The sequence below is a fragment of the Micromonospora fulviviridis genome (assembly GCF_014648395.1).
Classification (GTDB): Bacteria; Actinomycetota; Actinomycetes; order Mycobacteriales; family Micromonosporaceae; genus Micromonospora; species Micromonospora fulviviridis.
In genome coordinates this window covers 1-55369 of the sequence record NZ_BMRA01000012.1, presented here as the reverse complement: position 1 = coordinate 55369, position 55369 = coordinate 1, and the positions used below count along the sequence as shown (strand labels likewise).

Annotated in this window: 55 protein-coding genes and 1 tRNA gene (1 of these 56 cut by a window edge); 33 read left to right on the top strand and 23 right to left on the bottom strand. The window is 73.4% G+C overall.

Annotated elements, in window-relative coordinates; all coding sequences use genetic code 11:
- Both IEY96_RS27000 and IEY96_RS26995 read right to left on the bottom strand, forming a co-directional pair.
- Nucleotides 1-107, bottom strand: partial view of a hypothetical protein gene (locus IEY96_RS27000; protein WP_189197628.1) — the 5' end (the start) only. 694 nt of this gene lie to the left of the window's left edge; the window shows 107 of its 801 coding nt (coding positions 1-107); the start codon lies at nucleotides 105-107; its stop codon lies beyond the left edge, outside the window.
- 141 nt (nucleotides 108-248) lie between these two features.
- Nucleotides 249-1088, bottom strand: a complete 840-nt coding sequence (locus IEY96_RS26995) for a UbiA family prenyltransferase (RefSeq protein WP_189197627.1) — start codon at nucleotides 1086-1088, stop codon at nucleotides 249-251.
- A 45-nt stretch (nucleotides 1089-1133) separates the two neighbouring features.
- Here IEY96_RS26995 and IEY96_RS26990 point away from each other — a divergent pair, with 45 nt between their 5' ends.
- The 4 genes from IEY96_RS26990 to IEY96_RS26975 are packed head-to-tail and all read left to right on the top strand — an operon-like array spanning nucleotide 1134 to nucleotide 4838.
- Complete coding sequence (locus IEY96_RS26990) at nucleotides 1134-1889, top strand: methyltransferase domain-containing protein (RefSeq protein WP_189197626.1); 756 nt, start codon at nucleotides 1134-1136, stop codon at nucleotides 1887-1889.
- 42 nt (nucleotides 1890-1931) lie between these two features.
- On the top strand, nucleotides 1932-3098 hold the full coding sequence (locus tag IEY96_RS26985; RefSeq protein ID WP_189197625.1) for an acyl-CoA dehydrogenase family protein: 1167 nt from the start codon (nucleotides 1932-1934) through the stop codon (nucleotides 3096-3098).
- Nucleotides 3099-3130: 32 nt separating this feature from the next.
- Nucleotides 3131-4180 carry a type III polyketide synthase gene (locus IEY96_RS26980; RefSeq protein ID WP_189197624.1) on the top strand — a complete coding sequence of 350 codons (1050 nt, stop codon included), beginning with the start codon at nucleotides 3131-3133 and terminating at the stop codon, nucleotides 4178-4180.
- Nucleotides 4181-4220: 40 nt separating this feature from the next.
- The gene (locus tag IEY96_RS26975; RefSeq protein WP_189197623.1) at nucleotides 4221-4838 is read left to right on the top strand and encodes a hypothetical protein; all 618 of its coding nucleotides are present in this window, start codon (nucleotides 4221-4223) and stop codon (nucleotides 4836-4838) included.
- Nucleotides 4839-4845: 7 nt separating this feature from the next.
- Here IEY96_RS26975 and IEY96_RS26970 read toward each other — a convergent pair whose 3' ends face one another.
- Nucleotides 4846-5547, bottom strand: coding sequence for a hypothetical protein (locus IEY96_RS26970; protein ID WP_189197622.1), 702 nt, complete (start codon nucleotides 5545-5547; stop codon nucleotides 4846-4848).
- Between the two features lie 327 nt (nucleotides 5548-5874).
- Between IEY96_RS26970 and IEY96_RS26965 the strand changes: the two genes are divergently transcribed.
- From IEY96_RS26965 to ispF, 3 genes are read left to right on the top strand one after another with little or no spacing between them, the layout of a single operon-like run.
- The gene (locus tag IEY96_RS26965) at nucleotides 5875-6360 is read left to right on the top strand and encodes a CarD family transcriptional regulator (protein WP_007073334.1); all 486 of its coding nucleotides are present in this window, start codon (nucleotides 5875-5877) and stop codon (nucleotides 6358-6360) included.
- Between the two features lie 54 nt (nucleotides 6361-6414).
- Nucleotides 6415-7110, top strand: a complete 696-nt coding sequence (gene ispD / locus IEY96_RS26960) for a 2-C-methyl-D-erythritol 4-phosphate cytidylyltransferase (RefSeq protein ID WP_189197621.1) — start codon at nucleotides 6415-6417, stop codon at nucleotides 7108-7110.
- 16 nt (nucleotides 7111-7126) lie between these two features.
- Entirely contained in the window at nucleotides 7127-7609 is a 483-nt protein-coding gene (gene ispF, locus IEY96_RS26955; RefSeq protein ID WP_189197620.1) for a 2-C-methyl-D-erythritol 2,4-cyclodiphosphate synthase, read from the top strand.
- A 36-nt stretch (nucleotides 7610-7645) separates the two neighbouring features.
- Here ispF and IEY96_RS26950 read toward each other — a convergent pair whose 3' ends face one another.
- On the bottom strand, nucleotides 7646-8173 hold the full coding sequence (locus tag IEY96_RS26950; RefSeq protein WP_189197619.1) for a hypothetical protein: 528 nt from the start codon (nucleotides 8171-8173) through the stop codon (nucleotides 7646-7648).
- A gap of 188 nt (nucleotides 8174-8361) precedes the next feature.
- Here IEY96_RS26950 and IEY96_RS26945 point away from each other — a divergent pair, with 188 nt between their 5' ends.
- Nucleotides 8362-9717, top strand: a complete 1356-nt coding sequence (locus IEY96_RS26945) for a BTAD domain-containing putative transcriptional regulator (RefSeq protein WP_189197756.1) — start codon at nucleotides 8362-8364, stop codon at nucleotides 9715-9717.
- 58 nt (nucleotides 9718-9775) lie between these two features.
- Nucleotides 9776-10789 (top strand): tetratricopeptide repeat protein, encoded by a 1014-nt coding sequence (locus IEY96_RS33235; RefSeq protein ID WP_189197618.1) that lies wholly within the window; start codon nucleotides 9776-9778, stop codon nucleotides 10787-10789.
- Here IEY96_RS33235 and IEY96_RS26935 read toward each other — a convergent pair.
- Entirely contained in the window at nucleotides 10786-11952 is a 1167-nt protein-coding gene (locus IEY96_RS26935; protein WP_189197617.1) for a homogentisate 1,2-dioxygenase, read from the bottom strand. The genes IEY96_RS33235 and IEY96_RS26935 overlap by 4 nt on opposite strands.
- A gap of 94 nt (nucleotides 11953-12046) precedes the next feature.
- Here IEY96_RS26935 and IEY96_RS26930 point away from each other — a divergent pair, with 94 nt between their 5' ends.
- The 5 genes from IEY96_RS26930 (at nucleotide 12047) to IEY96_RS26910 (ending at nucleotide 16392) form a co-directional block, all read left to right on the top strand.
- On the top strand, nucleotides 12047-12913 hold the full coding sequence (locus IEY96_RS26930; protein ID WP_189197616.1) for a hypothetical protein: 867 nt from the start codon (nucleotides 12047-12049) through the stop codon (nucleotides 12911-12913).
- Nucleotides 12910-14109: a fumarylacetoacetase gene (gene fahA, locus IEY96_RS26925; protein ID WP_189197615.1), complete on the top strand. Its 1200-nt coding sequence runs from the start codon at nucleotides 12910-12912 to the stop codon at nucleotides 14107-14109. The genes IEY96_RS26930 and fahA overlap by 4 nt, the downstream gene beginning before the upstream one ends.
- 140 nt (nucleotides 14110-14249) lie before the next feature.
- Complete coding sequence (locus IEY96_RS26920; protein WP_091317211.1) at nucleotides 14250-14459, top strand: DUF397 domain-containing protein; 210 nt, start codon at nucleotides 14250-14252, stop codon at nucleotides 14457-14459.
- Nucleotides 14460-14569: 110 nt separating this feature from the next.
- Complete coding sequence (locus tag IEY96_RS26915) at nucleotides 14570-15052, top strand: SRPBCC family protein (protein ID WP_189197614.1); 483 nt, start codon at nucleotides 14570-14572, stop codon at nucleotides 15050-15052.
- Between the two features lie 86 nt (nucleotides 15053-15138).
- Nucleotides 15139-16392 (top strand): outer membrane protein assembly factor BamB family protein, encoded by a 1254-nt coding sequence (locus IEY96_RS26910; RefSeq protein WP_189197613.1) that lies wholly within the window; start codon nucleotides 15139-15141, stop codon nucleotides 16390-16392.
- A 125-nt stretch (nucleotides 16393-16517) separates the two neighbouring features.
- Here the strand turns inward: IEY96_RS26910 and hisC are convergent, their stop codons facing one another.
- The 4 genes from hisC to hppD are packed head-to-tail and all read right to left on the bottom strand — an operon-like array spanning nucleotide 16518 to nucleotide 20577.
- Nucleotides 16518-17621: a histidinol-phosphate transaminase gene (gene hisC / locus IEY96_RS26905; RefSeq protein ID WP_189197612.1), complete on the bottom strand. Its 1104-nt coding sequence runs from the start codon at nucleotides 17619-17621 to the stop codon at nucleotides 16518-16520.
- Nucleotides 17618-18625 (bottom strand): RDD family protein, encoded by a 1008-nt coding sequence (locus IEY96_RS26900; protein ID WP_189197611.1) that lies wholly within the window; start codon nucleotides 18623-18625, stop codon nucleotides 17618-17620. The genes hisC and IEY96_RS26900 overlap by 4 nt, the downstream gene beginning before the upstream one ends.
- Nucleotides 18626-18647: 22 nt before the next feature.
- Entirely contained in the window at nucleotides 18648-19361 is a 714-nt protein-coding gene (locus IEY96_RS26895; protein ID WP_189197610.1) for an RDD family protein, read from the bottom strand.
- Nucleotides 19362-19371: 10 nt separating this feature from the next.
- Complete coding sequence (gene hppD, locus IEY96_RS26890; RefSeq protein WP_148430983.1) at nucleotides 19372-20577, bottom strand: 4-hydroxyphenylpyruvate dioxygenase; 1206 nt, start codon at nucleotides 20575-20577, stop codon at nucleotides 19372-19374.
- A gap of 140 nt (nucleotides 20578-20717) precedes the next feature.
- Here hppD and IEY96_RS26885 point away from each other — a divergent pair, with 140 nt between their 5' ends.
- The 6 genes from IEY96_RS26885 to IEY96_RS26860 all read left to right on the top strand — a co-directional run bounded on the left by IEY96_RS26885 (nucleotide 20718) and on the right by IEY96_RS26860 (nucleotide 29819).
- Nucleotides 20718-21221: an Lrp/AsnC family transcriptional regulator gene (locus IEY96_RS26885; protein WP_189197609.1), complete on the top strand. Its 504-nt coding sequence runs from the start codon at nucleotides 20718-20720 to the stop codon at nucleotides 21219-21221.
- Nucleotides 21222-21281: 60 nt separating this feature from the next.
- Entirely contained in the window at nucleotides 21282-22715 is a 1434-nt protein-coding gene (locus tag IEY96_RS26880) for an outer membrane protein assembly factor BamB family protein (protein ID WP_189197608.1), read from the top strand.
- A gap of 77 nt (nucleotides 22716-22792) precedes the next feature.
- The gene (locus tag IEY96_RS26875; protein WP_189197607.1) at nucleotides 22793-24460 is read left to right on the top strand and encodes a fumarate hydratase; all 1668 of its coding nucleotides are present in this window, start codon (nucleotides 22793-22795) and stop codon (nucleotides 24458-24460) included.
- A gap of 269 nt (nucleotides 24461-24729) precedes the next feature.
- A complete protein-coding gene (locus tag IEY96_RS26870; protein WP_189197606.1) occupies nucleotides 24730-27711 on the top strand; it encodes an AfsR/SARP family transcriptional regulator in 2982 nt (993 codons plus the stop codon).
- A 44-nt stretch (nucleotides 27712-27755) separates the two neighbouring features.
- The gene (locus IEY96_RS26865; RefSeq protein WP_373293653.1) at nucleotides 27756-29156 is read left to right on the top strand and encodes a class II fumarate hydratase; all 1401 of its coding nucleotides are present in this window, start codon (nucleotides 27756-27758) and stop codon (nucleotides 29154-29156) included.
- Nucleotides 29157-29225: 69 nt separating this feature from the next.
- Nucleotides 29226-29819 (top strand): GNAT family N-acetyltransferase, encoded by a 594-nt coding sequence (locus IEY96_RS26860; RefSeq protein WP_189197604.1) that lies wholly within the window; start codon nucleotides 29226-29228, stop codon nucleotides 29817-29819.
- On the opposite strand, the gene IEY96_RS26855 is transcribed toward IEY96_RS26860, so the two are convergent.
- Nucleotides 29786-30331, bottom strand: coding sequence for a CGNR zinc finger domain-containing protein (locus IEY96_RS26855; RefSeq protein ID WP_107076057.1), 546 nt, complete (start codon nucleotides 30329-30331; stop codon nucleotides 29786-29788). The two genes, IEY96_RS26860 and IEY96_RS26855, sit on opposite strands and share 34 nt — an antisense overlap.
- Nucleotides 30332-30412: 81 nt before the next feature.
- Here IEY96_RS26855 and IEY96_RS26850 point away from each other — a divergent pair, with 81 nt between their 5' ends.
- Together IEY96_RS26850 and IEY96_RS26845 are read left to right on the top strand one after the other, a co-directional pair.
- On the top strand, nucleotides 30413-31369 hold the full coding sequence (locus IEY96_RS26850) for an EamA family transporter (protein WP_189197603.1): 957 nt from the start codon (nucleotides 30413-30415) through the stop codon (nucleotides 31367-31369).
- Nucleotides 31370-31382: 13 nt separating this feature from the next.
- A complete protein-coding gene (locus tag IEY96_RS26845; RefSeq protein ID WP_189197602.1) occupies nucleotides 31383-32084 on the top strand; it encodes an HAD family hydrolase in 702 nt (233 codons plus the stop codon).
- Nucleotides 32085-32260: 176 nt separating this feature from the next.
- Here IEY96_RS26845 and IEY96_RS26840 read toward each other — a convergent pair whose 3' ends face one another.
- Nucleotides 32261-33430 carry a hypothetical protein gene (locus tag IEY96_RS26840; RefSeq protein WP_189197601.1) on the bottom strand — a complete coding sequence of 390 codons (1170 nt, stop codon included), beginning with the start codon at nucleotides 33428-33430 and terminating at the stop codon, nucleotides 32261-32263.
- A 248-nt stretch (nucleotides 33431-33678) separates the two neighbouring features.
- Nucleotides 33679-34326: an IclR family transcriptional regulator gene (locus IEY96_RS26835; RefSeq protein ID WP_189197600.1), complete on the bottom strand. Its 648-nt coding sequence runs from the start codon at nucleotides 34324-34326 to the stop codon at nucleotides 33679-33681.
- A 63-nt stretch (nucleotides 34327-34389) separates the two neighbouring features.
- Here IEY96_RS26835 and cysS point away from each other — a divergent pair, with 63 nt between their 5' ends.
- Together cysS and rlmB are read left to right on the top strand one after the other, a co-directional pair.
- Complete coding sequence (cysS, locus tag IEY96_RS26830) at nucleotides 34390-35805, top strand: cysteine--tRNA ligase (protein WP_189197599.1); 1416 nt, start codon at nucleotides 34390-34392, stop codon at nucleotides 35803-35805.
- Nucleotides 35805-36923 (top strand): 23S rRNA (guanosine(2251)-2'-O)-methyltransferase RlmB, encoded by a 1119-nt coding sequence (rlmB, locus tag IEY96_RS26825; protein ID WP_189197598.1) that lies wholly within the window; start codon nucleotides 35805-35807, stop codon nucleotides 36921-36923. Before cysS ends, rlmB begins: the two co-directional genes overlap by 1 nt.
- Before the next feature lie 58 nt (nucleotides 36924-36981).
- Here rlmB and IEY96_RS26820 read toward each other — a convergent pair whose 3' ends face one another.
- The gene (locus IEY96_RS26820) at nucleotides 36982-38073 is read right to left on the bottom strand and encodes an ABC transporter ATP-binding protein (RefSeq protein WP_107076049.1); all 1092 of its coding nucleotides are present in this window, start codon (nucleotides 38071-38073) and stop codon (nucleotides 36982-36984) included.
- Nucleotides 38074-38439: 366 nt separating this feature from the next.
- Between IEY96_RS26820 and IEY96_RS26815 the strand changes: the two genes are divergently transcribed.
- The 3 genes from IEY96_RS26815 (at nucleotide 38440) to IEY96_RS26805 (ending at nucleotide 39500) form a co-directional block, all read left to right on the top strand.
- Nucleotides 38440-38516, top strand: a tRNA-Thr gene (locus IEY96_RS26815).
- Between the two features lie 130 nt (nucleotides 38517-38646).
- Nucleotides 38647-39132 (top strand): hypothetical protein, encoded by a 486-nt coding sequence (locus tag IEY96_RS26810; RefSeq protein ID WP_189197597.1) that lies wholly within the window; start codon nucleotides 38647-38649, stop codon nucleotides 39130-39132.
- A gap of 20 nt (nucleotides 39133-39152) precedes the next feature.
- Nucleotides 39153-39500: a zinc finger domain-containing protein gene (locus tag IEY96_RS26805; protein WP_189197596.1), complete on the top strand. Its 348-nt coding sequence runs from the start codon at nucleotides 39153-39155 to the stop codon at nucleotides 39498-39500.
- Between the two features lie 218 nt (nucleotides 39501-39718).
- Here the strand turns inward: IEY96_RS26805 and IEY96_RS26800 are convergent, their stop codons facing one another.
- The 7 genes from IEY96_RS26800 to IEY96_RS26770 all read right to left on the bottom strand — a co-directional run bounded on the left by IEY96_RS26800 (nucleotide 39719) and on the right by IEY96_RS26770 (nucleotide 46407).
- The gene (locus IEY96_RS26800) at nucleotides 39719-40867 is read right to left on the bottom strand and encodes an epoxide hydrolase family protein (RefSeq protein WP_189197595.1); all 1149 of its coding nucleotides are present in this window, start codon (nucleotides 40865-40867) and stop codon (nucleotides 39719-39721) included.
- Nucleotides 40868-41195: 328 nt separating this feature from the next.
- The gene (locus tag IEY96_RS26795) at nucleotides 41196-41666 is read right to left on the bottom strand and encodes a DUF3618 domain-containing protein (protein ID WP_189197594.1); all 471 of its coding nucleotides are present in this window, start codon (nucleotides 41664-41666) and stop codon (nucleotides 41196-41198) included.
- Nucleotides 41663-42094 carry a phage holin family protein gene (locus IEY96_RS26790; protein WP_189197593.1) on the bottom strand — a complete coding sequence of 144 codons (432 nt, stop codon included), beginning with the start codon at nucleotides 42092-42094 and terminating at the stop codon, nucleotides 41663-41665. The genes IEY96_RS26795 and IEY96_RS26790 overlap by 4 nt, the downstream gene beginning before the upstream one ends.
- A 600-nt stretch (nucleotides 42095-42694) precedes the next feature.
- Nucleotides 42695-42865, bottom strand: coding sequence for a hypothetical protein (locus IEY96_RS26785; RefSeq protein ID WP_229791932.1), 171 nt, complete (start codon nucleotides 42863-42865; stop codon nucleotides 42695-42697).
- A gap of 32 nt (nucleotides 42866-42897) precedes the next feature.
- Nucleotides 42898-45051, bottom strand: coding sequence for an amylo-alpha-1,6-glucosidase (locus IEY96_RS26780; protein ID WP_189197592.1), 2154 nt, complete (start codon nucleotides 45049-45051; stop codon nucleotides 42898-42900).
- 71 nt (nucleotides 45052-45122) lie between these two features.
- Nucleotides 45123-45878 carry a TMEM175 family protein gene (locus IEY96_RS26775; RefSeq protein ID WP_229791931.1) on the bottom strand — a complete coding sequence of 252 codons (756 nt, stop codon included), beginning with the start codon at nucleotides 45876-45878 and terminating at the stop codon, nucleotides 45123-45125.
- A gap of 64 nt (nucleotides 45879-45942) precedes the next feature.
- Nucleotides 45943-46407, bottom strand: a complete 465-nt coding sequence (locus tag IEY96_RS26770) for a carboxymuconolactone decarboxylase family protein (protein WP_189197591.1) — start codon at nucleotides 46405-46407, stop codon at nucleotides 45943-45945.
- Nucleotides 46408-46550: 143 nt separating this feature from the next.
- On the opposite strand from IEY96_RS26770, the gene IEY96_RS26765 reads away from it, so the two are divergent.
- Complete coding sequence (locus IEY96_RS26765; RefSeq protein ID WP_229791930.1) at nucleotides 46551-47417, top strand: sigma-70 family RNA polymerase sigma factor; 867 nt, start codon at nucleotides 46551-46553, stop codon at nucleotides 47415-47417.
- The gene (locus IEY96_RS26760; RefSeq protein ID WP_189197589.1) at nucleotides 47414-47842 is read left to right on the top strand and encodes a helix-turn-helix domain-containing protein; all 429 of its coding nucleotides are present in this window, start codon (nucleotides 47414-47416) and stop codon (nucleotides 47840-47842) included. Before IEY96_RS26765 ends, IEY96_RS26760 begins: the two co-directional genes overlap by 4 nt.
- Here the strand turns inward: IEY96_RS26760 and IEY96_RS26755 are convergent.
- On the bottom strand, nucleotides 47811-49694 hold the full coding sequence (locus IEY96_RS26755; RefSeq protein WP_189197588.1) for a hypothetical protein: 1884 nt from the start codon (nucleotides 49692-49694) through the stop codon (nucleotides 47811-47813). The genes IEY96_RS26760 and IEY96_RS26755 overlap by 32 nt on opposite strands.
- Before the next feature lie 194 nt (nucleotides 49695-49888).
- Here IEY96_RS26755 and IEY96_RS26750 point away from each other — a divergent pair, with 194 nt between their 5' ends.
- Nucleotides 49889-50308: a VOC family protein gene (locus IEY96_RS26750; protein ID WP_148431003.1), complete on the top strand. Its 420-nt coding sequence runs from the start codon at nucleotides 49889-49891 to the stop codon at nucleotides 50306-50308.
- 67 nt (nucleotides 50309-50375) lie between these two features.
- Nucleotides 50376-50987: a histidine phosphatase family protein gene (locus tag IEY96_RS26745; RefSeq protein WP_189197587.1), complete on the top strand. Its 612-nt coding sequence runs from the start codon at nucleotides 50376-50378 to the stop codon at nucleotides 50985-50987.
- Between the two features lie 92 nt (nucleotides 50988-51079).
- Here the strand turns inward: IEY96_RS26745 and IEY96_RS26740 are convergent, their stop codons facing one another.
- Nucleotides 51080-51739, bottom strand: a complete 660-nt coding sequence (locus tag IEY96_RS26740; RefSeq protein WP_229791929.1) for a type 1 glutamine amidotransferase domain-containing protein — start codon at nucleotides 51737-51739, stop codon at nucleotides 51080-51082.
- Nucleotides 51740-51811: 72 nt separating this feature from the next.
- Between IEY96_RS26740 and IEY96_RS26735 the strand changes: the two genes are divergently transcribed.
- On the top strand, nucleotides 51812-52696 hold the full coding sequence (locus tag IEY96_RS26735) for a LysR family transcriptional regulator (RefSeq protein ID WP_189197585.1): 885 nt from the start codon (nucleotides 51812-51814) through the stop codon (nucleotides 52694-52696).
- Nucleotides 52697-52705: 9 nt separating this feature from the next.
- On the opposite strand, the gene IEY96_RS26730 is transcribed toward IEY96_RS26735, so the two are convergent.
- Nucleotides 52706-53167, bottom strand: coding sequence for a protealysin inhibitor emfourin (locus tag IEY96_RS26730; protein WP_189197584.1), 462 nt, complete (start codon nucleotides 53165-53167; stop codon nucleotides 52706-52708).
- 171 nt (nucleotides 53168-53338) lie between these two features.
- Between IEY96_RS26730 and IEY96_RS26725 the strand changes: the two genes are divergently transcribed.
- Nucleotides 53339-55369 (top strand): M4 family metallopeptidase (locus IEY96_RS26725; protein ID WP_189197583.1); only part of this gene is annotated, 2031 nt, incomplete at its 3' end.

Below are 55369 nucleotides of genomic sequence, written 5' to 3'. Positions count from 1 at the left end.
TCGGCCACCTGGCCGGTGCCACACCCGGACAGCAGCAGGCTCGTCGCCGCCGCCGTGCCGGCCAGCAGCAGGGCCGCCCGCCCGGAACCCCTGATCGAGCGCGTCACGTCGGTCCTCCTCGTCACGATCCCCGCCCGGCCGGACGCCGGACACGGGGTGGCCATACCCGCGCAGACCGCGCTCCAGGGTAGTTGGAGCTGATCGAGGCCCGCACGCCGACCCGGTAATGCCACCTACGTGGGGAACCGTCAGACCACCCGGCCGCTCGCCACCAGCAGCACCACGTCGATGAGCGCCACCACCAGCACCGCCCGGAAGGCGGCCACCTGTCGGCCGCCGGCCCCGGCCGCGGTGCGTCCCGCGTACCAGCCGACGGCCGGCACGCCGACGGCGGCGGCCACCGCCGACAGGCCGGCCCACGACGGCGGCCCGGGCGGCCCCAGGACCAGCACGACGGTGGCCGCGAGGAGCAGCCCGGCGGCGGCCCCCCGGCTGCCCGCCGGCCCCAGCCGGTGGGGCAGGCCGCGCACCCCGGTCCGCGCGTCGTCGGCCAGGTCGGGCAGCACGTTGGCGAAGTGCGCCCCGGCGCCCAGCAGCGCGGCGGCCGCGACCAGCCAGACCGGGGGCGCGGGCGCGCCGGGCAGGGCCAGCACCACGAAGGCGGGCAGCGCGCCGAACGAGACCGCGTAGGGCAGCACCGACACCGGGGTCGACTTCAGCGGCCAGTTGTAGAGCAGTGCCGAGACCAGGCCGAGGGTGGCGCAGAGCGCCGCCGCCGGGCCGGTGGCCAGCGCCAGCAGCGGGGTGGCGACGGCGGCCGGCACGGTGGCGCGGGCCAGGGCCCGCCGGGAGACCGCGCCGGTGGTCACGGGCTTGTCGGTACGCCCCACCGTGGCGTCCCGGTCGGCGTCGATCAGGTCGTTGCTCCAGCCCACGGCGAGCTGGCTGGCCAGCACCGTGAGCGCGACGACGGTGATCCCGGCCGGGTCGTGCCCGACACCCCGGGCCAGCAACGCGGCCACCACGGTGACCGCGGCGGCCGGTTCCGGGTGGCTCGCCCTGACCAGCCCTAACACCGACATCGACATAAGGGAAGTCTGGTCGTTACCGGGGAGTCGTGCCACGCTCGGTCCATGCGGAACGCGGCCCCGGTGTCCACCCCGCCCCGGGTGCTGCCGCCCAACGACCCCCGCCAGTACGACGACCTGGCCGGCGAGTGGTGGCGACCGGACGGCGCGTTCGCGATGCTGCACTGGCTGGCCGAGTCCCGCGCGGCCCTGGTGCCCCCGGCGTCCGAAAGGGACGACCTGCTGGTCGACCTGGGTTGCGGCGCCGGGCTGCTCGCCCCGCACCTGACCGGGAAGGGCTACCGGCACGTCGGGGTGGACCTGACCCGCTCCGCCCTCGACCAGGCCGCCGCGCACGGCGTGACGGTGGTCCAGGGCGATGCCACCGCGGTCCCGCTCCCGGACGGCTGCGCCGCCGTGGTCTCCGCCGGCGAGCTGCTGGAACACGTGCCGGACTGGCGGCGCGCGGTGGCCGAGGCGTGCCGGCTGCTGCGGCCGGGCGGGCTGCTGGTGCTGGACACCCTCAACGACACCCTGCTGGCCCGGCTGGTCGCCGTGGAGCTCGGCGAGCGGCTGCCCACCGTGCCGCGCGGCATCCACGATCCACGGTTGTTCGTGGACGCCCGCGCGCTGGTGGCGGAATGCGCCCGGCACGGCGTGGCGCTGCGTCTGCGCGGGATCCGGCCCGAGCTGGGCGGGACACTGGCCTGGCTGCTGCGCCGGTGGCGCGGCGCCGACCGTCCCACCCGGAGGGAGCCGCGCATCGTGCCGACCTGGTCGACCGCGGTGCTCTACCAGGGCCGCGGGCGGCGGAGCGGGTAGCGGGGGCCGCCCGGGGTAAAGGGACGCCGAGAAGGGGGCTAGATGACTGTGCACGCGCTGGAGGCGGCCCGCAGGTTGGCGCCGCGACTGGCCGCTCGCGCGGCCGACCACGACCGGGACGGCTCGTTCCCGGTCGACGACTTCGCCGACCTCCGGGTGGCCGGCCTGTTCGGGCTGATGGTGCCGCGCGAACTGGGCGGCATGGGGGCCACCTTCGCCGAGTACGCGGCGGTCGCCACCGAACTGGCCCGGGGCAACGGCGCGACCGCGCTGGTGTTCAACATGCACGCCTCGGTCACCGGCGCGCTGGGCGCGGTCACCGAGGAACTGGCCGAGGCGCTCGGCGTACCGGACGAGGCGCTGGCCGCCCGGGACCGCCTGCTCCGTGCGGCGGCCGAGGGTGCCTGGTACGCGGTGGCCATGAGCGAACGCGGCGCCGGCGCCCGACTGTCCCAGCTCAGCACGGTCTACCAGCCGGTCGAGGGCGGCTGGCACATCAAGGGCAGCAAGACCTTCTGCTCCGGCGCCGGCCACCCGGACGGCTACCTGGTGGCCGCCCGCAGCGCCGCCGACCAGTCGGTGGTCTCCCAGTTCCTGGTTCCCGCGGGGGAGGGGCTCACGGTCGAGCCGACCTGGGACTCGCTGGGCATGCGCGCCACCTCCTCGCACGACCTGCACCTGGACGTGACCGTCCCCGCCGACCGGCTGCTCGGCGGGGTGGAGGGCCTGGCGCTGGTGGTCGCCCAGCTCATGCCGCACTGGCTGGTGGCCAGCTACGCGGCGGTCTACGTCGGGGTGGCCCGGGCCGCGATCGACGCCGCCGCCGAGCACCTGAACGCGCGCGACCTGGCCGGCCTGCCGGCGGTCCGGGCGCGGCTGGGCCGGGCGGACGCGGCCGTGGCGGCGGCCGAACTGGTGGTCGCCGAGGCGGCCCGCCGGGTCGACGAGGCGCCCGGCGACGCGGAGACCAACCGCTGGGTGTGGCGGGCCAAGCTGCTGGCTGGCACCACCGTCGCCGAGGTGGCGGCGTCCATGCTGGAGGCCGCCGGCACCTCGGCCACCCGGCGGGGGCATCCGTTGGAGCGGCTCTACCGGGACGCCCGGTGCGGCTCGCTCCATCCGGCCACCTCGGACGTCTGCGCCGACTGGCTCGGCATCGCCGCGCTCGGCGGCGACCCGGACCGCGACGGCTCGACGCCTCGTTGGTGAAGCGTGGGGATGGGGGACGAGAGGTGGGGGACATGGGCGTGCCAGTGATCGCGGGTCTGGGTACGGCGCAACCGCCGTCCGCCGCGCAGGACGAGCTGTGGGCGGGCTTCTTCGCGAAGCACTTCTCCGGGACCACCCGGGCGCTGGCCGAGCGGATCTTCGCCAACTCGGGGGTGTCCCGGCGCCAGGCGGCGGTGAACCCGCTGCTGGAGGACGTCTCGGAGTGGCCCACCGAACGCCGGATGCGGCGTTACCAGGTCGAGGCGCTGCCGCTGGGCAAGGAGGCGGTCAGCCGGGCGCTGACCGCCGCCGGCCTGGACGCCGGTGACATCGGCCTCTTCGTGGTCTGCTCCTGCACCGGGTACGCCACCCCGGGGCTGGACATCCTGCTCGCCCGTGACCTGGGCATGGCCCCGGACACCCAGCGCATGTTCGTCGGGCACATGGGCTGCTACGCGGCCCTGCCCGGGCTCGGCGCGGCGAGCGACTTCGTCACCGCCCGGGGCCGCCCCGCGCTGCTGCTCTGCGCGGAGCTGACCAGCCTGCACATCCAGCCGCCGGGCGCGCGGGTGGACACGCAGCAGATCGTCTCGCACGCGCTCTTCTCCGACGCCGCGGTCGCCGCCGTGGTCGTCCCCGGCGGCCGGGGGTACGCGCTGCGCGAGGTCACCTCGGTCACCGACACCTCGACGGCCGACCACATGACCTGGGACGTCACCGACACCGGCTTCCGGATGGGGCTGTCGCCGAAGGTGCCGCAGGTGCTCTCGCGCCACGTCCGGGGTCTGGTCGACGACCTGCTGGCCCGGCACGGGTGGCGCCGCTCCGAGGTGGACGGCTGGGCGGTGCACCCGGGCGGGCCGCGCATCCTCAACGTGGTGGAGCGGGAGTTGGCCCTACCGCCGGCGGGGCTCGCGGCGTCCCGGGCCGTCCTGGACGAGCACGGCAACTGCTCGTCCCCGACGGTGCTGCTGATCCTGGACCGGCTGGCCCGGGCGGAGGCGCCGCCGGAGCGGGTCGTGATGCTGGCCTTCGGCCCGGGCCTCACTCTCTACGCGGCCCTGCTGGAGCGCACCGGCTGACGGGACGGTGGCCGCCGCCCCGCGCCGATACGCTTCCCGCATGGCTCCTGACGAGCGGATCCGGCGCGTGCTGCTGGTGGGGCTGACCGTGACGGCGCTGGCGGCCGGCGCCGGCTGGTGGCGGGCGGCGTCGCCGGCGCTGGGGCGGACCGAGCCCCGTGCGGCTCCGTCGACCGGCGCCTTCCTCCAACCCGGCTACCGGGTCGACCCGAGCGGTGCCCCGGTCCGGTTGCAGGCGGTGGTGGACGCGCAGACCGGGCGCGTGCTGGACCAGGTCGTGCTGTCCGGGCCGGAGGCGGATCCGGACGCGCCGGTGGTGATCCACGAGGGGCCCGGCGGGGTGGCGCGGCGCGAGGTCTCGTACGAGGTGTGGCGGGAGCGGTCCCGCCTGATGCCGGACGGCGCCCCGGTGACCCGCCGGGCGAACGCGTCGGACGGGAACCGGTTCCTGCTGACGGTCAGCTGCTCCGGCGCGGGCGCGGTCGCCGTCGGGTTCACCGGTTCGTCGGACGACGGGACGGAGCAGGTGCTGAGCTGCGGCGGGCCGGCCGCCGCCTCGGTGTCGGTAGTGGGCGCCAACGGCGGGCCGCTGCTGGTCCGGTTCGTCGCCCTGCGGGACCAGGTCGACCTCGACGCCCGGCTGGAGGCGCTGGCCTGAGCGGCGGTCAGCCGGCCAGCCGCACCAGGTCGTCGCGGTAGTCCGCCGCGGGGCCAAGCTCGGGCACGACCCGGACCAGGGTGCCCTGCCGGTCCACCAGCAGGGCGGCGGCGGTGCCCGGGTGGGCGGAGAGGTGCACGTAGGAGCGGAGGCCGCCGGCCGGGTCGGCGAGCGGCCGCACCCCCGGGGTGGTGGCGGCCTCGGCGTCGCGGCTCCCGGTGACGGTGACCACGGTCACCCCCGGCGGCGCGGTCGCCGCCGCGGTGCCGACCTCCTCCGCGCAGACGCAGGCGTCCACCAGGATGATCATGGCGGGCAGCATGCTGCGCAGCGGCACCGGCGCGTCGTCCGGACCGACCAGGTCCAGCGCGGGCAGCGGCCCGACCGGGGCCGTCGGGTACGGCAGCACGGTGGGCGCGCCCCCGGAGCGGTTCGACCGGGGCCAGGTGACGGCGGCCAGCCCGGTCAGGGTGATCAGCACGGCGACCAGCAGGAGCAGCACGGGCAGCCCGGGCGACGGCCGGCCGCCCGGGCCGAGGCGGGGCCGCACGGTGGCCTGCCGCCGGGCCGCGCGCAGCTCGCGGCGGACCTGGCGGGCCTCCTCGGCCAGCGCCGAGGCGTCGTCGGGGACGACCACCCGACCCCACTCCGGGGGCAGGTCGGGCAGCCCGTCCGGTGGCCCGTGGCCTTCAGCGTCAGGCATGCCCATCGGACCCCCAGGAACCGTCTCGGTGAGCGGACGTCCGTCCGTTCCCAGCGTCCCGCACCGGCCGTCGTACCGCCACACCTGGGCGCACGTGGAATTCCGGAGCTACCATGGAAGGAGCGCATCGCCCTAGATATGAACGCTTCCGTCACCCTTACCGGGTTGTCATCCGTTGGTCACGGAGCGTGTCGAAACCATCGGCTTGACCGCCTGTCAAGCTGAAGAAATACCTCTCACAGGGCCCCTGAGCTGCGCCAACGGTCAGGACAGCGGTGAGACATCGGTGCCTGAGCGTGTTACCCTAGACACAGCGAAAGGGGTTTCGAACCTATGGTTTTCAGTGTCGGCGAGACCGTTGTTTACCCCCACCACGGGGCCGCACTCATCGAGGCAATCGAGACTCGGGTCATCAAGGGCGAGCCTAAGCAGTACCTCGTCCTGAGGGTCGCGCAGGGTGACCTGACGGTCCGGGTGCCCGCTGAGAACGCCGAGATCGTGGGTGTGCGAGAGGTGGTCGGCGAAGAGGGCCTGGGCAAGGTCTTCGACGTGCTCCGTGCACCGCACACCGAGGAGCCGACCAACTGGTCGCGGCGTTACAAGGCGAATCTGGAGAAGCTGGCCTCCGGTAACCCGCTGAAGGTCGCCGAGGTCGTCCGCGACCTGTGGCGTCGGGAGCGGGAGCGGGGTCTCTCCGCGGGTGAGAAGCGCATGCTGGCCAAGGCCCGCGACATTCTCGTCGGCGAGGTCGCGCTGGCCGAGAAGAGCACCAAGGACGAGGCGGAGACGCTGCTCGACAAGGTGCTGACCGAGGCCTGATCCACACCTCATCGTCGTACCCACGCCGTAGCAAACGAATCCGAGGACCGCGACGTGACCGCGCAGCTCAATCCGCGCGGTGACGTCGCGGTCCTCGTTCCTGCGGCCGGTGCCGGGGTACGCCTCGGCCCGGGCGCTCCCAAGGCGCTCCGGCTGCTCGCCGGTGAGCCGCTGCTGGTGCACGCGGTACGCCGGATCGCCGCCGCGCCCTCGGTGCACACCGTCGTGGTGGCTGCCCCGGCCGCCGACGTCGAGTCGGTCCGGGCGATGCTCGCGCCGGTGGCCCCGGTCACCGTGGTACCCGGGGGCGCCGAGCGCCAGGCGTCGGTGGCCGCCGCGCTGGCCACCGTCCCCGCCGGGCCGGAGATCGTCCTGGTGCACGACGCGGCGCGGGCGCTCACCCCGCCCGAGCTGGTCGAGTCGGTGGCCGCGGCGGTCCGTGCCGGCCACGACGCGGTGATCCCGGTGCTGCCGGTGGTCGACACCGTGAAGGAGGTCGACGCCGGCGAACGGGTCCTGGGCACGGTCGACCGGGCGGCCCTGCGCGCGGTGCAGACCCCGCAGGGCTTCCGCCGGTCGGTGCTCACCGCCGCCCACGAGGCGGCCGGCGATCCGCTCACCGACGATGCCGGCCTGGTCGAGAAGCTGGGCGTCCCGGTGGTCTGCGTACCCGGGTCGGAGCTGGCCCTGAAGATCACTCGCCCGTTCGACCTGGCCCTGGCCGAGTACCTGCTGACCACCGGCGCCTGACGCGTACCCTCGGTTCATGATCGTTCCTCGGGTGGCCATCGGCACCGACGTGCACGCCTTCGCGGCCGGGCGGCCCTGCTGGGTCGCGGGCCTGCACTGGCCGGACCAGGACGGCCTGGCCGGCCACTCGGACGCCGACGTGGCGGCGCACGCCGCCTGCAACGCCCTGCTCTCCGCCGCCGGCCTCGGCGACCTGGGCGCGAACTTCGGGGTGGACCAGCCGGAGTGGGCGGGTGCGTCCGGGGTGGCCCTGCTGACCGAGAGCGCCCGGCGGGTCCGGGCGGCCGGTTTCGAGATCGGCAACGTGTCGGTCCAGGTGGTCGGCAACCGGCCCAAGATCGGACCGCGCCGGGACGAGGCGCAGAACGTGCTCTCCGCGGCGGTCGGCGCGCCGGTCACCGTCTCCGCCGCCACCACCGACGGGCTGGGCTTCACGGGGCGCGGCGAGGGGCTCACCGGGATCGCCGTGGCCCTGGTGTACGAGGCGCCGGCGGTGTGACGCGGCGACCGGGTGGCGCCCGGTCGCCGCGCCGGATCAGTCGACGTCCGTGCAGACGTTGTGGGTCGTGCCGTGGAGCATTGTGATGGTCTTCTCGAACGTGGGGGTGAACTCCACGGTGAACTGGCCGTCGACGATCCACAGCCCCTTCGGCAGCGAGCCCGCGTTCTCCCGGAAGCCGAGCAGCACCGGTCCGGTCACGTACCAGGTCATCGACCCGTCCGTGCCGTAGACGACGAGCGCGGTGCCGCTGGCGTCCGCCGTGGACGTGGCCCCGGTCTCCAGGTTGGTCACCCGGTCGATGAGGGCGCCGGTGAACAGCTCCCGCTTCGGCGAGCCGTCCGGGTACGTGGCCAGGGTCAGCTTTCGGACCTCGTCGACGATGGGTTCGACCCGTACCGCGAAGTCGCAGCGGGCTCCGGCCGGCAGCTCGAACGCCGCCTGCGGGGCCGGCTCCCAGGCGCCGGGCGCGATGTCGCCGCCCGCGGCGGACGCCGTGCCGGGCAGGGCCGTGACGATCGCGGCCACGACCGACGCCACCGCGACGCTCATCTTGAAACGCATGGTCACTCCATCCGTGCTTCTGATCAGGGCCGGACCAGGATCACCGGCCCCGCTCACCACGGGCTCACCGCGCGTCGAGCCGGAGCCGGGCCGGATCCGCCCGGGTGCCGGGCGTGCCACCGGGGCACCCACCATCCGCTCACCGCGGACTGACAACCGGCGGACCGGTCCAGCCTGTCCTGTTGGATATGGACTTCCGCCTGCTCGGACCCTTCGAGGCCCGCCACCGGGGCCGGCCGGTCGAGGTCGGCAGCCGACGCCAGGAGCGCTGCCTGCTCGGTGTGCTGCTGCTCGACACGGGCCGGGTCGTCCACACCGAGCGCCTCATCGACCTGCTCTGGAACGGCCGGCCTCCGGCGTCGGCGCGCGGTGCCGTGCAGACGTACATCGGACGGTTGCGGGGGGCGTTGACGCCGTACGGGGTGCGGATCGCCACCCGGGGCGAGGGCTATCTCGTCGAGGCGGACGGGCACCGGGTCGACGTCGACGAGTTCGGCGAGCTGGTCCGGGCCGCCGGCGTGGAGGCCGACCCGGGGGAGCGGGTGCGGCTGCTCGACCGGGGGCTGGCTCTCTGGCGGGGGCCGCTGCTCGCCGACGCGGCGGACGGCGAACTGCGGGACCGGCTGCACGGCACCGTCGAGGAGCTGCGGCTGGTCGCCATCGAGCTGCGCGCCGAGGCGCAGCTCGCGCTGGGCCAGCACGCCCGGGCGATCGCCGAGCTGATGCCCCTGGCCGCCCGGCACCCGACCCGGGAACAGCTCGTCGCCGTCCTGATGACCGCGCTGTACCGGGGCGCCCGGCAGGCCGACGCGCTGCGGCTGTACCGGACCACCCGGGAGCTGCTCGTGGACGAGCTGGGCGTCGAGCCGGGGGCGCGCCTGCGGGAGGTGCACCGCCGGATCCTGCGCGGCGACGACCGGCTGGACCGGCCCGGGCGGCCGGTGTACGAGGTGCGGGTCCGCGACGAGAGCCTGCCGTGGAGCGTCGGTGGCCATCCGGCGCTGGACTTCTGCAACACCTTCGCCGGGTGGGGCCACGAACCGCCGCTGCCCGGCGCCGAGTGGCTGCGCGGCTACCGCACCCTCGCCGTGTGGGCCGGGCACGTCGGTCTCCTCGACGACGTCTCGGTGAGCCGGCTGCTGCACCTGGCCCGGCGGGACCCCGACGGGGCCGAGGCGGTGCTCGTCGAGGCCCGGGGCCTGCGGCACGCGCTGTACGGGTGCCTGACCGGGCCGGACGACCGGCGCGCGTTCGACGCGGTCGCCCGGTACGCGGAGGCCGCCGCGAAGGAGCTGGTGTTCCGGCCCGAGACCGACGGCCGCGGGCGCTGGTGGCCGGAGCTGGCAGCCGGACTCCGGATGCCCCTGCACGCGGTCGCCTGGAGCGCCGCCCAGCTGCTCGCCGACCCGCGCCGGCTCACCCTCCGGATCTGCCCCGACGAGCGGTGCGGCTGGCTCTTCCTGGACGAGAGCGGGCTGCGGCGCTGGTGCAGCCTGGGCACCTGCGGGCGCTCGCTGGACCGGTCCCGCTGCCACAGCGCCTGACCGGTGCCCGCCCGTCGCCGCCGGGCGGAGGGACGCGCCGGCGGATACGCTCGCCGGGATGCCGAACGACGCCGCCCCCGACCAGTCCGCCGCCGACGGCTACCTCCAGCGCGCGCAACTCCTCGCCGAACTGGGCCGGTACGACGAGGCCGCCGAGGAACTCGACGCGGCGCTCGCCAGCCACCCGGGCAACGCCGAGGCGTTGACCATGCTGGCCCGGGTGCACCTGGCCGCCGACCGGTCGGCCGAGGCGCTGCCGGTCGCCGAGGCGGCCGTGGCCGCCGCCCCGGGTGCCCTGGCACCGCTGGTGGCGCGCGGCTTCGCCCTGGTCGACCTGGGCCGGTGGAAGGCCGCCGCGAGCACCGGGGACCAGATCCTGGCGCTCGGCCCGGACGACGCGTACGCCCAGCGCAGCGCCGCCGCGATCCTGGCCGGCGCGCGCAACGGCCAGCCCGCGCTCAACGCCGCCTGGCGGGGTGTGGAGCTGGCCCCGGAGACCGCGCAGGCGCACCTGGTGCTCGGCCTGGTCGCCGCCCGGCTGGAGCTGTACGACCTGGCCGAGCGGGCCTACCGGGAGGCGCTGCGGCTGGACCCGGAGGTGGCCGCGGCGCGGCACGACATGGGCGTGATCCGGCTGGAGCAGCGCCGCTACGCCGAGGCGCTGGAGCACCTGGCCGAGGCGGCGGCCCTGGATCCGGCGCGCGGCGACGCCGGCCCGACCATCGCCGACGGGCTGCGCCGCCTGGTGCTCCACGGCGCCGGCTGGTCGCTGGTCGCCACCGTGCTGGTCGCCTTCCTGGCCCCGGTCGCGCCGGGCCCGTCCCGCGTCCTCGCGGTGCTGGCCGCGCTCGGCGGGGCGCTGCTGGTCTGGCGGTACGCGGCCCGGCTGCCCGGCCTGCTCCGCGCCGACCCCGGCCTGGCCCGGAGCGGGTACGCGGTGGCCGCCGCCCCGGCGCTGCTGGTGCTCTACGCGCTGGTCGGCGGCCCGTGGCCGCTGGTCGCCGGTATCACCGTGACGGTGGTGGCCGGGTTCGCCGTGCTCGCCCGCGCCGGCCGGCACCCGGTGCGCTAGGCCCGGCGCGCCCAGGTCCAGGCGTACGCGTCGTCCTCGCAGGCGGTCCCGGCGTCGCAGAGGTCCAGCGGGCGGAAGGTGTCCACCATGACGGCCAGCTCGTCGAAGAACTCCGCCCCGATCGACCGCTCCGCGGCGCCCGGCTGGGGGCCGTGGGTGAAGCCCGAGGGGTGCAGCGAGATCGAGCCCTGCTCGATGCCGGAGCCGCGCCGGGCCTCGTAGTTGCCGCCGGTGTAGAAGAGCATCTCGTCGGAGTCGACGTTGTGGTGGTTGTACGGCACCGGGATCGCGTCCGGGTGGTAGTCCACCTTGCGCGGCACGAACGAGCAGATCACGAAGTTCGGGCCCTGGAAGGTCTGGTGCACGGGCGGCGGCTGGTGGATCCGGCCGGTGATCGGCTCGAAGTCGTGGATGGAGAAGGCCCACGGGTACATGTGCCCGTCCCAGCCGACCACGTCGAACGGGTGGTTCGCGTACACGTACCTGGTCCAACCGCGACGGTGCCGGACCAGCACCTCGACGTCTGTCTCGTCGACCAGCAGCGGCGTGTCCGGCCCGCGGACGTCCCGCTCGCAGTACGGCGAGTGCTCCAGGAACTGCCCGCGCACCGAGAGGTAGCGCTTGGGCGGGCCGACATGGCCGGCGGCCTCGATGGCGAGCAGCCGGGTCGGCTCGTCGCCGGTGGGCACGAGGCGGTGGATGGTCGAGGTGGGGATGACGACGTAGTCGCCGGCCACCGCCTCCAGCACGCCGAACGGCGACTCCACCCGCAGCGACCCGGATTCGAGGTAGAGGCAGTGGTCGCCGGTCGCGTCCCGGAACAGCGGCGACGGCTTGTCCGCCAGGACGTACGCGATCCGCACGTCGTCGTTGGCGAGCAGGTACTGCCGGCCGAGCACCGGGTCGGCGCCGGCCCCGTCGAGCTTGTGGGTGCGCAGGTGCCGCGGCTTGAGCGGCAGGTTGGGCACCCGGGTGAAGACGGGCGGGGTGAACTCCTCGGCGGCGACGATCGCGGTGGGCGCGTGCCGGTGGTAGAGCAGCGACGAGTCGGAGGAGAAGCCCTCCTGACCGACCAGCTCCTCGGCGTAGAGGGTGCCGTCGGGCTGGCGGAACTGGGTGTGGCGCTTGCGGGGCACCTCGCCGACGCTGCGGTAGTACGGCATCTCGCCTCCCGATATGTCCCGTTCTCCGGCCGGTGACGTCCGATAATCGGACGCGGTTGTCCGTTCCTTGTAGCGTCCCGTAGATTCTTGTCTCGTGTCAACGCAGGTGCCCCGCCTTCTCGCCGGCCTGGTCGACGACGCGGCGGTCTTCCCGCCCGGCAGCGCCTCGCTGCCGGACGCGGTGACCGCGCATCGCCGGCACCGTGACGGCTGGTACGCCGACCTGGTCGGCCCGCTGCTGCTGCCCGCCTCGTCGATCGCGGCCGGCGGGCTGGATGGCCTGGTCGACCCGGCCGAGGGCTTCGTGATCGGCCTGATCGGCGACACCGGCGTCGAGGGCCTGCCCTTCGCCCTGTCCTTCCTGCCGCCGCACGGGGTCACCGCCCGCCAGGTGGAGGCGCCGGTCGCCAAGCGCGGCGAGGACCCGCAGCCGGGCCTCACCGAGCTGATCAAGCTCGCCGGGCAGCTGGGGGGCGCGCCCGTCTACGCGGAGATCCCGCTGACCTTCGGGCTGATGGCCGCGCTGGACGCCCTCGCCGAGGCGCGGGCCGGCGGGCTGCCGGTGGCCGCCAAGTTCCGCACCGGCGGGCTGGCCGCCGAGCTCTTCCCGACCCCGGTCGAACTGGCCGCGGTGATCTGCGCCTGCCGGGACCGGGAACTGCCGTTCAAGCTGACCGCCGGGTTGCACCACGCGATCCGGCACCGGGACCCGGAGACGGGCTTCACCCACCACGGCTTCGTCAACGTGCTGGCGGCCACCCTGGCCGCAACCGGGGGCGCCGAGGTGGACGGGGTGGCCGAGCTGCTCGCCGCCACCGACCCGCTCCGTGTGGTCGAGCTGGCCCGGTCGCACCGGGAGGCCGAGCGCCCGCTGTGGGTCGGCTACGGCTCGTGCAGCATCTCCGAACCACTGACCGATCTGATCCGGCTGGGGCTGGTGAACGGGGGCTTCGAGGAATGAGTTGGGTGACGGGTGCGGCGGGTTCCCCGTACGGGGTGAGCAACCTGCCGTACGGCGTGTTCCGGCAGGGCGACCGCGGGCCACGGATCGGCGTACGCATCGGCGACTTCGTGCTGGACCTGGCCGGCGCGGAGGCCGCCGGACTGGTGCTGGCCGCCGGGGCGCTGGGCCGGCCCACCCTCAACGACTTCATGGCGCTCGGCCGTCCGCAGTGGACCGCCGTCCGGCAGCGGGTCACCGAGCTGCTCACCGATGCGGCGTACCGGCCGGACGTGGAGCCGCTGCTGGTGCCGCTGCGCGAGGTGGAGCTGCTGCTCCCGTTCGAGGTCGCCGACTACGTCGACTTCTACTCGTCCGAGCACCACGCGTCGAACGTCGGGCAGATCTTCCGGCCCGGTCAGCCGCCGCTGCTGCCGAACTGGAAGCACGTGCCGATCGGCTACCACGGCCGGGCCGGCACCGTGGTCGTCTCCGGCACCCCGGTCGTCCGCCCCACCGGGCAGCGGGCCACCGCGCAGGGCCCGACCACCGGCGCCTCCGTCCGGCTGGACATCGAGGCCGAGGTCGGTTTCGTGGTCGGGGTGCCGAGCCGGCTCGGCGACCGGGTCGCCGTCGGGGACTTCGCCGACCACGTCTTCGGTGTGGTGCTGGTCAACGACTGGTCCGCCCGGGACATCCAGGCCTGGGAGTACCAGCCGCTCGGCCCGTTCCTGGGCAAGTCCTTCGCCACCTCGGTCGCGGCCTGGGTCACCCCGCTGGACGCGCTGGCCGACGCCTTCGTCCCCGCCCCCGACCAGGACCCGCCGGTGCAGGACTACCTGCGCGACACCCCGCACCTCGGGCTGGACCTGACCCTGTCGGTCGAGTGGAACGGCGAGCGGGTCGCCGAGCCGCCCTTCGCCACCATGTACTGGACCCCGGCCCAGCAGCTCGCCCACCTCACCGTGAACGGGGCGTCGTTGCGGACCGGCGACCTCTACGCCTCCGGCACCGTCTCCGGGCCGGAGCGCGGCCAGGTCGGTTCGTTCCTGGAGCTGACCTGGGGCGGGACCGAGCCGGTCAAGTTCGCCGACGGCGCCGCCCGGACCTTCCTGGAGGACGGCGACACGGTGACGATCACCGCCACCGCGCCCGGCCCGGACGGCACCACCATCGCCCTCGGCGAGGTCACCGGGAGCATCCTCCCGGCCCGCTGACCCGCCCCCTGTTCACTCTCCGTCCCCGGTCGCACCCGCTGTGCGACCGGGGACGTTTCCTTCGCCGTTGATCGTCGCGGACTGAGTACGCCCCGGCGGTGCGGGCCGGGGCGCACACGAGTGGAACAGGAAGGACCGAGATGACCGAGCTGACCGGCGCCGTCTGGCGCACCAGCAGCCGCTCCAACGATCAGGGCCTCTGCGTCGAGGTGGCCACCAACGTGGTCGCCGCGCACGGCGTGGTGGGCGTACGCGACTCGAAGGACCCACAGGGTCCGGCGCTCGCGGTCAGCCCACCGGGCTGGACGGCGTTCGTCGCCGCGATCCGGGGTGACGCCTTCCGCCGCTGACCGCTCGCCGCACGCCCGGTGCCCCGGTCGGGGCACCGGTGGTGGAAATGTCACGGCAAGGCTCCCGTTAGCCCGTCACGGCCCGTACCGTGGACGACACGGGAGGTGCCATGTCGACGGTGACGGTTTCCGCATTCATCGAAGCGCAGGACGTCGACGTCTGGCGGCTCCTCACCGACCTCCCGGCGCGGGCCGACTGGCTCTCCGCGGTCGGCGACGTCGAGGTGCTCAGCCCCGGCGACCTCGGGCCCGGCACCGCCTGGCGGGAGACCCGGGTCCGGCCGGACGGCATCGCCGAGGCGGAGGAGTTCCTGGTGGTCGAGGCGGCCGCCCCGGCGCGGCTGGTGCTCAGCTCGCGGGGCGCGGGCGCCGACTACCGGATCACCTGGACGCTGCGCGCCGTCGAGCGCCGGCGGCGCGGCTGCACCGAGGTCACCGTCGAGCACGAGGCGGTGCCGACCCGCCCGTACGGCCGGGTGCTCGCCCTGATCCTCGGCGGCCTGGCCGCCCGGGCGGTGGAGGGCGCCCTCCGCCGCGACCTGGCCGACCTGGCACTGGCCGTCGGGCCCACCCGGTCCGCCGAGGCCGCCTGAGCCGACCCGCCGGCCGACCCGACCGGGGTCGGGCGGTGCGGCGTCCGGGAGCCGCCGCTGGGTAGGGTGCCGGGCGGAGGTACGGCATGGGGAAGCCCTCGGGGCGGCGGATCGTGGTGGCGGTCGTGACGGTGCTGGCCGTCGCGGCGGCGGCTGCCGTGGTCCTGCGGGTCCTCGCGCCCGCCGAGGTGGAGACGGTCGCCCGGGGCGCGTACCCGGCCGCGCCCACCCCGCCGGTCGGGGTGATCGGCCGGCTGCCCGTGGCGCCGCTGGTCGTGGACGGCCGGCTCCGCGTCTACGCGGGCGCCCGCCAGATCTACGCCGACCAGCCGGTCTCCGGGAAGCATCGGGTCACCCCGTTCTGGTCGTACCGCCGCTGGCCGGCGAAGCTCGTCGGGGTGCTCGCCGAGGGCACCACGGTGGTGAGCCGCTGGTCCGACGGGAAGCTGGTGGCGCTGGACGCGCGTACCGGGCGGGTCGCCTGGCGGGCCGACGGCCCCGCGCCGGGCGCGGTGCCGAAGCCGCGCCGCACCTACGCCGCCACGGTGTGGGCCCCGGCGGGCCTGCACGTCACCCGGGCCGCCGACGGCCGTGCCGTGCTGGTCGCGGCGGGCCCGGGCGCGGTCGGCGGGTACGCCCTGACGGACGGCCGCCGGCTGTGGCGGGCCGAGGTGGGTCGGGGCTGCCGCGCCGACGTGGGCACCACGGCCGCCGGGGAACTGGTCGGGGTGGACTCGTGCGCCGGGCCCGCCACGGTCGAGTTCCGGGACGCCGCGACCGGCGCGGTGCGGACCCGCTGGCGGCCGCCGGACGCGCCGGGCCAGCTCGTGGTGACCCCGGTCGGCTGCCGGGACGGGCGCTCGGCCTGCCGGGGTCTGCGTACCTCGGGGCGCGGCGACGAGACCGGCCGCGGCTGGCTGGTCGTCGGCGCGGGTGAGCCGGTGGCCGCCCCCGCCCTGGACGGCCCGGACGCCGAGCTGGACGGCGAGCGGGCGGTGGGGACCGCGGGCGGCGTGGTCACCGGGCGGTCCGCCCGCACGGGCGAGGAGCTGTGGCGCCGCGCCGACCTGGGTCCGGTCCGGATCCTGGCGGTCGAGCCGGGCCGGGTGCACCTGCTGACCGAGAAGCGGGACCTCATCACCCTGGACCCACTGACCGGCGCGGAGCGGTCCCGGTTCGCCATGGACATCGGCCGCGACGGGACCGGCTGGCAGCCGGGCCGGGCGCACGCGGCGGACGGCTACGTGGCGGTGGAACGGCTCCGCGAGCGGGCCCGTCCGGACGACGACGACCAGGGGTACTTCCTGATGGCCGAGCCGGTGCTGTTGGCCGCGACCTGACTCCAAGAAACGGACAAATGGTACGATTCTCCGAGTGGTTCGGCGCACCGCCGGTCGCCCGGACGACCCCAGGCGTCCGGGGCCGGTCCGTAGGGGGTTGACGGACCGGCCCCGGACCTGCGCCGTCAGGCCAACGCGGCCTCGGCGGCGGCCAGGAAGGCGTCGTTCTCGGCCGGCGTGCCGATGGTGACCCGCACCCCGTCGCCGGGGAACGGCCGGACGATCACACCGCGCGCCTCGCACGCCTTGCCGAACTCGACGGCCCGCTCGCCCAGCGGCAGCCAGACGAAGTTGGCCTGGCTCTCCGGCACGTCCGGGACGAACTTGCGCAGCGCCTCGGTGACCCGGTCCCGCTCGGCGACGACCAGCGCGCAACGCCGCTCGACCTCGTCGGCCTGGGCCAGCGCCGCCAGCGCGCCCGCCTGCGCCGGCATGCTCGTGGAGAAGGGGGTGACCACCTTGCGCACCGCGGCGGCCACGGTCGGCTCGGCGACCAGCCAGCCGATCCGCAGGCCGGCCAGGCCCCACGCCTTGGACAGGGTGCGCAGCACCGCCACGTTCGGCCGGTCCAGGTAGCTGAGGCCGTCCGGCACCTCGGGGTCGGTGACGAACTCCCGGTACGCCTCGTCGATCACCACGAGCACGTCGTCCGGCACCGCGTCGAGGAACCGGTCCAGCTCGGCCTTGCGGACCGCCGTGCCGGTCGGGTTGTTCGGGTTGCAGACCAGGATCATCCGGGTCCGGTCGGTCACCGCCGCCGCCATCGAGGCCAGGTCGTGGCCGTGGTCGGCGTCGTTCGGCACCCGCACGCTGGTCGCGCCGCTGGTCGCCGCGATGATCGGGTACGCCTCGAAGGACCGCCACGAGTACAGCAGCTCGTCCCCGGGGAGGCAGGTGGCCCGGACCAGGTGCTCGGCCAGCGCCACCGAGCCGCAGCCGGTGGCGATCCGGTCGGCGTCCACGCCGTAGCGCTCGGCGAGGGCCTGGCGCAGCGCCACCACGCCCATGTCCGGGTAGCGGTGCGAACCGGCCACCGCCTCGGCGACCGCCTCCACCACGCCGGGCAGCGGGCCGTACGGGACCTCGTTGCTGGCCAGCTTGATCGCCTCGGGCAGGCCCAGCTCGCGGGCCAGGTCGGCCGGGCTGCGCCCGGGCACGTAGTTGGGCAGCGCGTCCAGGTCGGCGCGGGTGAGCCGCAGCGGAGGCTCGTGACGTCCGGTGTCGGTCATGGGGTGTCTCCCGGGGGGTTGGCGCGGTCGCGCGGGGCGGTACGGGTGTCGGGCCGGGTGCGAGGGAGCTGGACCACCACGGTCTGCGCCCGCTTGTCGTGCAGGGCCTGGCGCAGCGGCTGGTCGAAGAGCGGGGAGACCGCGTCGACGAACTGGAGCAGCAGGCCGAAGCCGAAGCAGTACCAGAGCAGGGTGGGCAGGCCGAGCGTGCTCCAGCGCCGGGTGGCCCGGCCGAAGCCGAGCGGCTGGTCCGTCTCGACCGGCACCGCGCGGACGCCCATCAGCCGCTTGCCGAAGGTCTGCCCGCGGGCCGCCATCGAGGGCACCTCGTAGGCGAACCAGAGCGCGGTGGCGATCAGCAGGATGGCAACCAGGAGGCCGGTGAACTGCTCGCCGGGGGGCGGCAGCGGCTCGTTGGTGGTGTCACCCACGTCGACCCGCCGCACGAACTCCTGCCACGGGGCGGCCCACTCACCGAGGAGACGCCAGACGAACCAGCCGTTGACCGCGGCGTTGAGCAGGAACACCACGCCGAAGTCGATCAGGCGGGCGACCAGCCGGGCGCCGTACGAGGCCAGCGGCAGCCCGTGCGGGCGCGGTGTCGGCGGACGCCCCGGCCAGCCCGGGTACGGCCAGCCCGGCGGCGGCCCCTGCTGGCCCGGTCGGCCCGCCCACGGCCCCGGCTGCCCGGGCTGCCCCGGCCACGGCTGCCCCGGCCACGGCTGCCCCGGCCACGGCTGGCCCGGGCCACCGGCCGGCGGGCCCGACCACGGACCGGGGGCCGGCACGCCCGGGTGCGCGCCCGGCGCCGGGGCCGGCTGGCCCGGGTGCGGCGCGGCGGTGACAGGAGCCGGTGCGGCGGCGGGGGCCGGCTCGGGCGGCGGCGGTCCGTCGGGCGGGGTGGCGTCGACCGGGATCGGCGCGCCGATCCACCCCTCGCCGTCCCAGTACCGGCGGGTCTCGGGGTCGGCGGGGTCGACGTACCAACCGGGTTGCACGCTCACGGCCGTGCCTCGCTGCACTCGCTCACGGTGCAACCTTAACGACGACCGTCCCGGCGAACTTGTCGTGCAGGCACTGCTGCCAGGGCTTGTCCCAGAGCTGCCAGAAACCGTCGAGGTAGTTGGCGAAGGGCACCAGCGCGGCGGCGACGAACTCCACCAGGTACCGCTTGCCGAGCATGCCCCGGGTGAGCGGGACGTTCGGGTCGAGCGGCACGATGCGCAGCTTCATCACCTTCTTGCCGAGCGTCTGCCCGGTCCGGCGGGCGTACTCCACGTGGTAGAGCCAGTAGAAGACGAGCAGGAGCGCGAAGACGCCGAACTCGGCCAGGAGCACGGGCAGGAAGTAGTCGGTCAGGACCGTGCCGAAGTCCGGCCCGGCCACCGTACCGTCCGGCCCGGGCGGCGGCAGGTCGTCGACCATCTTGACGACCAGCCAGACGAAGACCGGCGCGAAGAGCACCATCGCCACCGCGGTGGCCACCAGGCCGTCGATCAGCCAGGCCAGCAGCCGATCGCCGAAGCCGGCCAGCGGCTGCCCGTTGGGAGCCAGGGCGGGCGGCACGAAGCCGGCGTGCGGGGCGTACCCCGGGGGTGGCGGGGGGTAGCTCGGCAGCCCGGCGTACGTGGGCGGGGTGTGCTGCGGCGGCGGCAGGTACGGCCCGGACGGCGGCGCGAAGCCGCCGCCCGCGGGCGAAGGCCCGGCGGGCGGCGGAGACGCGGGGGAAGGCTGGGTCACGCGGACAGTGTTACAGGTTGCCGCGCTTCTCCTGCTCCCGCTCGATGGCCTCGAACAGGGCCTTGAAGTTGCCCTTGCCGAAGCCCAGCGAGCCGTGCCGCTCGATCAGCTCGAAGAAGACGGTCGGGCGGTCCTGCACCGGCTTGGTGAAGATCTGGAGCAGGTAGCCGTCCTCGTCCCGGTCGACGAGGATCTTGCGGGACTGCAGCTCCTCGATCGGCACCCGCACCTGGCCGATCCGGGCGCGGAGCTCCGGGTCCTCGTAGTAGGAGTCCGGAGTGTCCAGGAACTCGACGCCGGCGGCCCGCATGGCGTCGACGCTGGCCAGGATGTCGTTGGTGGCCACGGCGATGTGCTGGGCGCCCGGGCCCTGGTAGAACTCGAGGTACTCGTCGATCTGCGACTTCTTGCGGGCGACGGCCGGCTCGTTGAGCGGGAACTTCACCTTGCGGGTGCCGTTCGCGACCACCTTGCTCATGAGCGCCGAGTAGTCGGTGGCGATGTCGTCGCCGATGAACTCGGCCATGTTGCTGAAGCCCATGACCCGCTTGTAGAACTCGACCCACTCGTCCATCCGGCCCAGCTCCACGTTGCCGACCACGTGGTCGACGGCCTGGAAGAAGCGCTTCGGCTGGATGCCCGCGTCGATCATCGGCTGCCGGTCCACGATCGGGCCCCGGGCCACGAAGCCGGGCAGGAACGGGCCGGTGTAGCGGGACCGGTCGACCAGCGTGTGCCGGGTGTCGCCGTAGGCGGCGATGGCCGCCATCCGGACGGTGCCGTGCTCGTCGCTGACGTCGTGCGGCTCGACCAGGCCGGTGGCGCCCTGGGCGGTGGCGTGCGCGTACGCCGCGTCCACGTCCGGCACCTCCAGCGCGATGTCGGAGACACCGTCGCTGTGCTTCGCCACGTGCTCGGCGCCGTCGGCGTCGGGCCGGACCGCGCCGGTCAGCACGAACCGCGCGGAGCCGCTGGTCAGCACGTACTGGGCGTGGTCGCGGTAGCCCTGCTCCGGCCCCCGGTACGCCACGCAGGTCATGCCGAACGCGGTGGAGTAGTAGTGGGCGGCCTGCTTGGCGTTGCCCACCAGGAAGTGCACGTGGTCGAGGCCCTTGACCGGGAACGGGTCGCGGGTGATGTCGTGGTCGACGGCGCCGACGAGGGCGTCGACGTCGACCTCCTCGGTCGACTGGGGTCGGTCGATCGCCTGGGTCATGGTGGCCTCCCTTGCGTACCGGCCGGCCTCGTGGGCCGCCGTTGATCTGCTGTTGTGGCGAGGATCGCTGCGCAGCCGCCCGTTGGGCAACAGTCGTCGAAAGTGCTGGTCAGCTTGTGCATTCGGTAATGTGAAACCCCATGAACACTGGTCAGGATGTACAGCTCGACGTGCTGGATGCCCGCTTGATCGATCTGCTCGCCGAGGAGCCCCGGATCGGGGTGCTGGAGTGCTCGCGGCGACTCGGCGTGGCCCGGGGCACCGTCCAGGCCCGGCTCGACAAGCTGGTCGAGCGGGGGGTGATCGCCGGGTTCGGGCCGGACATCTCGCCGGCCGCCATCGGGTTCGGTGTGACCAGCTTCGTGACCCTGGAGATCAGCCAGCGGCACGGCCACGACCCGGTGACCGCGCACCTGGCCGCCATCCCGGAGGTGCTGGAGGCGCACACCATCACCGGCTCCAGCGACCTGCTCTGCCGCATCGTGGCCCGGTCGAACACCGACCTCCAGCGGGTCATCGACCAGATCGTCGCCTCGGAGGGCATCCGCCGCGCCTCCACGATCATCGCCCTCGCCGAGCAGATCCCCTACCGCACCCTGCCCCTGGTCCGCTCGGCCGCGCGCGGCGCTCAGCACGGCGGCTGACCGAGAAAGCGGCGCGACACGGCCGTTCGGGGGGCCGGCGCAGCGGTGATCGTCGCTACCGTGTGCGGTGTGAAGGGCCTTGGCGTACGCGGCTGGTTGCTGCTGGGGCTCATCACCGTGGTCGTGCTCGCCTCCACCGGGGTGTGGAACCCGTTCCCCGCCGTCTGGGACTGGGTCGACCGGAGCAAGCCGATCTCCGAGCCGGACGTGGTCTGGCAGCAGCGGGTCGGCGGCACCCCGAAGAGCGTCACCATCGCCGGCGACACGGTGATCGTCGAGCAGCGCACCCGGGTCGAGGCGCGCAGCCTGGCCAACGGCGCGCAGCTCTGGGAGCGCAAGGCCGACTGGGCCGCGGTGGCCGGCAGCGACCGGGACCCGGTCGTCGCCGTGGGCAAGCTCCTGGACAAGGGGTACGAGGTGCTCGACCCCACCACCGGCGTGGTGCGTCGCCGCGACGAGCGGGCGATCGCCGTCTGGACGTACCGCAACCTGCTGCTCGACGCCTACTGCGTGCAGCCCACCGACTGCACCCTGCGCGCCTGGGAGCCGCGCGGCACCGCGCCGCGCTGGAGCGCGTTCCTGCCCGGCGTGCACAGCGGGGTGCTCGCCGACAACCCGGAGCTGCTGGGCACCCGGCGTCTCGGCGCGCCGCGGATCGACGAAGGGGTGGCCGGGCCGGAGTCCGTCCCGCCGCTGCTCGGCTTCCCAATCGACGGCCGGGTGCACGTGGTGGACACCGCCACCGGCCGGGTGCTCCAGAACGTCGAGCCGGGCCGCCAGGAGCGGCTCGCGGTGGTCGGCGGGCGGTTGCTCCGGGTCTCCGCCACCTCCCGGGACGGCACCTGCTACTTCGTCCTCACCGCCGTCGACCCGGCGACCGGGCAGCAGGTGTGGCGGCGCAACGGGGTGAACCTGCGGACCGCCGACTACGCCGGCTGCGTGCAGCGGGAGGACCCGCAGGGCGCGCGCAACGTGCTGCTCGGCGTCGCCCCGGACGGGCGCGAGGCGGTCCTCGACGGGTACGACGGCCGGCTGCTCCTCGTCGGCGCGGAGGGCGAGAAGGTGCTCACCGTCGACGACCGCTACGCGGTGGTGCGCAGCGCCGACAAGCGTTCGCTGCTCGGCCGGGAGTTGTCGGCCGACGGCACCCGGTGGACCCGGCCGGCCGGTGGGAAGAGCGGCGCCGCGCTCACGCCGTACGCGGCGCTGATCGCCGAGGAGAAGCCGTCCCGGCTGATCGCGGTCGAGCCGCGCAGCGGTCGGGAACTGGTCCTGCTGCGTACCTCGGCGAACGCCCTGGCGGTCGGTCCGCACGGCATGATCATCGGGGAGGGGCGGGAGATCGGGTACGTCCGCTGGGGCGCCGGCGCCGCCGCGGTGCCCCCGCCGGACGAGGGCGCGGTGCCCGCGCCGGACCCGGGCGACACCTGGCGACCCCCGACCGACCAGGGCAGCTGCGGCCCGAAGAACGAACTCTGCGCCGACGGCAAGTGACGGCCGGTGAGAGCGGCGTCCCAGGACGCACCCGGCGGGTGCCACCGATCGACGGCTCTGCCCTAGGCTTTTCCGTCATGAGCAGTGCCGCCGCCTTCTCGTACGCCCCCCTGCTGCCGACCGGCCCCGACCAGACGGAATACCGCCTGGTCACCGATGAGGGCGTCGACGTGGTCGACGGCCCGGGTGGCCGTCGGTTCCTCACCGTGGAGCCCGCCGCGCTGACCGCGCTGACCGCCGAGGCGATGCACGACATCGCCCACTTCCTGCGCCCGGCCCACCTGGCCCAGCTCCGGTCGATCATCGACGACCCGGCGGCCTCGCCGAACGACCGGTTCGTCGCGCTGGACCTGCTGCGCAACGCCAATATCGCCGCCGGTGGCGTGCTGCCGATGTGCCAGGACACCGGCACCGCGATCGTGATGGGCAAGCGCGGCCGGCACGTGCTCACCGACGGCACCGACGCCGAGGCCATCTCGCGCGGCGTCTACCAGGCCTACACCCGGCTGAACCTGCGCTACTCCCAGCTCGCCCCGCTGACCATGTGGGAGGAGCGGAACACCGGCAGCAACCTGCCCGCCCAGGTCGAGCTCTACGCCGAGGACCCGGACGGCCATCCGGACGCCTACAAGTTCCTCTTCTTGGCCAAGGGCGGTGGCTCGGCCAACAAGTCCTACCTCTACCAGGAGACCAAGGCGCTGCTGAACCCGACGCGGATGATGCAGTTCCTGGAGGAGAAGCTGCGCCTCATCGGCACCGCGGCCTGCCCGCCCTACCACCTGGCCATCGTCATCGGCGGCACCTCCGCGGAATACGCGCTGAAGACCGCCAAGTACGCCTCGGCGAAGTACCTGGACGCCCTCCCGACGCGGGGCTCGATGAGCGCGCACGGCTTCCGCGACCTCGAACTGGAGGCCGAGGTGCTGGAGCTGACCCGCAACTTCGGCATCGGCGCGCAGTTCGGCGGGCGCTACTTCTGCCACGACGTTCGGGTGGTCCGGCTGCCCCGGCACGGCGCGTCCTGCCCGGTGGCCATCGCGGTCTCCTGCTCGGCCGACCGCCAGGCGGTCGCCAAGATCACCCCGTCGGGCGTCTGGCTGGAGCGCCTGGAGACCGACCCGGCGCGCTACCTGCCCGACGTGACCGACGCCCACCTGGACACCTCCGAGGTGGTCCGGGTCGACCTCAACCGGCCGATGGACGAGATCCGCGCCGAGCTGTCGAAGTACCCGGTGAAGACCCGGCTGTCGCTGACCGGCCCGCTGGTGGTGGCCCGGGACATCGCGCACGCCAAGATCGCCGAGCGGCTGGACGCCGGTGAGCCGATGCCGCAGTACCTCCGGGACCACGCCGTCTACTACGCCGGCCCGGCCAAGACCCCCGAGGGCTACGCCTCCGGCTCGTTCGGCCCGACTACGGCCGGGCGGATGGACGCCTACGTGGAGAAGTTCCAGGCGGCCGGCGGCTCGATGGTGATGCTGGCCAAGGGCAACCGCTCCGGCCAGGTCACCCGCTCCTGCCAGGCGTACGGGGGCTTCTACCTCGGCTCGATCGGCGGCCCGGCGGCCCGCCTCGCCCAGGACTGCATCAAGCACGTCGAGGTGCTCGAATACCCCGAGCTGGGCATGGAGGCGGTCTGGAAGATCGAGGTGGAGGACTTCCCGGCCTTCATCGTGGTCGACGACAAGGGCAACGACTTCTTCGCCGAGGTGACCAAGCCGGTGCTGACCGTCGGGCGGCGCTGACCTTCGGCGTACGCGAAAGGGGGCGTTGGGTGGGATCCCACCTGGCGCCCCTTTGTCGTGCCATCTGGTGACCGACGTCGGTGCGCCCGCCCGGTTTCACGCCCGGACGGGCGCACCGCCCCCGTCGGATGCCGTGCCCGGCAACCCGGCACGAGTCTCCGGCGTGCTGCTGTCGATCCGCTATCACTCCGCTATCACCCGCCCGCCGCATGCGGTGATCGGCGCGTTACGCTGCTGGAAGTTCCACAATGAGGCGTGCGGGGGCACAGATGCGGTTCGGGATCCTGGGGCCGCTGCGGGTCGGTGATGGCGAGGCCACCATCACGGCGGGTCGCGATCGGACACTGCTGGCCATGCTGTTGCTGCGTGCCGGCCGGGTCGTGCCCGTCGAGGAACTCGTCGACGCGATCTGGGAGGAACGGCCGCCGGCAACCACCCGGACCCAGCTCCAGATCTGCGTGTCGCGGCTGCGGCAGCGCTTCGCCGCGCTCGGCCTGCCGGCGGAGACGATCGTCACCGATCCGGTCGGGTACGGCATCCGGGTCGCCCCGGCCGACCTGGACGCCGAGGTCTTCGCCGAGACCGTCGAGGCCGGCCGGGCGGCGGCCGACGCGGGGCAGCCGGCCGAGGCCAGCCGCCACTACCGGTCCGCGTTGGCGCTCTGGCGGGGGCCGGCGCTGAGCGGGATCGCGAGCCGGAGCGTACGCCGGAGGGCGCAGGCGCTCGACGAGCAGCGGCTCACCGTGCTGGAGGAGTGCGTGGAGGTCGAGCTGCGGCTGCGCCGGGCGGCCGACCTGATCGACGAGCTCAGCGAGAGCGTGGAACGGAATCCGCTGAGGGAGCGTCTGCGCGGCCAGTTGATGTTGGCCCTCTCCGCGGTCGGCCGTCAGGCGGACGCGCTCACCGTCTACCGGGAGGGGCGCCGGATCTTCGCCGAGGAACTGGGCATCGAACCCGGCACGGCGTTGCAGGAGCTGCACCAGCGCGTGCTCGCCGGGGACCTGGCCCTGACGGGGCCGCAGCAAGCGGCCCCCAGCCCGGTCCGGGCGCTGCCCCGGGCGATCAGCGACTTCACCGGCCGGCAGGACACACTGGCCAGGCTGGTCAAGGAGATCGAGGAGCACGACGCCCGGATCCACCTGATCGACGGGATGGCCGGCACGGGGAAGACCACCCTGGCCGTGCACCTGGCGGCCGTCCTCGCCGGTCGCTACCCGGACGCCCAGGTCTTCATCGACCTGCACGGGCACAGCGAGCGGGAGCCGGTCGCCCCGGCGGCGGCCCTGGCCGCGCTCCTCCGCCAGCTCGGGGTGCCCGCCGCGCGCATCCCCGCCGACGTCGACGAGCGCGCCGCCCTCTGGCGCAGCGAACTGTCCGGGCGGCGGGCGATCGTGGTGCTCGACAACGCGGCCAACGCGGTCCAGGTCGCGCCGTTGCTGCCCAACGGCCCGGACTGCCTCACGCTCATCACCAGCCGGCGCCGGCTGACCGGCCTCGACGGCGGCCGGCCGTCCTCGCTGGCCCTGCTCGACCCGGACGAGGCGGTTGAGCTGCTCGCCCGGGTGGTGGGCGCGGACCGGGTCGCCGCCGAGCCGGAGGCGGCCGCCGAGGTGGTTCGCCGCTGCGGTCACCTGCCGCTCGCGATCCGGCTGGCCGGGGCGCGGCTGGCGCACCGGCCCCGGTGGCGGGTCCGGGACCTGGCGGACCGGCTGGTTTCCGGCCGGAACGCGCTGATCGAGCTGTCCGTCGGGGAGCGCTCGGTGGGGCATGCCTTCGACCTGTCGTACGCGCAGCTCGACCCGGCCGCGCAGCGGCTGTTCCGGCTGCTCGGCGTGCATCCCGGGGCGTTCTTCGACCACCAGGTGGCGGCCGCCGTCACCGACCTGCCACTGGCCGACGCGCAGGACCTGTTGGACGGCCTGGTGGACGCCCACCTGCTGGAGGAGCCCGATCCCGGCCGGTTCCGCTTCCACGACCTGGTGCGGGACTTCGCCCGGCAACTGCTGGACGGCGCGGGGCGGCCCGGGGAGCGGGCCGAGGCGGTGCGGCGACTGCTCGACCATCACCTGCACGCGGCGTACGCGATCTCCCGCCAGATGGAGCCGGCGGCCAGCCGCGCCGCCCTGGTGCTGCCCGAGCCGCCCCGACCCGACCTGGTTGCCGCCTGCGCGACCGAGGGCCCGGCCTGGTTCGACCGCAACCGGTCCACCCTGCCGGCGCTGGTCCGGCTGGCGGCCGACGAGGGCCTGCTCGCGCACTGCTGGCAGCTCGCCCGGGTGAGCTGGTACCACCTCTTCAGCCGCGGCCACCTGGACGAGTTGATCGACACCCACACCGTCGGCCTCCGCGCCGCCGAGCGGTGCGACGACGAGGCCGCCGTGGCCACCACCCGCAACTACCTGGCCTCCGGGCTGTTCCGGCTCGGCCGCTTCCCGGAGGCGATCGAGTTGATGGAGGGTGCCCTCCAGATCCGCCGACGGCTGGGCGACCGCGAGGGCGAGGCCACCGTCCGCCGCAACCTGGCCATCGCGTACGGGGCGGACTGGCAGTTGGCGCCGGCCATGGCGCACCTGGACGCGGCGCTGGACCTGGCCCGTTCCACCGGGCAGCCGGCCGCCGTGTCAGCGCTGCTGAACAACCAGACCGTGGTGCTGCTGGCCTGGGGCCGGTACGCCGAGGCGCAGGTCGTCTCCCGCCGGCAGCTCGCCCTCGCCCGGGAGGCGGGAGACCTGAACAGCGTGCGTAACGCCATCGGTCACCTGGGCGCCGCGCGGGCACGGCTCGGCGACCTTTCGGGCGCGCTGCGGTTCCTGCGGCTCGCGCTCCGGCTCAAGCGCCGGGAGGGCAATCGCTTCGGCGAGGGCGAGGTGCTCAACGAGCTGGGTGTGATCGAGCGGAAGCTGGGACGGCCGGAGGCCGCCGCGGCCCTGCACCGCGAGGCGTTGATCGCGGTGACCGCCTCGGGGGACCGGGTGCTCGGCTGCCTCTCCCGCAACCTGCTGGCCCGGGCCCTGCTCGACCAGGGCGACGTGCGGAGCGCGCTCGACCTCTACCGCCGGGTGCTCCAGGACGCGGTCCGGTTGCGGGCCCGGCACGAGGAGGCCGGCGCGCTGGCCGGCATCGCCCGCTGCCAGCGCCCGACCGACCCGGCGGCCGCCCGCTCGCACGCGACCCGGGCCCTCGACCTCCTCCGGCAGCTCGACGCTCCGGAGGGGGACGAGGTGGCGGCGCTGCTCGCCGAGTTGGGCTGAGCGATCATCTGCGCGCCGCCGCGCGCCGGGGCAGGATGGAACGCGTGACGACTCCAGAGGCGACCGGTTACCGGATCGAACGCGACTCGATGGGTGAGGTGGAGGTCCCCGCCGAGGCACTGTGGCGGGCGCAGACCCAGCGCGCGGTGCAGAACTTCCCGATCTCCGGGCGGGGCATCGAGCCGGCCCAGATCAAGGCCCTGGCGCAGATCAAGGGAGCGGCGGCCCAGGTCAACGCCGAGCTGGGGGTGATCGGCGCGGACGTGGGCGAGGCGATCGCCACCGCCGCCGCGCACGTTGCCGACGGCGGATACGACGACCAGTTCCCGGTCGACGTCTTCCAGACCGGCTCCGGCACCTCGTCCAACATGAACACCAACGAGGTGATCGCCACGCTGGCCGGCCGCGAGCTGGGCCGTGACGTGCACCCGAACGACGACGTCAACGCCTCCCAGTCCAGCAACGACGTCTTCCCCTCGTCGATCCACCTGGCCGCCACCCAGGCCGTGGTGGAGGACCTGCTGCCGGCGCTGAAGCACCTGGCCGGCGCGCTGGAGGAGAAGGCGGCCGAGTTCGAGACCGTGGTGAAGGCCGGGCGTACGCACCTCATGGACGCCACCCCGGTCACCCTGGGCCAGGAGTTCGGCGGCTACGCGGCCCAGGTCCGCTACGGCGTCGAGCGGTTGGAGGGGGCGCTGCCCCGGCTGGCCGAGCTGCCGCTCGGCGGCACCGCCGTAGGCACCGGCATCAACACCCCGTTCGGCTTCGCCGCGAAGGTGATCGAGAAGCTGCGCGCCTCGACCGGGCTGCCGCTGACCGAGGCCCGCAACCACTTCGAGGCGCAGGGCGCCCGGGACGCGCTGGTGGAGACCTCCGGTCAGCTCCGCACCGTCGCCGTCGGGCTCTACAAGATGGCCAACGACATCCGCTGGATGGGCTCCGGCCCCCGCGCCGGCCTGCGCGAGCTGCGCATCCCCGACCTCCAGCCCGGCTCGTCGATCATGCCGGGCAAGGTGAACCCGGTGGTCGCCGAGGCGATGCGGCAGGTGTGCGCGCAGGTCATCGGCAACGACGCCGCCGTGGCGTTCGCCGGCTCCCAGGGCGACTTCGAGCTGAACGTGATGCTTCCCGTGATGGGCCGCAACCTGCTGGAGTCGATCCGGCTGATCTCCGCGGCGAGCCGGCTCTTCGCCGACCGCCTGGTGGTCGGCCTGGTCGCGGACGCCGAGGTCTGCCTGGCGTACGCCGAGGGCTCGCCGTCGATCGTCACCCCGCTCAACCGCCACCTCGGGTACGACGAGGCCGCCTCGATCGCCAAGGAGGCGCTGGCCAAGCAGGTCTCCATCCGCGAGGTGGTGATCTCCCGCGGCCACGTCGACTCGGGCAAGCTCAGCGAGACGCAGCTCGACGAGGCCCTGGACCTGCTCCGGATGACCCACCCCTGAGGTCGCGGCGCCGCCCGCCGTGCTGATAACCGCTCGCCGAGGGTCAGGTGGGCGGGCCATCATCCGGTCATGGGCGATGACGGGGTGCTGCTGGAGACGGCGCGGCTGCGGCTGCGCCGGCTCACCATGGGCGACGTGGACCACCTGGTCGAGCTGGACAGCGACCCGGAGGTCATGCGCTTCCTGACCAACGGCCGGCCGACCCCGGCCGACACCGTACGGGACGAGCAGCTGCCCCGCCTGCTGGCCCGGTACGACCGCCGTCCCGGCCTCGGCCGGTGGGCCGCGCTGGACCGGCTCACCGGCGAGTTCCTCGGCTGGCTCGCGCTCGACCCGTCGGAGGACGGGAGCGAGGGGGAGTTGGGCTACCGGCTGCGGCGTTCCGCGTGGGGACGGGGTCTGGCCACGGAGGGGTCGCGGGCGCTGGTGCGGCACGCCTTCGACGTGGTGGGGGTCCGGCGGGTGTGGGCCGAGACGATGGCGGTCAACGACCGGTCCCGTGCCGTCATGGCCCGGGCCGGGCTGCGCCACGTCCGCACCTTCCACCTGACCTTCGACGACCCGATCCCGGGCACCGAGCACGGCGAGGTGGAGTACGAGCTGCGCCGGGAGGACTGGCCCGGGGTGCGTCAGGAGTGGGACGCCGCCTTGCGGGCCCGGTAGGCGCTCACCGCGGCCCGGTTGCCGCAGCCGGCGTCGCAGAACCGGCGGGACCGGTTCTTGGAGAGGTCGACCAGCACGTTCTCGCAGTCGGGGTGGTCGCAGCGGCGCAACCGGCTCAGCTCGTCCATCCGGACCAGGTCGGCCAGCGCCATCGCGGCCTCGACCGCCATCCGGGTGGCCAGCGGCGCGTCGCGCGGCACGGCGTGCAGGTGGTACGGCTCGTCGTCGTGCCGGACGAGTTGCGGAAGCGCGTGCGACTCGCGGAGCAGACCGTTGACCACCGCCACCACCTCGTCGGTGTCGGCGTACCAGATCCGGCGGAGCCGGGGCCGCAGCGCGCGGACCTCGCGCAGCTCCGCCTCGGTGTGCTCGTGCCGGCCGGTCCACCCGTACGCCGTGAAGAACTCGTCGAGGGCGGCCACGTCCGGCAGCCCTTCCCGGTCCGGGCCGGCCGTGTTGACCAGCGCCGCGGCCGCGACCAGGCCGCACTCGGTGTCATGAGCGAACAGCAACTTGACTCCTGTCGGGGTGCCGGCCTAGCGTCATCAGCATAACCCCGTTTTACTCATGTCGGTCGACCCAAGGAGCTGTCGATGCGTGAACGGCCCGGTGTCGGCCTCGGCCTGGCGCTGCTCTCCGCGCTCACCTTCGCCACCTCGGGCACCTTCGCTCGACCGCTGATCACCGGCGACTGGTCCGCCGAGGCGGTCGTGCTCGCCCGGGTCGGCATCGCGGCCCTGGTGCTGGCCGTGCCCGCCCTGCTGGCGCTGCGCGGCCGGTGGCCGGTGCTGCGCCGCAACGCCGGCACGCTCGTGGTGTTCGGGCTGCTCGGGGTGGCGCTGGCCCAGGCGTGCTTCTTCAACGCGGTCCGCTACCTGCCGGTCGGCGTCGCGCTCCTGCTGGAATACCTGGGCATCGTGCTGGTGGTGGGCTGGATGTGGCTGGTCCACGGCCAGCGGCCCCGGCTGCTCACGGTGGCCGGTTCGCTGACCGCCCTGTGCGGGCTGGTGTTCGTGCTGGACCTGACCGGCGCCGGCCGCCTCGACCCGGTCGGCGTCCTCTGGGGACTCGGCGCCGGGGTGGGGCTGGCGGGCTATTTCGTGATCGCCGGTCGGGTCGACCCCGCGCTGCCCTCGGTCGTGATGGCCAGCGGCGGCATGGCCGTCGGCGCCCTCGTCCTGCTCCTGGTCGGGCTGGTCGGGGCGCTCCCGCTGCGCGCCGGCACCGCCGACGTCAGCTTCGCCGGCCACGAGATGAGCTGGCTGGTGCCGATCGCGGGCCTGTCGCTGATCGCCGCGGTGGTCGCCTACCTGACCGGCGTGGCCGGGGCCCGGTTGCTCGGCGCGCGGCTGTCCTCCTTCGTCGGGCTGACCGAGGTGATGTTCGCGGTGCTGATCGCCTGGCTGGTGCTGGGCGAGCTGCCGAGCGCCGTCCAACTGCTCGGCGGCGCGCTCATCGTGGCCGGTGTCGCCCTGGTCCGGGTGGACGAGCTGCGCGGCGGTCGCCCCGAGCCGGTGGACGAGCGGGCCGACGCGCCGGCGCTGGCATGAGAGGCTGGCCGTCGTGCTGCGCGTGGTGGTGTTCGATGCCGACGAGACCCTGCTCGACCTGCGCCCGGCGGTGACCGGCGGGCTGCTCGCCGTACTCGAGGAGATGCGGCGGCTGACCCCGGCGGCGGCCGCGCTGTCCCTCGCGGACCTCGAGTCCGACTGGCACGCGGTCTTCGGCGAGCGGAGTGCGGCGCCGGTGCAGGAGATCCGGCGGGCTGCGCTGGCCCGGTCGCTGGCCCGGGTCGCACTCGACGACCACCTGGACGAGTTGGCGGCGCTCTTCTTCGCCCGACGCTTCGCCCTCACCCGGCCGTTCGCCGACGCCCTGCCCGCGCTCGCCGCGCTCCGCGGGCGCTACCTGCTGGGCTACGCCACCAACGGCAACAGCCGCGCGGAACGCTGCGGCCTCGCGGGCGAGTTCGCCTTCGAGCGGTACGCCCATGACGGCGGCCTGCCCAAGAAGCCCGCCCCGGAGTTCTACGCCGCGGTGGTCGAGGCGGCGGGCGTGCCGGCGGAACAGATGGCGTACGTCGGCGACTCCCTCGCCCACGACGTGGCCGGCCCGCAGCGCGCCGGCCTGCGGGGGATCTGGCTGAACCGGCAGGGCCTGCCCTGCCCGCCCGGGTTCCGTCCGGACGCGGAGGTGGCAACCCTGGCCGGCCTCCCCGGGGTGCTCGCCGCCCTCGACGGGGCCACCCCGATAGCGACGCCGTAGCCGGCGCATAGCCGGCCCGCCCAGCCTGGTGGGAGCCGCGGCCATCAACTGTGGTCGATAATTTGCACGACGCAATGACAACTGTGCGGACGGTCACGCCGTCCACGTCGGCCGTATCGCGGGACCGGCCGTGTGCGAAGTGGTGGGTCCCGCGAGTGCGGGCGTTTCCCGCTCCCTCACGGCCGCCAGCCCCGAGCGACCAGCGCGGCGCGGATCTCGCGGACCAGCGCGGGGAACTCCCGGTGCAGGCGGCGACCGGTCACGGGCAGCACCAGCCAGCCGGCCGTCACGAGCTGATTGAGCCGCTGGCGGTCCCGGTGCAGCTGATCCGGGTCGGCGTGCCACTGGCCGTCGTACTCGACGGCGACGCGGAACTCCGGCCAGGCCAGGTCAGGATGCAGAACGAGGCCAGACGGCCCGCGCACCGGGTGCTGCGCGACCGGGCGGGGCAGGCCGGCCAGCACCAGCCGGACCCGCAGGTGCGACTCGGGCGGGGACTGTGCCCCGGGATCCGCCAGGCCGAACACCCATCGCGCCCGCCGGCCGCCGGGTCGTCCCGCGTTGCGGTCGGCCACGCCGGTCAGATCGATCCGGCTGACCGTGCCCATGCGCAGCAGGGCGTCGACGATCCCGACCGCCCGGACCGGATCGGACCAGACCGCTGTCTCCCAGGCGCAGGCAGCCGGCTCGGTGCGGAGCAGCCGGCCTGGGCCGGTCAGCAGGCCCGGCTCGCCGCCCACCGGCCCGGGATTCGCGATCGCCGTGGCGACGACCGCCCTCTTGAGCCCGACGGCACTGCGGTCCTGGCCCGACGCGGTGCTCCGGAGGCCGGTGGCGGGGCCGTCCCGGCCCGGGGTGGTGTTCGCCGGCCCGTTGGCGGGGCGGTCACGGCCGGGGGTGGTGTTCGCCGGCCGGTTGGCGGGGCGGTCACGGCCGGGGGTGGTGTTCGCCGAGCAGGCCGCGGCGGTGGCGGGGATCAGGAGGCCGATCCGTTCGGGCGATGACGGGGCCTGGTGCACCCGGACGCCGGGCTGGGCGTCGGCCCGCACCGTCGCCGGCAGCAGGACGTGCACGTCGTCCCGGAAGCCGGCGGCGTGCTCGACCCCGTGCAGGTAGGCCGCCGAGGGCCCGGCGAGCAGCGTGCCCGGCGGCAGGCGCAGCAGCGCGGCGCGGCAGGCGAGCGAGTGGTCGCGGTCGAGGCGCGCGTCGGCGTAGACGTCCTGCCGGAGCCGGACCCAGGAGGCGCCCCGGAGCTGATGCCGGGTCAGCAGCCCGCGCCGGACGACGTCGGAGCCGCGGAAGACCTGCCAGGCGAGCTGGGGCGGTCGATGGGGATGAGGTGGCATGCCGACCAGCCTGGCGGCGTCGGACGGCCGCCGGACACCCCTGTGGACAACCGCGGTCGCCTCGGACGCGACACCCTGTGGACAACCACCACGGCGTCCGGCCGGTGTGTTAGCCGCTGTCGGGTCTCTGATCGTCTCCAGGTCGGCGAGCCGGGGGTGTCCACCGGCCTCGGATGCCGCCACCTCGCCGAGCCGGCGGCCGAGCCCCGAGACCGAGGCCGAAGTCGAGACCGAGCCCGAGGCCCAGGTCAGGACAGGGCCGCGGCGATCGACTCGGCGGCGGCGGTCACCTGGGCGCCGACCTCGGTGACGTCGAGCGGGGTCAGCGAGACCACCCCGACGCTCGCCTCCAGCCCCGGCACCCCGAGCACCGGCGCGGCCACCCCGTACGCCCCGGACTGCAGTTCGCCGCTGGTGCTCACCGGGGCGGCGGCGCCGGCCCGGCCGGCCAGGATGGCCCGCCCCGCCGCGCCCCGCTCCAGGGGGTGCCGCGAGCCGGTCCGGTACGCCACGTGGAACGAGGTCCAGCTCGGCTCGACCACCGCGAGAGCGACCCCCTCGCCGCCCTCGACCACGGTCAGGTGGGCGGTCGCCCCGGCCTGTTCGGCGAGCCGGCGCAGGGCGGGCAGCGCCCCCTCGGCGAGCAGCGGCTGGGCCCGCCGGGCCAGGTGCAGCACGCCCGCGCCGAGCCGGAGGCGGCCCTCGCCGTCGCGGCGCAGCATGCCGTGGTCGGTCAGCGCGCCGACCAGCCGGTAGACCGCCGCCCGGCCGATGCCCAGCCGATTCGCCGCCTCGGTGACGGTCAGCCCGCTCGGCGCGTCGGCGACCAGGTGCAGCAGGCGCAGCCCCCGGTCCAGGGTCTGCGCCGTCTCTCCCGCACGTGCCGCCGTGTCCACAGCACGCAGCGTACGACCCGGCTCCGGGGTACCTCGAAATGCGCGGACGGCTACCCTTGTACGGTGACGCTACGCCTGTATGACACCGCCACCCGTTCGGTGCGGGACTTCGTCCCGCGGGAAGCCGGCAAGGTGGGGGTCTACCTGTGTGGTCTCACCCTCCAGGCCCCGCCGCACATCGGCCACCTTCGTTCCGGTGTCAACTACGACGTGCTGCGCCGCTGGCTCACCGCCTCCGGTTTCGAGGTCACCTTCATCCGCAACCTGACCGACATCGACGACAAGATCCTGGTCAAGGCGATGGAGCAGGAGCGGCCGTTCTGGTCGATCGCGTACGCCAACGAGCAGATCCTGGCCGACTCCTACCGGGCGCTGAACGTGCTGCCGCCGACCTACGAGCCGCGGGCCACCGGGCACATCCCGGAGATGCACGAGCTGATCGCCCGGCTGATCGAGACCGGGCACGCCTACCCGGCCACCGACGGCTCCGGCGACGTCTACTTCGACGTGGCCTCCTGGCCGGCGTACGGGTCGCTGTCGGGCCAGTCGCCGGAGGACATGCAGTCCGCCGGGGACGCCCCGGACCGGGGCAAGCGCGACCCGCGCGACTTCGCGCTCTGGAAGGGCGCCAAGCCGGACGAGCCGGCCGACGCCTACTGGCCGTCGCCGTGGGGCCGTGGCCGGCCCGGCTGGCACATCGAGTGCTCGGCGATGTGCTGGCGCTACCTGGGCCCGGAGTTCGACATCCACGGCGGCGGGCTCGACCTGACCTTCCCGCACCACGAGAACGAGATCGCCCAGTCGCAGGCCGCGGACCTGCCGTTCGCCCGCTACTGGGTGCACCACGGCCTGCTCGGCATCGGCGGCACCAAGATGGGCAAGTCGCTGGGGAACACCCTCGACCTCGACTACGTGGCGTCCCTCGGCGTGCGCCCGGTGGAGCTGCGCTACTACTACGCCGCGGCCCACTACCGGTCCCGCATCGACTACTCGGAGGATGCGCTGCGGGAGGCCGCGGTCGCCTACCGGCGGATCGAGGGCTTCGTGCAGCGGGCCGCCGAGCGGGTCGGCGCCGGGCAGCCGGGCGAGCTGCCGGCGGGCTTCGTCGCGGCGATGGACGACGACCTCAACACCTCGGCCGCCCTGGCCGTGCTGCACGAGGTGGTCCGGGACGGGAACACCGCGCTGACCGCCGGCGACGATGTGACCGTCCGCACGACGCTCGCCGCCACCCGCGGGATGCTGGATATCCTGGGCGTTGACCCCCTGGACCCGGCCTGGACCGGCGGTGGCCGCGCGGACGACCTGCGCGGCGTGGTGGACTCCCTGATCGCGCTCGCCCTGGAGCAGCGCGCCCAGGCCCGCAGCCGCAAGGACTGGGCCGCCGCCGACGCCGTACGCGACCAGCTCAAGCAGGCCGGCGTGGTCGTCGAGGACACCCCCCAGGGCCCGCGTTGGACTATTGGAGAGCAGGACTGATGGCCGGCAACTCGCAGCGCCGTGGCCGGCGACTGACGCCGAAGGCGGGTGCCCCGAAGGGCTCCGGCGGCAAGAACAAGGACTCCCTCGCCGGCCGGGGCCGTACCCTCCCCGCCGACGAGCGGCCCTGGCACAAGGCGTACTCGGGCACCGAGAAGCTGCCCCAGCGCACCGCTTGGAAGCAGGACAAGGAGCGCCGCGCGGCGGCCGAGGAGGGGCGTGCCCCCAAGATCGGCCAGCCGGGCAGCAAGGACACCACCTGGGGCAAGGGTGGGGGCCGGGGCGTTCCCGCCGCGAAGGGTCGCGGCGGCAAGCCCGCCGGCCGGTCCGGGCCGCGGGTCGCACCCGGCCGCAAGGCGAACCCGGCCAAGGACACCCCGGAGCTGCTGGTCGGGCGTAACCCGGTGCTGGAGTCGCTGCGCGCGCAGGTCCCGGCGACCGCCCTCTACACCGCCCAGGGCATCGAGATCGACGACCGGGTCAACGAGATCGTCCGCACCGCCGCCGACCGGGGCATCGCGATCCTCGAGATCAGCCGGGCCGAGCTGGACCGGATGACCGGCGGCGTGCTGCACCAGGGCGTGGGCCTCCAGGTGCCGCCGTTCGCCTACGAGCCGTTCGAGGACCTGATGGCGGCGTCGCTGGAGCAGGCCGCCCCGCTGCTGGTCGCGCTCGACGGGGTCACCGACCCGCGCAACCTCGGCGCGGTCATCCGGTCGGCAGCCGCGTTCGGCGCGCAGGGCGTCTTCGTACCCGAGCGGCGGGCCGCCGGGATCACCGCGACCGCCTGGCGGACCAGCGCCGGCGCGGCCGCGCGGGTGCCGGTCGCCCAGGTCACCAACCTGACCCGGTCGCTCAAGGCGTGCAAGGACGCCGGCTTCATCGTGGTCGGCCTCGACGCCGACGGGCAGACCGACCTCTACGACCTGGAGGCCGCGGTCGGCCCGCTGGTCGTGGTGGTCGGCTCGGAGGGGCGCGGGCTGTCCCGCCTGGTCGGCGAGACCTGCGACCTGACCGTGAGCATCCCGATGGTCTCCGACGTCGAGTCGCTCAACGCCAGCGTCGCCGCGGCGGTCACCCTCGCCGAGGTCGCCCGCCGCCGCGCCGCCGAGGCGTAACGACGGCACGAAGAAGGGGCGGTCCGCCGTGGCGGGCCGCCCCTTCTTTTCGCGTACGTCAGATCCGGTTGCCGGTGGCGGCGTGGAAGACGTGGCTGCGGCCGGTGCGCGGCTTGACGAACACGGTGTCGCCCATGTTCGGCATGGTGCGCCGGTCGGTGCGGACCACGAACCGCTCGTTGTGGCCCTCGAGCGCGGCGTGGCCGTAGACGTTGGCGTCGGAGCCCAGGTCCTCGACCAGCTCGACCACGACCGGCATGCCGCCCTCGGTCGGGCTGACCAGGTCGCAGTCCTCCGGACGGAAGCCGACGGTCACCTTGCCGTCGCCGCCCTCGGCGCGGGCCGCCTCGACCTGCTCCCGGGTCAGCGGCACGTTCAGCTCGGCGAACGCGGCGCCGTGCTCGGTCAGCGGCACGGTCTTGATGTTCATGGCGGGGGAGCCCATGAAGCCCGCGACGAAGACGTTGGCCGGGGTGTCGTAGAGCGCCCGCGGGGTGTCCACCTGCTGGAGGACGCCGTCGAGCATGACCGCGACCCGGTGACCCATGGTCATGGCCTCGACCTGGTCGTGGGTGACGTAGACCGTGGTGACGCCCAGCTTGGCCTGGAGCGACGCGATCTGCGTACGGGTCTGCACCCGGAGCTTGGCGTCGAGGTTCGACAGCGGCTCGTCCATGAGGAAGACCTGCGGCTCGCGGACGATCGCGCGGCCCATGGCGACCCGCTGGCGCTGGCCACCGGAGAGCGCCTTCGGCTTGCGGCTGAGGAACTCCTCCAGCTGGAGCAGCCCGGCCGCCTCCTTGACCCGCCGGTCGATCTCCGACTTGGAGGTCTTGCGGAGCTTGAGGGCGAACGCCATGTTCTCGTACACCGTCATGTGCGGGTAGAGGGCGTAGTTCTGGAAGACCATCGCGATGTCGCGGGCCTTCGGCGGGAGGTGGGTGACGTCCCGGTCGTCGATGTAGATCGCGCCGTCGTCGACGTCCTCCAGGCCGGCGAGCATCCGGAGGCTGGTGGACTTGCCGCAACCCGACGGGCCGACCAGGACGAGGAACTCGCCGTCGCCGATCTGGAGGTCGAGCTGGTTGACCGCGGGGCGTTCGGTGCCCGGGTAGATCCGGGACGCCTTCGCGTAGGTGACCGTAGCCATGGTGAAGCGCTTCCTTTCACCGGCAGGAACGTGCCGGACGATCCGAGTGGAAGGAGCGACCGGCACGCCAGGTGCCGGCCAACGGGCGGTCGACCGGGCAGCCGAGGCCAACCGGACTGTCGTCCGTGTCACTGCACCGTAAACGGCTTTGGCGAGCCTGCCAAGACGGGAGGCGGCCGGTGGGACGGACCGCATACGGCATAACGGTCACTCGGGCACGGCGAGGTATCAATCTCCACGGTCGTGGCCGCGCTCGGCCATCGATCCGTTGGCCCGGAGGTCAGGAAATTGACGTTTTCCGTGCTAGGGAGCCCTGCCGAACGGGATTTTCGGCCACCGGTCGCTATGCTGACGACTGCACCACGCGCCCCTGTAGCTCAGCTGGCCAGAGCACTCGCCTTGTAAGCGAGATGTCGCCGGTTCGATCCCGGCCGGGGGCTCCAATTCCATCAGGCATTTCGCGGCGGTGGCCGTCGCGAGACGGCCCGATGACAGCAACGCGGTTCATGACAGCCGCCCGTCGAGCTTGCCGAGCGCCCGGGCGGACACCTGCCGTTGACGAGCTGCCGCCACGTGCCGGTCTTCTACCACCGCCGACAAGACCTGTTCGTGCTGTCCACGGCCGTGCTGCTGAGCGCCCTGCTCCTGCGTGGTCGGGTGCACACCCACCCATGGGTGCTGCCGCTGTTCCTACCCCCGATAGCGTTCGTGCTGCTCCGCCTCGTCGTGCCGCATCCCAACGGCGTCGTACAGGCCGTCGATCGCGTGCTGGTCGTCGCTTCCTTCGTCCTGCTGCCGTTCGTCACGGCCATCGTGGTACGGCTACTCGCACCCCGCTACTTCACGCTCCCGGCCTACCTCCCGGTGCGCCGGTGGTCGGCCTCGTGTCGGACGGCCTCTGTGAGGTCGCGCCAGGTACCCGCCGAGGTCTTCATCCGGTCAACCATCGACCGGGCGGCTGGTTCCATCCAAGGGGGCCCGCTGCACGGCTGCGGCCCTGGTTGGGTGCTCACCGAAGCGGTTGGCGGGTCTTCGTGGCCTGGGGTTTTGCTCACCTGAGGGCGGGGAGACTGGGGCGCGTGGAGCATCCGGAGGAGTCCCCCGAGAGACAGATCGTTCGGGAGCTGAAAGGGCTGAGCAGGGAGCAGGCTGGGCTGTGGTTCTGGTCCGCCTTGCAATACATAACGGACGCCGCAGCCGTCCATCGCGACGAGGAGCTGTACCGGGCCGCCCGCAAGATGGCCATGGCCGCTTTGTCGCAGGGCATCCCGTTGCCGTTCAGCGCGAGGTACGTAGTCTGCCCCGTCTGCCATGCCTACCCCGGTCAGAGCTGCATCCACATGCCTGGCCACATCTTGGAGGACGAGCTGCACCCGGAGCGGGCCGAGCGCGGCCGGAAGCTGCGCGAGTTGATGAGAACTGAGTGACCGAGGCAGTCCACTGCTCGTCCATCACGCTCAACTCCACCAACACTTGGGTGTCACGCAGGCCCTGGGACCGATCTGCCACGCAGATCCCGAGACCGGACGGCGGGCTGCCGGCGTGTCTAGTCCCACCACATGCTTGACGAATCCGTCCCAGGACATGCATGACATCGGACGTTGGAAGTGGGAGCCGGGCCGATGTGGCCCGGCTCCCTTGCTGATCAGTACGGGCGGAGCGACGTGAAGAACTGCCTCAGTTCGCGGGCGAGCAGGTCCGGTTCTTCCAGCGGCATGAAGTGCCCACCCCTACCTGGTTCGCTCCAGTGCCGGATGTCGGTGCAGGCGCGTTCGGCGATCTCGCGCGGGAAGTTGGCCATCGACGGTTCGGTGCTCACCGTGAACGCGGCCGGCACGGTGATGTCGGGCCGCGGACTGTTGTGGTGGAAGTCGAAGTACTGCCGGAACGAGGAGCCGATCGTGCCGCTCGCCCAGTACAGGGTGATGATCGTCAGCAGGGTGTCCCGGTCGAAGCGGCTTTCCAGGTTTCCGTGGTTGTCGCTCCAGTCCCGGTACTTGTCGACGAGCCAGGCGGCCAGTCCGACCGGCGAGTCGACCAGCGCCGCGGCGATGGTGTCCGGCCGGGTGCCCATGATGGCGCTGTAGCCGCCATCGGTCTGGTCGTAAACCGCTTCGGCATCAAGAAACGCCTGTTCGGCGGGGGACAGCGGGTGGGAGTCGAAACTGGCCGGGAACGGTGGATGGATCATGTGAATGCCGACCACCTGCTCGGGGTACAGAGCGCCGAGCCAGCCGGTGACCACGCCACCGACGTCGCCGCCGAAGGCGCCGTAGCGCTGGTAGCCGAGGACGTCGGTCATCAACAGGTGCAACGTCCGCGCCATCGCGGCGCGGGTGAGCGGGCCCTTCGGCAGCTCCGAGTAGAGGAAACCGGGCAGGGAGGGCACCACCACGTCGAACGCGTCGGCGGGGTCGCCCCTGTACTTCGCGGGGTTGGTCAGACGGTCGACCAGCGGCAACATCTCCACGAAGCTGCTGGGCCAGCCGTGACTCAGGATCAGCGGCAGCGCTGGCGAGCCTGCCGGGCGCACCCCGGGCACGCGAAGGAAGTGCATGCGCCGGCCGTCGATCTGGGTCTGGAAATGGGGCAATGCGTTGAGTTCGGCTTCGCGGGCCCGCCAGTCGAACGTATCGATCCAGTAGGAGACCAGATGCCGCAGGTAATCGGGGTCCGTGCCGGCCTGCCACGGCCGATCGCCACTGCGGTCCGTGAAGCGGGTACGGGCCAGCCTAGCCCGCAGGTCGTCGAGTACAACGTCCGATACGTCGATACGAAACGGGGAGAAGGTCATTGTTCCTCCGGTTAGGAGGGCGCTCCCCGACGCGGAGGTCAGCGGACAGGGATGGCCGGGTGGAGCGCCCAGACGTGACTTTGGGTTCTCACCGGGCTCACCTCCCCTCATCGCTGACAGCGGTCACCATACACGCCATCTTCTGCCGCGATGCCCGCCCCCTTGCGGACGGTGAAGGCTTCCGCGACGCGCATTGAGGATCATGTCGGGCATCTGGTGGGACGCGAGTGTCAAGCATGTCCCGTGACGGGACACGGCCAGCTGGCGGCGAAGGCCAAGGCCAGGTCGAAGAAAACCACACCCTCACGGGTCGCAGCGGCGCTGTTGGTCATCTCGTCCGGCGGCGTCGGTAGGCCACGACCGTGAGGGCGGCTGCGGCGCCGGCGGCCGCGAGGACCGGCAGGGGTTTGGCGCGTACCGCGGTGCCGACCTTCGCTGTCATGGCACGGGCGGAGGTTACCTCGGTGGACTCGGTCTTGCCGGTGGTCTGGGCACCGGCTTGGGCGGAGCCGCGTGCCTTGGTCATGGCCTGACGGGTCTTCTGCTTGGCGGTCGCGGCCCGCCGGGAGGCTTTCTGGCTCACCGTGCGGAACCTCTGCGTTGCCGAGGTCTTCGCTGACTGGCTGGCTGTGGTCAAGCGCTGCCGGAGTCCACCGGCCGCTGAGGTGGCCTTGCCGCCGAGGCGGGTCTTGACGTCGGTCTTGGCTGCCAGAGCGGCGACGGTTTCCCCCAGCTCCGCCCGCGTGTGCTGGATGTCCTGCCGAACTTTGTCCGGCTCGCTTGGGCTTGCCGTGCTCATGGTCGCCTCCGACCTGCCGCGCCGCGTATCGTCTCGATGTCTGCTTGCACGCTGTCCCTGGTCGCCGTGGGCGTGGCTGGCATGGCCTTGGTGACCTGCTTTTTTCCGCGTCGTGCCGCTACTGCTGCGGCGATGAACAGGACGACGGCGACGATGAGGGCAGCCAGCGCGTCCGGCATGAACGCGCCCAGGGTCAGCACCACTGCGGCGACGACGGCACCGACGCCGTAAAAGCCGAGCATGGCGCCGCCGCCGAGCAACCCGGCGCCCATGCCGGCCCGCTTGCCCTTCGCGGTCATCTCCGCACGTGCCATCGTCAGCTCGTCCCGAACCAGTCGGGTGATCTGTTCGGTGGCGCGCTGCACCAGCTCAGCGACCGGCGTGTCAGCAGAGGCGGCACCAGAGCTGCCGCTGGAATCTTCTGGCATACGTGCCTCACTAGTTTTGACGTACCGGAATGGCCAGCGATGCCGGCGACGGTGATGTGGTTGGGCAAGTCCGACTGCTGCGGCGGGACCAGGTCAGCCCTGCTGCACCACTGGCGACCTCACTGAGCCCGGCGAGGGTTCGTCGGATCGCCAGCCCAGAGGCGGCAAGGCGGTGCCTGCCAGATGGCCGGGGACATCAACCGCCGGGAATTCACCCGCCTGCCTGCGACGTCGCAGTGTCAGCGCGCCGATCGCCCCGGTCAGCGCCCCCACCCCGAACGCAAGGACCAACGCTTGCCGAATGCTTGAGTGGCTCCTGCGTCTCGTGATCGCTCCCTGAACCCAACGTGTCCGCATGGCCCTGATTGTCCGACTCAACCGCAGAGGCCATGAAGCTAATCGACAGACTTATATGGCACCCGCACAAGCCTCGCTCGGGGTTGGCCGCCGACGTCAAGCAACTCGGTGGCAAGTGCTCAGAGGCGCCGGCCGCCCAACGTCAGCCGTCGGTTGCTTCGGTCCGCATCGCCCTGCGGGCCGGCCTGGCGTCGCCGGCGGAGCGGTGGCCGCCGCGAGACGGCCCGATGACAGCGACGCGGTTCATGACAGCCGCCCGTCCAGCTTGCCGAGCGCCTGACGCATGGCATCAAGGTTGGCGTGGGCGTAGACCTTGTGGTCCTCCCAGACCTCGGCGAGGGCAGCCCGTTCGGCCTGCTGGCGCTCCTGGTGCTCAAGCAGAGCGAGCCAGATGACCTCGGGCAGCGGCAACACCGCCTCCGAGTCCTCGTGGCCGGTGTGACCGGTCAGGGCTCGGCCAGCCGGACGTATCCGGCGGAGCCCACCGCCTCGACGTCCCAGTGCCGACCGAACGCCCGCACCCCGTTGATCATGATCCGTCCGATCTCCTCGGGGACCTGCGGGTCGACCACCAGCTTGCCGTTGACCGCATCGAGGCCGAGCATGCTCCGGAGGAAGTTCAGCGGCGCGCCTGCCGCCCAGGCCTGCGGGCTGCACGCGGTGGGGTACTGCACCGGCCAGGTTGAGCGCGCCCGTTGATAGCCGGCGATCGCCTCCGGCAGTCGGAAACTGAACGCCTTCGCCGCCTCCAACAGCGCCAGGGAGACCCGGTTCGCCTCCTCCCGGTATCCGTAGCGTGCCATTCCGAGCACCGCGATGGAGTTGTCGTGCGGCCACACCGTGCCCAGGTGGTATCCGATCGGGTTGTACGCCGCCTCGTCCATCGACAGGGTGCGGATCCCCCAACCGGAGAACATCGAGTCCGCCATCAACTGCCGCACCACCTGCCCGGCGCGTTCCTCCGGCACGATCCCACTCCACAGCAGGTGCCCGACGTTGGAGGTGATGGAATCGATCCGGTTCTTGTCACCGTCGATCCCGACGGCGTAGTACCCACCCCGCTCCTCCACCCAGAAGTCCCGGTTGAACGCAGCCCGGAGCCGCTCGGCGTCCGCGCGCAGGCGCCGTGCCAGGTCAGGATCACCGAAGGGACCCTCGGCCAACTCAGCAAGGCGCAGTTTCGCGTCGTACGTGTAGCCCTGGATCTCACATGTGGCGATCGGCAGCACCGGCAACCGGCCGTCGGAGAACCGGACCCCGTCCCACGAGTCACGCCAGCACTGGTTGCCCAGCCCCTCCGGGGACCGGGTCAGGTACTCGACGTAGCCGTCGCCGTCGCGGTCGCCGTACCGGTCGATCCACTCGAGCGCGGCCAGGGCGTTGGGGCGCAGCGACCGGACCAGTTCGTCGTCGCCGGTGAACCGCCAGTACTCGGAGAGCAGAATGAGCCAGAGCTGGGTCGCGTCCGCGGTGCCGTAGTACGGGCTGTAGGGCTTCTGCCCGGTCCGGGTCAACTCGCCGTTGCGCACCTCGTGCAGAATCTTTCCCGGCTCCTCGTCGGTGAAGTCATCGACCTTGCGGCCCTGCAACCCCGCGAGCGCCACCAGGGCCCCCTTGGCCAGGCGCGGGCCGCCGATGAGCGTCTGGTAGGCCGTGATCAGCGTGTCCCGTCCGAAGAAGGTGAGAAACCACGGCAGTCCTGCTGCCGGCAGGGCGACCCGTTGCCCGTTCATTTCGGCTTCCAGACGCAGTGCGACCAGGTCCGTGAGGGTCTGCTCGATGACCTGCTCGAACAGGTCGCTGTCGCTGCTGAATCGCGCGACCACCGAGCGCCACCGGGCGGCAGGATCGACGGCGCTGTGCCGGAAGACGTCCTCGAAGTCGCCGCGCACCGGCTCCACCACCCCCATGCCCGGCGGCAGGGAGACCTTCAGATCGACCCCCCAGTCACCACCGGGCGGGAGGTCGAGCACCCAGACGAAGTCATCACCGTCCACCCGGTCCGGTACTGGCGACCCATGCACCTCGGTCTGGGCGACGAAGTCGCCGGCCTCGTAGCGGAACAGCAATCGACCGCTGTCCGCTCGGTGCCGTCGGGCGATGGCCTCGGTGCGTTCCCGCACGCCGGACTTGATCTCCAGGAGGTCGGCGAAGTCGCTGCCAACCCCCAGCCGCAGCTCGACACGAACGGGCTCGGTGGCTGAGTAGTGCACTTCGATCCGCTCATGCAGGCCCTCACCGAGATAGCGGCGTCGGCGGACGGTGAGGGCGTCCGCCGGCAGGTCCGGCAGTTCCGGATTGGCCAAGTAGAACTCCGCCGAGTAGTGGTCAACCGTCCCGGAGCGGAGAACCAGCAGCGGTGCTCCGTTCACGGTGAGCATCCACCGGTTCAACAACCGGGTGTCGAGATGAACGAGCCCACCAATCGAGCCCGCCGGGATGTCGCCGGTCGGGTCGGAGTACATGAACGTGGCACCACTGAGCACGGCGATCGAACCCGGGTCGAGTTCGGGCGGAAGATCCCGCTGCCGCTCGCCGTTCCGGTGCGCCGCGGCGAGGTGAGGCGTCGGATGCGCAGGCGTCGGACGCTGCTCGGCCATGAATCAACCGTAGGAACGCCGGTCGTGGCCGGTCATCACCCGCTCCGGGTGATTCCACAGGTGCTCCGAAGTCACGAGGCAGCGGATTCTCCACCAGCGCGCTCGCGGGCCCGTTTGATGCTGGCGACCTCGCCCTTGATCGGCCACCAGTAGAACGGAATGAACGCGGCGAGTACCGCCACGCCGAGTACGGGGTGCCAGGCGCCCAGGGCGGTTCCGACGGCGATCCACACGGGTGCCGGCCGGAAGCGCCTGCTGATCGCCGCCGCACTGGCCGAGTCGGTGGCCGGATCCAGCAGGCGGCGGCCGTGCCGCGCGTACTCCCAGATGACGTTGAACAGGATTGCCGCCACCTCGTAGGAGATTCCGTAGAAGACGACGGCGGTTCGCTCCCCCTCACCGGACTCGAACGCGCTGGCCAGGACGGCGGAGGAGAAGGGAAGGAACGCGATCTGCATCAACAGGAGGGTGTTGAAGAGCAGTACCAGGCGATCCGCGGAGCGGATGTGGTCGAACATGACGTGGTGGTTCACCCACATCTGGCCGATGAGCAGGAAGGTGATGAAGTACGCCGCGTATGACGGCCAGAGTTCCCGGAGGCCCTGCCACAGGTGTCGGGTGTCCTCGGGCGGGCGGATCTCCAGGACGAGCAGCGTGACGGCGATGGCAACGACCGCGTCACTGAAGGCGACGACCCGTCTGGGGTCCCGCTCCGCGCCTACCGGAGTGCTGAACCGCTCCTGCATGCCACCTCGGGCCTCCTCGGCGCGAAAATGGTCGAGTCCGAACGTGCCGCCTTTTCCCGCGGTTGCGAGGACCAAACGCACCGGACCCGCTGAGCGTGCCGCGCGGGGCGGAGGTGCGCACACCCCCGCCCCGGACCGGTCGCCGTCAGCCCCAGTTCTGGGGGGCCGGCTGCCGGGTGGTGGCGTTGATCCGGTTGAAGAAGTTGGTGGTGGCGATCCAGAGCACCAGCGCCGCCAGTTCCTTCTCCCCGAAGTGCCTGGCCGCCTCGTCCCACACCTCGTCCGGCACGGCGTCGCCGCGGTCGGCGAGCCGGGTCGCGTGCTCGGCCAGGTCTAGGGCGGCCCGCTCCGCGTCGGTGAAGTACGGCGTCTCGCGCCAGGCGGCCACCGCGAAGAGCCGCTCCTCGGTCTCGCCGTTCTTCCGGGCGCCGCGCGCACCGGAGTCGACGCAGGCGCTGCACCCGTTGATCTGGCTGGCCCGCAGGTGGACAAGTTCCAGGGTGGTGCCCGGCACGCCGGCCGAGTACGCGGACTTGTAGAGCAGGTTGACCGCCTTCACGGCGTCGGGGAGGAGGGCTGCCGGGTTCTGGATGCGAGCCTCGAGAGACATTTTCATCCGTCCTGTCCTGTTAGGCTGGCCGGCGTTCTTCGCGCGGCCGCTGTCGTCGTCCGTCACCGGGATGTCGAGGGCGGGACCGGCGGCGTGACAGATGTGACGGCGGTCACCCGGGGGCCGTGGGGGATGGCGAGGCCGTGAGCGACACCGACCTGTTGGTCCGCAGCTTCGAGGAGCAGCGCCCGCGCCTGCGCGCGGTGGCCCACCGCATGCTCGGTTCCGCCGCCGAGGCCGACGACGCCGTGCAGGACACCTGGCTGCGGCTGAGCCGCGCCGACGTCGACGCCATCGACAACCTGCCCGGGTGGCTGACCACCACGGTCGGCCGGGTCTGCCTGGACCGGCTGCGTTCCGCGAGCAGCCGGCACGAGGAGGCCACCGACGAGGCGGGGGACGGGTCGGCGGGGGAGGTGGTCGGGGGGCGGGATCCGGAGCAGGAGGCGCTGCTCGCCGAGTCGGTCGGCCAGGCGCTCGAGGTGGTGCTGACCACCCTCGGCCCGACCGAGCGGCTGGTGTTCGTGCTGCACGACATGTTCGCCGTCTCCTTCGAGGAGATCGCGCCGGTGGTGGACCGCAGCACCCCGGCGGTCCGGCAGATCGCCAGCCGGGCCCGCCGCCGGGTGCAGACCCGCTCGGCCGACCCGATCGCCGACCCGGCCCGCCAGCGCCGGGTGGTCGAGGCGTTCCTCACCGCGTCCCGGGAGGGTCGCTTCGACGACCTGGTGACCCTCCTCGACCCGTACGTGGTGCTGCGCGCCGACGCCGCCGCGGTGCGGATGGGCGGGTCCGCGGAGTCGCGCGGCTCCTCGGTGGTGGCCGACTTCTTCAACGGCCGCGCCCAGGCCGCCGTGCCCGCGTTCGTGGACGGGCTGCCCGGCGCGGTGGTCGTCGTGGACGGCCGGACCCGCCTCGCGCTCAGCTTCACGGTCACCGACCGGATCATCGGCATCGAGGTGGTGGCCGATCCCGAGCAGCTCCGGGAGCTCGACCTGGTGGTCGGGTGAGCCGGGCGGTCGAGGAGTCGAACCGGGCGATGCTGCGCGCCCGGGACGCCATGGACCGGGCGTACGCGGAGCCGCTCGACGTGCCGGCGTTGGCCCGGATCGCGCACGTCTCGGCGGCGCACTTCATCCGTACCTTCCGGGCCACCTTCGGCGAGACCCCGCACCGCTACCTGCAACGGCGGCGGGTGGAGCGGGCCATGTACCTGCTGGTGCAGACCGACCAGCCGGTCACCGAGATCTGCCACCTGGTCGGCTTCGGCAGCCTCGGCACCTTCAGCCGGACGTTCCGCGACATCGTGGGCGAGTCACCGTCGACCTACCGGCGGCGCAAGGCGACGCCGGTGGCCGCGCCGAGCTGCTTCACCATGGCCTGGATGCGGCCGAGCGCGGCGGTCACCGGCCGCGAACGCGACGACGCACGGTGACCCAGAGCCGGTCGCCGAGCCGGGTCCGCCGGATCCAGCTCAGCGCGGCCAGCCGGCCCTTCGCCGAGGTACGGGGGCGCGGGGGCGCGACGAGCCGGGCGTAGGTGGCTCCGGTGGACGCGCGGGTGGTGCCGGGTTCGAGCCGCTCCGAGGCCACCGCCAGCGCGGTGAACTGCTGGAGGACGCGGGGATCGGGCCGGCCGCCCCGCACCGCCTTGCGCAGCGCCTGCTCCACGACCGGACGGCGCATGAGCCCGGTGAGCGGCCCGTGTGCGGTGTCCAGCAGGTCGGCGACGGCCACCACCCCGTCGCCCTCCCAGACCCGGGCGGCGGTGGACGGCCCGGTGGCGGCGCTGACGAAGGGCACCTCCGCCCACTCCGGCACCAGCCGGGCGATCAGCGCGGTGTGCAGGAGCCGGTCGCGTTTCTGGGCCACGCTGAGGGCGAAGGTGATGGCCACGAAGCCGGGTGCCAGGAACGGGGTGACCATTCCCGTGAGGTAGGCGGAGGTGCACCACCGGCGCATCCGCTCGACCAGGTAGAGGTAGTCGACCAGGTGCTCGTCGCGCGGCCCGAGGCCGCGGGCGTGGGCCAGCACGGCGGTGACCCGGTCCCGTTCGGCGGCCAGCGCCTCGGGCGCCGCGGCGGCGTGCGGCACACCGGCCAGCAGCTTGGCCAGGCCCGCCTGCTCCGGGGTGGGGGCGGGATCGGCGTCGGCCTTCGGGTACCAGTAGCCGACCGCGAGTTCGCCGGCCGCGCCGGTGAGGCTCGCCGCGCGGGTCGCCTCGGGCAGCCGGTCGCGCACGGCCGGGCGGACCAGGTAGGTCGAGGGAAACTGGTGGTCGTGCAGGTCGGCAAGGCGTCGGGCGCGCTCGCGCAGGCCGGTGCCGAGCACGCTGGCCGGGGCGCCGGCGAGCTGGGTCCGGTGGTCCGGGCGCAGTCCCCGCTTCTCCCGGAGGAGCTGCACCAGCCGGCGGGCCACCTCGCCCTCCGCCGGGGTGTCGTCGTTGGTGACCAGCCGGGGCGTGCGGCCGGCGGCGATCAGCGTCGCGGCGATGAGGCGCGAGTCCTTGCCGCCGGAGAGGCCGAGGGTGACCTCGGCGTCGTGCAGCGGGTGCAGGCTGGCCGCGGCGCGGGTCAGGGCGTCGGCCGCCCGGTCCAGCCGCTCGTCCAGCGGCCGTCCCTGGTCGGCGTATCCGCCGCACACCACGTCGTCGGTGGCGTACCGCAGTTCGGTGCCGAGGTGCCAGCCGCCCTCGGCCCGGCGGCGACCGGTGACCCGCTCGCCGGGGCGCATGAGCCGGGTGCCGTCGATCGGCGACAGGTCGCCGCCGAAGTGCCCGCAGAGGGTGTACGAGGTCCAGCCGGCCAGGTCCGGCCGGGCCCTGCGGTGCAGGAACGCGGCGAGCAGGCCGGGGCGGGTGCACCAGGCGCTCACCCCGTCGGCGGCGCCGGTGAACACCCGGGCCATGCCGAGCCAGTCCTGTTGCAGGGCGAACCGGTCCCGGTCCAGCGCCAGCAGCCCGAACGGCGGCACCACCTCGCGGTGCACGTCCTCGCCGGCGAGCAGCCGCGCGGCCAGCGCGGCCGGGCCGGCCGCCGTGTCGAGCCCGACCGGTATGCCCAGGGAGACGGCGGTCACCGGCCCCTCGGTGCCGACCGTCGGCCACCGGTACGCGCCCGGGTCGGCCGGGTGCAGCACCACGACGCCCCAGTCGTCACCGCCGAACTCGTGTCGTCGCCAGGTGTCGGGCACCACCTCGGCGGCGGCCCGCTCGAACCGGTCCGCCCGGGCGGCCCGCACCGGCTCCGGCAGCGGAGCGGCGGCGAACCAGGCAAGCATCACGTGCATCTGCGATCCCTCGGAGTCGCGGGTGGAGCAGTTGCGTGGCCAGCAAGTTAACAATTGATCACGTCGGGGGGTGTCCCGTGTGGACAAACGACGCAGGCCGGACCTCGTTGCGTTCGCCCCGGGCGGCGGCGCGGGGGCGAACCCGTCACTTTTGGATAAGCAGCAGGTCAGCGAGCTGCTCTAGCGTTCCAGGCATGACGATGACCTCGATTTCCCGCTCCCAGATCTACGTCCTCGACCAGGACGAGGCGCTCGACTTCTATGTCGGCAAGCTCGGCCTCGAGGTGAACACCGACCAGGACCTCGGCTTCATGCGGTGGCTCACGGTCAACGTGCCGGGCGACCCGGAGCACGAGATCCTGCTGGAGAAGCCGGGCCCGCCGGCCCTCGACCCGGCCACCGCCGAGCGGGTCCGCGAGCTGCTGACCAAGGGCGCCATGAGCGGCTGGCTCTGCCTCACCACCGACGACGCCCGCAAGTCGTACGAGGACCTGGTGGCCAAGGGTGTGGACGTGACCGACGAGCCGACCGAGCGGCCGTACGGGATCGACTTCGGGATCCGCGACCCGTTCGGCAACCGGATCCGCATCGGCCAGATGCACCCGCGCGCCTGACCGGCGGGACCCCACGGTCGGGAGCGGGCGACTAGTCTCGCCTCTCCCGACCGTGGAGGTGACCCGAGTGCCCAGCCGACTGCTCTACCTGGTCCGGCACGGCGAGCAGGACCAGCCGGAGGAGGAGGCGGACACCGGCCTGTCGGCGCGTGGCCGCCGGCAGGCGACGCTGCTGGGCGAGCGTCTGCGCGGCATCGGGTTCGCCGCCGTCCACCACGGGCCGGCCCGCCGCGCCGCGGAGACCGCCGCGCTGGTCGCGGCCGCGCTGCCGGGTGTCCCGGTGTACGAGGACGACCGGGCCGGGGACCACATGCCGCACGACACCGACCCGGCCGGCCTGCCCGAGGCGTACGCGAGCTTCCTGGCCGGGTTCACCGAGCGCGAGCGGGCCGACGGGCCGCGCGTGACGGCGGAGGCCGTGGCCCGCTTCGCGACCGCGCCCGCCGAGGGCGACGTACGCGAGCTGATCGTCACCCACAACTTCCTGGTCGCCTGGCTGGTCCGGCACGCCCTGGAGGCCCCCGAGCGCCGGTGGATCGGCCTGAACCACCAGAACGCCGGCCTGACGGTCATCCGCTACACCCCCACCGGCCCACCCACCCTGATCGCCCTCAACGACGTCGCCCACCTCCCCCCGGACCTCCGCGCCACCGGCCTGCCCCCGGCCTACCGCATCTGACCCCCCGCCGCCCCGCGGTCGATCATGAGGTTGGCGGCGTCGAAGCGGACATTCGGCACCGGCAACCTCATGATCGCCGAGGCGGGCGTGGGTCAGGCGGAGAGGAGGTCGACGACGGCTCGGGCCAGGGCGCGGGCGGACTGAGGGTTCTGGCCCGTGACCAGGCGGCCGTCGACCACCACCTGCTCGGTGAAGTTGGGCGCCGGGACGTGCTGGGCGCCGGCCTCGGCCAGCTTGTCCGCGAGCAGGAACGGGACCTCCGCGGTGAGGCCGACCGCCGCCTCCTCGTCGTTGGTGAAGCCGGCCACCCGCTTGCCGGCGACCAGGTGCGAGCCGTCGGAGAGCCTCAGGTTCACCAGCGCCGACGGGCCGTGGCAGACGGCGGCCACCACCCCGCCGCGCTCGTAGATCGAGCGGGCGATCCGGGCCAGGTCCGGGTCGTCGGGGAAGTCCCACATGGTGCCGTGGCCGCCGGCGAAGAGAATCACGTCGTATCCGGTCGGGTCGATCCCGGCGGCCTTCGGGGTGTCCGCCACCCCGGCGGTGGCGAGGAAGTCGTTCTGGGTCCTGTCGTTCTCGTCCCGGCCGTCGAGCGGCGGCTGTCCGCCGGCCACCGAGACGAGGTCGACCTGGTAGCCGGCGGCCCGGAAGACCTCCCACGGCTCCGCGGCCTCGCCCACGTAGAAGCCGGTCCGGCGGCCGGTCCGGCCCAGCTCGGAGTGACTGGTCAGCGCGATGAGTGCACGAGTCATGCCGACCATGCTGGCGCGCGGATCCATAGCTGACCAATAGGCGAGGGTGGTACCGGCGATAGGTTTGCTGATGTGAAGGTGTCCCTGGACCTGCTCCGCAGCTTCCTCGCCGTGCACCGGTCGGGGTCGGTCACCGGCGCGGCGGAACTGCTCGGGCTGGCCCAGCCCACGGTGACCGCCCAGCTGCGCGCGCTGGAGGAGGCGATCGGCCGGCCGCTCTTCGAGCGGCTGCCCCGGGGCGTCACCCCGACCGCCGCCGGGAACGAGCTGGCCCGCCGGGTCGCCGACCCGCTGGACCGGCTCGCCGCCGTGCTGGCCGAGGACCCGACCACGGCGTACCCCCGGACCGTGTTCCTCGGTGGGCCGGCCGAGTTCCTCGCCGAGCGTGTGCTGCCGGCGCTGGCCGCCCCGGTCGCCGACGGACTGGAACTGCGCGTCTCGGCCGGGCTGCCGGACCAGCTGGTCGACGACCTGGTGGCCGGGCGGCTCGACCTGGCCGTGACCAGCGTGCGCCCGCGCCGTCGCGGGGTTGTCGTGGAGCCGCTCTACGACGAGGAGTTCGTGCTGGTGGCGGCGCCGGCCTGGGCCGGGCGGCTGCCCGACCCGGTCACCGCCGCGGCGTTGCGCGACGTGCCGCTGGTGGCCTACGGCGAGGAGGCCCCGATCCTGCGCCGGTACTGGCGGACCGTCTTCGACACCCGGCTCACCCGGACGCCCAGCCTGGTCGTGGCGGACCTGCGGGCGGTCCGGGCGGCGGTGGTGGCGGGCGCCGGGGTGAGCGTACTGCCGACCTACCTCTGCCGGGGTGAGCTGGCGTCCGGCGCGCTGCGGGCGCTGCTCGCGCCGCCGGTGCCCCCGCTCAACACGCTCTTCCTGGCGGCCCGGCCCGGGGTGACCGGCCGGCGCGAGATCCAGGCGGTGCGGCGGACGCTGCTGGCGGCGGCGGCCGACTGGTGAGGACCGGGGTCAGCCGGTGGCGCGGGTGAGCAGGTCGACCACGGCGGCCGTGGCGGGCGGCGGGGTGGCCTGGGGTGGGCAGTCCACGTAGCTCGTGGTGGTCGGGCCGACGGTGAGCCGATAGCTGAACGCGTCCGCGCACATGGTCGCCGGGACGGTGACGGTGGCCTCCGCGGCCAGCCGCGAGTCGGCGGCGAGTTGCCGCAGCCGGTGTAGGTCGGCGGCGCTGAGCTGGCCGGTACGGGAGCCGCCCGTCCGGTCGACGCGGGTCCACCGGCCGTCGGGCCGCACCGTGACGGTGTCGTTCAGCCCGACGATGCCGCCGGACTTCGTCAGCACCACGGGCACGCCCGGCCCGGCGGTGGTCGCGGCCGGGCCGGGGGACGCGGGCGCGTCGCCGTTCTGGGCACAGGCGGCGAGCGGGGCGAGAAGCGCGGCGAGGAGGGTCGCCGCGACAGGGGTGGCTCTCATGCCGATCGGACGCACGACGAAGCCACCCGGTTCCGACACGCTCCGTCGCATCGTCCGAACGGTCAGTGTCTCCGGCAGGAAAGCGCTCGCACCCTTTCACGTTCTTCGATGTATCGCTATATCTACATCAGTGACTACCCCCGTCACAACTTCCCCCCTTCAGGAGGGCCCGTGAAGAGATCCCTCGCCGCCGTCAGCGCCGCGCTACTCACCAGTGGCGTGCTGACCTGCGTCACCACCACGGCGCACGCGGCAACCCCGAGCGCCCCGACCCCCGAGTCCGCCGTATCCCGTGCGGACAGCCTGCTCCGCGCCAACCCCGGTGCCGTCCAGGGCGCCAGCGGAGAGGCGTACCAGGCCGTCCGCACGAAGGTGGACCCGTCCGGGGCCACCCACACCCGGTACGCCCGGACCTACCACGGCCTGCGCGTCTACGGCGGCGACTTCGTCGTGCACACGGCACCGAACGGCACGATGGCCGGAACCTCGGTCGGCCTGGCCGCGCCGCTCACGCTGAGCACCACGGCCAAGGTCGGCTCGGCCGCGGCCAAGGCCAGCGCGCGCAAGGCGTTCTCCGGCTCGCTCACCTCGGTGGGCACCCCCGAACTCTTCGTCGACGCCAGCTCCGGCACGGGCCGGCTGGCCTGGGAGACCGTCGCCAGCGGCTGGAAGGCGGACAAGCAGACGCCGTCCAAGCTGCACGTCCTCACCGATGCGACCACCGGCGCAGTGATCGGTTCCTACGACGAGATCGAGACGGTGGTCGGCAGCGGCCAGGGCATCTACACCGGCACGGTCAGCATCGACACGACGCTCTCCGGCAGCACCTACCAGATGGTGGACCCGTCGCACGGCAACGGCCGTACCTGCGACATGAACAACACCACCGGCGGCACCTGCACGACCTTCACCGACCCCGACAACAACTGGGGCAACGGCACCAACTCGAACCGGCAGTCCGCCGGCGTCGACGCCCACTTCGGCGCCGCGAAGACCTTCGACTACTTCAAGAACACGCACGGCCGCAACGGCATCTTCGGCAACGGTGCGGGCGTGCCGAGCCGGGTGCACTACGGCAGCAACTACGTCAACGCCTTCTGGGACGGCTCCCAGATGACCTACGGCGACGGTTCGGGCAACTCCCGCCCGCTGGTCTCGCTCGACGTCGCCGGGCACGAGATGAGCCACGGTGTCACCGAGGCGCTCTCCGGCCTGGTCTACTCCGGTGAGTCCGGCGGCCTCAACGAGGCCACCAGCGACATCTTCGGCAACATGGTGGAGTTCTACGCCGCCGCGCCGAGCGACCCGGGTGACTACCAGGTCGGTGAGAAGATCAACATCAACGGCAACGGTACGCCGCTGCGCTACATGTACAACCCGTCGCTGGACGGCTCGTCCGACTCCTGCTGGTCGACCAGCACCAAGAACAAGGACGTGCACTACTCCTCCGGCGTGGCCAACCACTTCTACTTCAACCTCGCCGAGGGCACCGGCTCCACCGCGTACGGCACGTCGCCGGTCTGCGGCTCGGCTCCGGCCGTGACCGGCATCGGTCGCGCCAAGGCGGAAAAGATCTGGTACCGGGCGCTCGACGTGTACTTCACCTCGAACACCTCGTACGTCAACACCACCACCCCGTCGAACACCGCCCGGGCCTACACCCTCAAGGCGGCGACCGACCTGTACGGCAACTGCTCCACCGAGTACAAGACCGTCCAGGCGGCGTGGACCGCGGTGAACGTGGCCGGCAACGACGCGCCCTGCGGCTCCACCGGCAACGACTTCTCCGTCTCGCTCTCCCCGACCTCCGGCTCGGTGACCGCGGGCGGTTCGGTCTCCACCACCGTCGCCACGGCCACCACCAGCGGGACCGCGCAGACCGTGACGTTCTCCGCGTCCGGCCTGCCGACCGGCGCCACCGCGTCGTTCAGCCCGTCCTCGGTGACCTCCGGCGCCTCGTCCACGCTCACCATCGCCACCACGGCGAGCACCCCGTCCGGCACCTACTCGGTGACGGTCACCGGCGCCGGCTCGGTGAGCCACTCGGCGACCTACACGCTGACCGTGAACGGCACCGGCGGCGGCTGCACCGGGGCCGGCCAGAAGCTCGGCAACCCGGGCTTCGAGTCGGGTAACACCGTGTGGTCGTCCACCTCGGGCGTCATCGGCCAGTACGGCTCCAGCGGCCAGCCGCCGCGTACC

Excerpts from the sequence above, each read along its gene's own strand:
- IEY96_RS26975 (WP_189197623.1), top strand. The coding sequence starts at position 4,221 with ATGGCTCCTGACGAGCGGATCCGGCGCGTGCTGCTGGTGGGGCTGACC.
- fahA (WP_189197615.1), top strand. The coding sequence starts at position 12,910 with ATGAGTTGGGTGACGGGTGCGGCGGGTTCCCCGTACGGGGTGAGCAAC.
- hppD (WP_148430983.1), bottom strand. The coding sequence starts at position 20,577 with ATGACCCAGGCGATCGACCGACCCCAGTCGACCGAGGAGGTCGACGTC.
- IEY96_RS26770 (WP_189197591.1), bottom strand. The coding sequence starts at position 46,407 with ATGTCTCTCGAGGCTCGCATCCAGAACCCGGCAGCCCTCCTCCCCGAC.
- IEY96_RS26945 (WP_189197756.1), top strand. The coding sequence starts at position 8,362 with ATGGACTTCCGCCTGCTCGGACCCTTCGAGGCCCGCCACCGGGGCCGG.
- IEY96_RS26755 (WP_189197588.1), bottom strand. The coding sequence starts at position 49,694 with ATGCACGTGATGCTTGCCTGGTTCGCCGCCGCTCCGCTGCCGGAGCCG.
- IEY96_RS26980 (WP_189197624.1), top strand. The coding sequence starts at position 3,131 with ATGGGCGTGCCAGTGATCGCGGGTCTGGGTACGGCGCAACCGCCGTCC.
- IEY96_RS26870 (WP_189197606.1), top strand. The coding sequence starts at position 24,730 with ATGCGGTTCGGGATCCTGGGGCCGCTGCGGGTCGGTGATGGCGAGGCC.
- IEY96_RS26910 (WP_189197613.1), top strand. The coding sequence starts at position 15,139 with ATGGGGAAGCCCTCGGGGCGGCGGATCGTGGTGGCGGTCGTGACGGTG.
- IEY96_RS26995 (WP_189197627.1), bottom strand. The coding sequence starts at position 1,088 with ATGTCGATGTCGGTGTTAGGGCTGGTCAGGGCGAGCCACCCGGAACCG.
- IEY96_RS26795 (WP_189197594.1), bottom strand. The coding sequence starts at position 41,666 with ATGAGCACGGCAAGCCCAAGCGAGCCGGACAAAGTTCGGCAGGACATC.
- IEY96_RS26875 (WP_189197607.1), top strand. The coding sequence starts at position 22,793 with ATGAGCAGTGCCGCCGCCTTCTCGTACGCCCCCCTGCTGCCGACCGGC.
- IEY96_RS26790 (WP_189197593.1), bottom strand. The coding sequence starts at position 42,094 with ATGCCAGAAGATTCCAGCGGCAGCTCTGGTGCCGCCTCTGCTGACACG.
- IEY96_RS33235 (WP_189197618.1), top strand. The coding sequence starts at position 9,776 with ATGCCGAACGACGCCGCCCCCGACCAGTCCGCCGCCGACGGCTACCTC.
- IEY96_RS26950 (WP_189197619.1), bottom strand. The coding sequence starts at position 8,173 with ATGCGTTTCAAGATGAGCGTCGCGGTGGCGTCGGTCGTGGCCGCGATC.
- IEY96_RS26965 (WP_007073334.1), top strand. The coding sequence starts at position 5,875 with ATGGTTTTCAGTGTCGGCGAGACCGTTGTTTACCCCCACCACGGGGCC.
- IEY96_RS26985 (WP_189197625.1), top strand. The coding sequence starts at position 1,932 with ATGACTGTGCACGCGCTGGAGGCGGCCCGCAGGTTGGCGCCGCGACTG.
- IEY96_RS26885 (WP_189197609.1), top strand. The coding sequence starts at position 20,718 with ATGAACACTGGTCAGGATGTACAGCTCGACGTGCTGGATGCCCGCTTG.
- IEY96_RS26800 (WP_189197595.1), bottom strand. The coding sequence starts at position 40,867 with ATGACCTTCTCCCCGTTTCGTATCGACGTATCGGACGTTGTACTCGAC.
- IEY96_RS26740 (WP_229791929.1), bottom strand. The coding sequence starts at position 51,739 with ATGACTCGTGCACTCATCGCGCTGACCAGTCACTCCGAGCTGGGCCGG.
- IEY96_RS26840 (WP_189197601.1), bottom strand. The coding sequence starts at position 33,430 with ATGCCACCTCATCCCCATCGACCGCCCCAGCTCGCCTGGCAGGTCTTC.
- IEY96_RS26990 (WP_189197626.1), top strand. The coding sequence starts at position 1,134 with ATGCGGAACGCGGCCCCGGTGTCCACCCCGCCCCGGGTGCTGCCGCCC.
- rlmB (WP_189197598.1), top strand. The coding sequence starts at position 35,805 with ATGGCCGGCAACTCGCAGCGCCGTGGCCGGCGACTGACGCCGAAGGCG.
- IEY96_RS26935 (WP_189197617.1), bottom strand. The coding sequence starts at position 11,952 with ATGCCGTACTACCGCAGCGTCGGCGAGGTGCCCCGCAAGCGCCACACC.
- IEY96_RS26970 (WP_189197622.1), bottom strand. The coding sequence starts at position 5,547 with ATGGGCATGCCTGACGCTGAAGGCCACGGGCCACCGGACGGGCTGCCC.
- IEY96_RS26920 (WP_091317211.1), top strand. The coding sequence starts at position 14,250 with ATGACCGAGCTGACCGGCGCCGTCTGGCGCACCAGCAGCCGCTCCAAC.
- IEY96_RS26820 (WP_107076049.1), bottom strand. The coding sequence starts at position 38,073 with ATGGCTACGGTCACCTACGCGAAGGCGTCCCGGATCTACCCGGGCACC.
- IEY96_RS26750 (WP_148431003.1), top strand. The coding sequence starts at position 49,889 with ATGACGATGACCTCGATTTCCCGCTCCCAGATCTACGTCCTCGACCAG.
- IEY96_RS26860 (WP_189197604.1), top strand. The coding sequence starts at position 29,226 with ATGGGCGATGACGGGGTGCTGCTGGAGACGGCGCGGCTGCGGCTGCGC.
- hisC (WP_189197612.1), bottom strand. The coding sequence starts at position 17,621 with ATGACCGACACCGGACGTCACGAGCCTCCGCTGCGGCTCACCCGCGCC.
- IEY96_RS26780 (WP_189197592.1), bottom strand. The coding sequence starts at position 45,051 with ATGGCCGAGCAGCGTCCGACGCCTGCGCATCCGACGCCTCACCTCGCC.
- IEY96_RS26730 (WP_189197584.1), bottom strand. The coding sequence starts at position 53,167 with ATGAGAGCCACCCCTGTCGCGGCGACCCTCCTCGCCGCGCTTCTCGCC.
- IEY96_RS26915 (WP_189197614.1), top strand. The coding sequence starts at position 14,570 with ATGTCGACGGTGACGGTTTCCGCATTCATCGAAGCGCAGGACGTCGAC.
- ispF (WP_189197620.1), top strand. The coding sequence starts at position 7,127 with ATGATCGTTCCTCGGGTGGCCATCGGCACCGACGTGCACGCCTTCGCG.
- IEY96_RS26850 (WP_189197603.1), top strand. The coding sequence starts at position 30,413 with ATGCGTGAACGGCCCGGTGTCGGCCTCGGCCTGGCGCTGCTCTCCGCG.